Source organism: Gardnerella sp. KA01000 (genome assembly GCF_049244035.1).
Taxonomy (GTDB): Bacteria; Actinomycetota; Actinomycetes; order Actinomycetales; family Bifidobacteriaceae; genus Bifidobacterium; species Bifidobacterium leopoldii.
In genome coordinates this window covers 230,686-288,356 of record NZ_CP058367.1, presented here as the reverse complement: position 1 = coordinate 288,356, position 57,671 = coordinate 230,686, and the positions used below count along the sequence as shown (strand labels likewise).

The 57,671-nt window shown below is 43.1% G+C and carries 29 protein-coding genes and 2 tRNA genes (2 of these 31 only partly in view); 13 read left to right on the top strand and 18 right to left on the bottom strand.

Going from position 1 to position 57,671, the window contains the following annotated elements; translation table 11 throughout:
- Together HXT58_RS01055 and HXT58_RS01050 are read left to right on the top strand one after the other, a co-directional pair.
- Positions 1-851 carry the 3' portion of an A/G-specific adenine glycosylase gene (locus HXT58_RS01055; protein WP_101886129.1) on the top strand. It extends 145 nt beyond the left edge of the window, so 851 of the gene's 996 nt are visible here — the last part of the coding sequence; its start codon lies beyond the left edge, outside the window; its stop codon occupies positions 849-851.
- 129 nt (positions 852-980) lie between these two features.
- Positions 981-1,793, top strand: coding sequence for a peptide ABC transporter permease (locus HXT58_RS01050; protein WP_415706281.1), 813 nt, complete (start codon positions 981-983; stop codon positions 1,791-1,793).
- Between the two features lie 118 nt (positions 1,794-1,911).
- Here HXT58_RS01050 and HXT58_RS01045 read toward each other — a convergent pair whose 3' ends face one another.
- From HXT58_RS01045 to HXT58_RS01030, 4 genes are all read right to left on the bottom strand, one after another.
- Positions 1,912-3,276, bottom strand: coding sequence for a PFL family protein (locus HXT58_RS01045; RefSeq protein ID WP_004118664.1), 1,365 nt, complete (start codon positions 3,274-3,276; stop codon positions 1,912-1,914).
- Positions 3,277-3,314: 38 nt separating this feature from the next.
- A complete protein-coding gene (locus HXT58_RS01040) occupies positions 3,315-3,653 on the bottom strand; it encodes an ACT domain-containing protein (protein ID WP_004107532.1) in 339 nt (112 codons plus the stop codon).
- A 103-nt stretch (positions 3,654-3,756) separates the two neighbouring features.
- On the bottom strand, positions 3,757-4,770 hold the full coding sequence (locus HXT58_RS01035; protein WP_004107531.1) for a ribose-phosphate diphosphokinase: 1,014 nt from the start codon (positions 4,768-4,770) through the stop codon (positions 3,757-3,759).
- A 114-nt stretch (positions 4,771-4,884) separates the two neighbouring features.
- On the bottom strand, positions 4,885-5,964 hold the full coding sequence (locus HXT58_RS01030) for a DMT family transporter (RefSeq protein WP_415706275.1): 1,080 nt from the start codon (positions 5,962-5,964) through the stop codon (positions 4,885-4,887).
- Positions 5,965-6,168: 204 nt separating this feature from the next.
- Here HXT58_RS01030 and rfbB point away from each other — a divergent pair, with 204 nt between their 5' ends.
- The gene (gene rfbB / locus HXT58_RS01025) at positions 6,169-7,260 is read left to right on the top strand and encodes a dTDP-glucose 4,6-dehydratase (RefSeq protein ID WP_415706273.1); all 1,092 of its coding nucleotides are present in this window, start codon (positions 6,169-6,171) and stop codon (positions 7,258-7,260) included.
- A gap of 99 nt (positions 7,261-7,359) precedes the next feature.
- Here rfbB and HXT58_RS01020 read toward each other — a convergent pair.
- A tRNA-Ser gene (locus HXT58_RS01020) sits at positions 7,360-7,444 on the bottom strand.
- 146 nt (positions 7,445-7,590) lie between these two features.
- Positions 7,591-8,838, bottom strand: a complete 1,248-nt coding sequence (locus HXT58_RS01015; protein ID WP_004107524.1) for a UDP-galactopyranose/dTDP-fucopyranose mutase family protein — start codon at positions 8,836-8,838, stop codon at positions 7,591-7,593.
- Positions 8,839-8,953: 115 nt separating this feature from the next.
- On the opposite strand from HXT58_RS01015, the gene HXT58_RS01010 reads away from it, so the two are divergent.
- Positions 8,954-11,098 carry a glycosyltransferase gene (locus HXT58_RS01010; protein ID WP_174163629.1) on the top strand — a complete coding sequence of 715 codons (2,145 nt, stop codon included), beginning with the start codon at positions 8,954-8,956 and terminating at the stop codon, positions 11,096-11,098.
- Positions 11,099-11,148: 50 nt separating this feature from the next.
- On the opposite strand, the gene HXT58_RS01005 is transcribed toward HXT58_RS01010, so the two are convergent.
- Together HXT58_RS01005 and HXT58_RS01000 are read right to left on the bottom strand one after the other, a co-directional pair.
- Positions 11,149-12,456 carry an ATP-binding cassette domain-containing protein gene (locus HXT58_RS01005; protein ID WP_174163626.1) on the bottom strand — a complete coding sequence of 436 codons (1,308 nt, stop codon included), beginning with the start codon at positions 12,454-12,456 and terminating at the stop codon, positions 11,149-11,151.
- A 54-nt stretch (positions 12,457-12,510) separates the two neighbouring features.
- Positions 12,511-13,347: an ABC transporter permease gene (locus tag HXT58_RS01000; RefSeq protein WP_004107518.1), complete on the bottom strand. Its 837-nt coding sequence runs from the start codon at positions 13,345-13,347 to the stop codon at positions 12,511-12,513.
- A 104-nt stretch (positions 13,348-13,451) separates the two neighbouring features.
- Between HXT58_RS01000 and HXT58_RS00995 the strand changes: the two genes are divergently transcribed.
- From HXT58_RS00995 to HXT58_RS00985, 3 genes are all read left to right on the top strand, one after another.
- The gene (locus HXT58_RS00995) at positions 13,452-15,767 is read left to right on the top strand and encodes a glycosyltransferase (RefSeq protein WP_174163623.1); all 2,316 of its coding nucleotides are present in this window, start codon (positions 13,452-13,454) and stop codon (positions 15,765-15,767) included.
- A 63-nt stretch (positions 15,768-15,830) separates the two neighbouring features.
- Entirely contained in the window at positions 15,831-16,811 is a 981-nt protein-coding gene (locus HXT58_RS00990) for a glycosyltransferase family 2 protein (protein ID WP_415706271.1), read from the top strand.
- An 86-nt stretch (positions 16,812-16,897) separates the two neighbouring features.
- A complete protein-coding gene (locus tag HXT58_RS00985) occupies positions 16,898-18,532 on the top strand; it encodes a glycosyltransferase family 39 protein (RefSeq protein ID WP_415706269.1) in 1,635 nt (544 codons plus the stop codon).
- Here the strand turns inward: HXT58_RS00985 and HXT58_RS00980 are convergent.
- The gene (locus HXT58_RS00980) at positions 18,467-19,432 is read right to left on the bottom strand and encodes an EamA family transporter (RefSeq protein WP_174191613.1); all 966 of its coding nucleotides are present in this window, start codon (positions 19,430-19,432) and stop codon (positions 18,467-18,469) included. The two genes, HXT58_RS00985 and HXT58_RS00980, sit on opposite strands and share 66 nt — an antisense overlap.
- 98 nt (positions 19,433-19,530) lie before the next feature.
- A complete protein-coding gene (locus tag HXT58_RS00975) occupies positions 19,531-21,327 on the bottom strand; it encodes a phosphotransferase (RefSeq protein ID WP_415706267.1) in 1,797 nt (598 codons plus the stop codon).
- A 264-nt stretch (positions 21,328-21,591) separates the two neighbouring features.
- Between HXT58_RS00975 and HXT58_RS00970 the strand changes: the two genes are divergently transcribed.
- Both HXT58_RS00970 and HXT58_RS00965 read left to right on the top strand, forming a co-directional pair.
- Entirely contained in the window at positions 21,592-22,722 is a 1,131-nt protein-coding gene (locus tag HXT58_RS00970) for a LicD family protein (protein ID WP_410295789.1), read from the top strand.
- Positions 22,723-22,990: 268 nt separating this feature from the next.
- On the top strand, positions 22,991-25,183 hold the full coding sequence (locus tag HXT58_RS00965) for a hypothetical protein (RefSeq protein ID WP_410299600.1): 2,193 nt from the start codon (positions 22,991-22,993) through the stop codon (positions 25,181-25,183).
- A gap of 321 nt (positions 25,184-25,504) precedes the next feature.
- Here HXT58_RS00965 and HXT58_RS00960 read toward each other — a convergent pair whose 3' ends face one another.
- From HXT58_RS00960 to HXT58_RS00945, 4 genes are all read right to left on the bottom strand, one after another.
- Positions 25,505-27,517: a GH25 family lysozyme gene (locus HXT58_RS00960; RefSeq protein WP_421775640.1), complete on the bottom strand. Its 2,013-nt coding sequence runs from the start codon at positions 27,515-27,517 to the stop codon at positions 25,505-25,507.
- A 137-nt stretch (positions 27,518-27,654) separates the two neighbouring features.
- Positions 27,655-27,728 (bottom strand) — tRNA-Gly (locus HXT58_RS00955).
- Positions 27,729-27,848: 120 nt separating this feature from the next.
- Entirely contained in the window at positions 27,849-28,331 is a 483-nt protein-coding gene (locus HXT58_RS00950) for a holo-ACP synthase (protein ID WP_004106305.1), read from the bottom strand.
- A 221-nt stretch (positions 28,332-28,552) separates the two neighbouring features.
- Entirely contained in the window at positions 28,553-29,107 is a 555-nt protein-coding gene (locus HXT58_RS00945) for a DUF4190 domain-containing protein (RefSeq protein WP_421775639.1), read from the bottom strand.
- A gap of 717 nt (positions 29,108-29,824) precedes the next feature.
- Here HXT58_RS00945 and HXT58_RS00940 point away from each other — a divergent pair.
- Complete coding sequence (locus tag HXT58_RS00940) at positions 29,825-39,205, top strand: Rib/alpha-like domain-containing protein (RefSeq protein ID WP_421775638.1); 9,381 nt, start codon at positions 29,825-29,827, stop codon at positions 39,203-39,205.
- A 375-nt stretch (positions 39,206-39,580) separates the two neighbouring features.
- Here HXT58_RS00940 and HXT58_RS00935 read toward each other — a convergent pair whose 3' ends face one another.
- The 3 genes from HXT58_RS00935 to HXT58_RS00925 form a co-directional block, all read right to left on the bottom strand.
- The gene (locus HXT58_RS00935) at positions 39,581-49,153 is read right to left on the bottom strand and encodes a fatty acid synthase subunit beta domain-containing protein (protein WP_421775637.1); all 9,573 of its coding nucleotides are present in this window, start codon (positions 49,151-49,153) and stop codon (positions 39,581-39,583) included.
- A gap of 127 nt (positions 49,154-49,280) precedes the next feature.
- Positions 49,281-50,927, bottom strand: a complete 1,647-nt coding sequence (locus HXT58_RS00930) for an acyl-CoA carboxylase subunit beta (RefSeq protein WP_421775636.1) — start codon at positions 50,925-50,927, stop codon at positions 49,281-49,283.
- Complete coding sequence (locus tag HXT58_RS00925) at positions 50,924-52,828, bottom strand: biotin carboxylase N-terminal domain-containing protein (protein ID WP_004106295.1); 1,905 nt, start codon at positions 52,826-52,828, stop codon at positions 50,924-50,926. Before HXT58_RS00925 ends, HXT58_RS00930 begins: the two co-directional genes overlap by 4 nt.
- Positions 52,829-53,033: 205 nt before the next feature.
- Here HXT58_RS00925 and HXT58_RS00920 point away from each other — a divergent pair, with 205 nt between their 5' ends.
- Positions 53,034-53,684: a biotin transporter BioY gene (locus tag HXT58_RS00920; protein ID WP_004106293.1), complete on the top strand. Its 651-nt coding sequence runs from the start codon at positions 53,034-53,036 to the stop codon at positions 53,682-53,684.
- Positions 53,685-53,911: 227 nt separating this feature from the next.
- On the opposite strand, the gene HXT58_RS00915 is transcribed toward HXT58_RS00920, so the two are convergent.
- Complete coding sequence (locus HXT58_RS00915) at positions 53,912-54,814, bottom strand: biotin--[acetyl-CoA-carboxylase] ligase (protein WP_004106289.1); 903 nt, start codon at positions 54,812-54,814, stop codon at positions 53,912-53,914.
- A gap of 102 nt (positions 54,815-54,916) precedes the next feature.
- Between HXT58_RS00915 and HXT58_RS00910 the strand changes: the two genes are divergently transcribed.
- Both HXT58_RS00910 and HXT58_RS00905 read left to right on the top strand, forming a co-directional pair.
- On the top strand, positions 54,917-56,947 hold the full coding sequence (locus HXT58_RS00910; protein WP_415706287.1) for a DUF6020 family protein: 2,031 nt from the start codon (positions 54,917-54,919) through the stop codon (positions 56,945-56,947).
- A gap of 15 nt (positions 56,948-56,962) precedes the next feature.
- Positions 56,963-57,671 carry the 5' portion of a PucR family transcriptional regulator gene (locus tag HXT58_RS00905; protein ID WP_415706285.1) on the top strand. 638 nt of this gene lie beyond the right edge of the window, so the window shows 709 of its 1,347 coding nt (coding positions 1-709); the start codon lies at positions 56,963-56,965; its stop codon lies beyond the right edge, outside the window.

The window sequence follows — 57,671 nt, the reverse complement described above, 5'->3', positions numbered from 1 at the left end:
ACACTACCCCTTGGGGTGTGCTTGTGTGTGAAGTAATGAGCCAGCAAACGCAAATGAGCCGCGTTGTACCTTATTGGCTCACTTGGATGCAAACTTGGCCAGATGCACAATCACTAGCCCACGCTACGAGTGCTGAAATTATTACAGCTTGGGGTCGCCTCGGCTACCCTCGACGCGCGTTACGTTTACAATCTTGTGCTCAAGTTGTAGCAACAACATATCGCAATAAGCTGCCATGCACCTATGAAGAACTTATTGCCTTGCCAGGTGTAGGCGATTACACAGCAAGTGCAATACTCAGCTTTGCTTATGGCAAGCACATTGCGGTGATTGATACAAATATTCGCCGCGTACTTATGCGCGCTTTTACTGGAACTGAATCGCATGGTGGCAGCACAACGCAATCTGACCGCGAGCTTGCTGCAGCAGTATTGCCGGAAGATAATCATGTTACTACTGCCACTGCTAACGCTACTAACACCACCAACACTACTTGCACTTCATCCATTTGGAATCAGGCAATTATGGAAATTGGTGCTACCATTTGCACAGCACGATCTCCGCAATGCACTACATGCCCTTTGCAAACATGGTGCCGTTTCAAAGCTGCTGGATTTCCAGGTCTTGGCCACCATACCCGCCCACAGCAACATTTTGCCGGCACTAATCGGCAAGTGCGCGGCATTATTTTGCAGGCATTGCGTGAAGCACATAAAAAACAGCAGGTATTGCAACGTTGCGAGATCAACAATTTATGGTCGAATCAAACGCAACTTGACAAATGCATTGCTTCGCTCGATCATGACAGTCTTATCACTATATTGCCGGATGGCACTTTAGCACTACCTTAAGTAACTAACTAATTACGCTGCTTTTGTAACTCTTTAATTAACAACTTAATTACTTTGTATGTGAGTCTACCTTGTGTAGTGAGTACAGTTCATCTCATCGACTTATGTATTACAATGGTAAATATGTCAATGCCAACTACGTCACCACGTAAACCGCATCGCAATGCGAGTGCAACATCATTTCGCAACCCGATGCGCAAACCCGTGCGTAAGCCCGTACGCAACATGAGTGCAGCAAAACAAAAAATGTATCGTCGCCGCAGAATTGTTGTTGGTATTGCTTTGTTGCTTTTGATTATGCTGGTCATATTTTGCGTTATTAGCTTGAGTAAGGGTATTGCTGCTATTGGTAAAGCGATTGCTGGCCATGAAGTTACTATTGTTCGTCAACCAGTGCCAGACCCTCGTCCTGTTGGCTTAACACCTCATTGCACTGCTAAAGATATTCGTCTTGAGCTTTCTACTAAGTCACAAACTGTTCCCATGGGCGGTAGCGTTGAATTGACAGAACGATTTGTGTACGAAGGAAACTCTTCTTGCCTTATTGACGCATCGGATATGAATGCTGTTTTAACGATTAATAGTAGTGAAGAAGTTACGCAAGGTAAGCAAACAACTAAAGATAATAAAAAGAAAAATAATCAAGACAGCAAAAATAGCAAAGACAGCAAAGACTTTAAAGACTCCAGTAAGAGCGTTGACTACTTATCCCATGCAGTATGGCGTTCAGACGTATGCGATATGCCTTTGAAACCTCTTCTTATGGCAAAAGGCGACCATTTTGAGAAGAAAATTACTTGGAACACTAATTCCACTTCCGGCAAAGGCTGCACCGCTGATGAGGATTTGCCAAAAGTGAATCGCGGAACTTACGTTTTACGCATTGAGCACAAACGAGTACAAGGTTTGCATAGCGAACCTGTGCTAATTAACGTGCAATAATCGCTAGCATACCGTACAAAATGCGCTCGTACTAAAAGCTAGTAACAACTTGCGCATCAAAATTAAAGCCAGACGCGACGCTTGTGCCCGCAAAGCACGAAAGCAAGTCGAAACGTAGCTAATTCTTGAAGCTGTGTACTGGAGCAGGAATACGTCCGCCGCGAGTTACGAAAGCTTCGCAGCTTGTTTGGTTTACTGGCATAATCGGCGCATATCCCATTAATCCGCCGAAGTTCGCCATTTCGCCTACACCTTTTCCAATTACTGGAATAATTCGCACAGCGGTAGTTTTTTGATTAATCATGCCGATTGCAGATTCATCCGCAATCATGCCAGAAATCGTTGCAGCGGAAGTATTTCCAGGAATCGCAATCATGTCAAGACCGACTGAGCAAACGCATGTCATTGCTTCAAGCTTTTCAATAGTCAAGCAGCCAGACTTCGCAGCAGCAATCATATTTGCATCTTCCGAAACGGGTATAAACGCTCCAGAAAGACCGCCAACATAGCTACTTGCCATAATGCCGCCCTTCTTAACTTGATCGTTCAGCATAGCGAGCGCAGCAGTTGTGCCAGGAGCACCAACCTGGTCCAAACCGATTTTCTCAAGCACTTCGCCAACAGAATCGCCAACTGCAGGAGTTGGAGCAAGCGACAAGTCTATAATTCCAAACGGCACACCAAGCCTACGAGAAGCCTCTTGCGCAACCAACTGACCTACACGAGTAATCTTAAACGCAGTGCGCTTAATAGTTTCGCATAGAAAAGCAAAGTCTTTTCCTCTAGCAGCATCGAGTGCACTCGAAACAACGCCAGGACCAGACACGCCAACATTGATCACAGCATCGCCTTCAGTTACACCATGGAAGCCGCCTGCCATGAACGGATTGTCGTCCGGAGCATTGCAAAAAGCCACGAATTTAACACAACCGTAAGAATCGTTTCCAGCTGTAGCTTCAGCGATCTTTTTAATCGTGCGTCCGAGCAGCTCTACGCAATCCATGTCTATACCAGTTCGCGTCGAGCCAACATTCACAGACGAGCACACAATTTCCGTCTCACTTAAGGCTTGTGGAAGCGACTCAATAAGCATGCGGTCTGCTGCAGTCATCGACTTTGCAGGAAGCGCCGAATACCCACCAATTAAATCAACTCCAACAGTGTGTGCTGCTCTGTCTAATGCGTGCGCAATTTGCACAAAATCTTCAGGCTTTTTACAAGATGACGCTCCAACAAGCGAAATTGGAGTTACGGTAATTCGCTTGTTTACAATTGGAATTCCGTAGTCGCGCGAAATATCGTTACCTGTTTTGACGAGATCTTTTGCAAGACGTGTGATTTTTTCCTCAACTTTGTTACAAACGTCCTGCAAGTTTTCGCAAGCGCAATCTAGCAGGTTAATTCCCATGGTGATTGTGCGAACGTCGAGCTGTTCTTGCTCAATCATCGAATTAGTTTCGCTTACTTCCATCAGGTTGAGCATTGTGTACTTCCTTACATTTACTTAGATTGCTGCGGATTTTAGATTCTGTGCATTGCAGTGAAAATATTGCTACGCTGGCAGCGAATACGCACGCCAATTTCGTCTCCTAGCGTTTCTAATCCTGCAGCAAAGTCGCCAAATTCGCAATCAACAGTAGACACGTCAACAATCATCATCATGTTGAAGAATCCGTCGACAATTGTTTGAGAAATATTCAAAATATTTACATTATGCTCGGCAGCATGCGAAGTAACTTTTGCAATAATACCAACGGTATCGCAGCCGACAACGGTAATAATCGCTCTGGAAGCATCAGATTGCAACGCTTCTTGCGATTCATTATTTTCTGCAACTGCTGTTGTGTTATTGGCGACCATATTTGCCTCCTGCCGTTTTGAACCCGTACGTTAATGCATAAAGCTTATGCAGTTACACGAATTATGCGGTTATTTGTTTTATATATTGTACGTTTTATGCGCTTTATGCGTAAATATTATGCTGTTTCATATCTTCCGGAAGTGCGTTGCGAAGCGACACAAGCGATCCAGAGCGGAACACGGAACGAATACCAGCAGCAAGAAGCGGCGCAATCGAAAGAACCGTCATATTATCAAGACGCTTCTCTTCAGGCACAGGAACTGTATCCGTCACAATGATCTCGCGAACTCCAGCAGCTTTTAAGCGCTCAACAGCAGGTCCAGAAAGCAAAGCATGCGTTGCAACCAAAGTAACAGATTTTGCTCCAGCCTCACGCAAAGTGCGTACAGCTTCGCAAATAGTGCCAGCAGTATCAATCATGTCGTCAACAACAATGCAATCGCGTCCTTTAATCTCACCGATAATGCCATGAGCTTCAGCATGATTTGGACGAGTAATATCGCGCGTTTTATGAATAAAAGCAAGAGGTAAATCTCCGAGTTTTGCAGCCCATTGCTCAGAGACTTTGATGCGACCAGCATCAGGAGAAACAATAGTTGCGTTGTCGAGCTTCATAGAGTTTCGCACATAATCAATAAGCACAGGCATCGCAGTCAAATGGTCAACAGGACCATCAAAGAAACCTTGCTCCTGAGTTGCGTGCATGTCGACAGTCAAAATGCGCGTGGCGCCAGCAGCGCGGAATAAGTCAAACATGAGGCGAGCAGTAATAGGCTCACGTCCCTGATGCTTTTTATCCTGACGCGAATATCCAAAGAACGGTGCAACCACGTTAATACTGCGAGCAGATGCGCGTCGCAAAGAATCGACCATAAGCAGCTGTTCCATAATCCAATTGTTAATAGGATTCGTATGTGCCTGAAGCACAAACACATCTGAGCCACGGACAGGCTGAGTAAAGCGCACATACATTTCGCCATTCGCAAAATCGTAGGCAGTAGTCTCAAGCACATCAATACCAAGATACTGTGCAGTCTCATTAGCAAGCTCTGGGTATGCACGACCCGTAACTAACATCATCTGCTTTTTTGGATTGCCTTCAAGAATTATTGACATAATTGCCTTCCCGTTTGCAAACTGGTGTACGCGACATAGTCACCTCCCATTTTAGCAGCCTGTACGCCTCGTACGACACAACAAGCGTTTTATTTTAATGCGTTACTTTAAAAATTACTGAGCGCTACGTTTGCAAAGCAAAATCATCATTACGAAAATAAGCCCGAATCCCACAAAATCTGCCCATGAAAAAACGGCTCCAGTAAACATAACAGCAGTAATTGCAGCAGTAACAGGCTCGCTAGCTCCAAGCAAAGTACCACGAACAGAACCTACTCGCATAATGCCCTCTAAGAACAGCCAATATGCTCCAAAAGTTCCAGCAATAACAGTAAAAGTAAAAAGCAGCATAGCACGCAAATCTAATGCAGGCATCGTTTCCCACGGTCGCACAAACGGGAGCATAATAAAACCAGCAATAATAAACGTAATGCCATTAACAGTCAGATTTCCCCATTTTGCAATCAATTTCACAGGCATAATAGCAAGCGCCGCTGTAGACGCAGCATCTGCAAGACCCCAAAGCAAACCCATAATAGGCAAAGATAGTGAAGAAAGATTACCACCTGTAGCCATTAAAGCAGTTCCTGCAAAAGCTAGCACAACTCCAATAGTTTCGCGCATAGTTGGCACGCGGCGAGCGCGAAAACACACATAAACCAAAACAAACAGTAAGTTAAGGCTTTGAAGCACAGTAGCAGTGCCAGAATTAGTCCAATCAATAGTCCATAAATACGAAACTTGCGTAAGAAGCACGCAAACTACGCCAGTAAACGCCATCGAAATCCATGTGCGACCAGTTTTCACAGCACCACTTAACTGCTTAGGAGTGCACACTGCAGCAGTAATGACAAATAACATGCCGGCAGCAATTTGACGAACGCAAGCGATTTGCAAAGGAGATACGTGATACGTCGACATAAGGATTTTCGAAACTGTTGCGTTTGCACCCCAAAATGCGCCACCCAAAAGAGTTAAAAATATTCCTACAAGAATAGCGTTTGTAGAATGATTTAACGCTGGATTAGGTTTATTTGGAGTACCTTCGATTGCTTTTGCTGCAGCTTTTGATGTGTCAAAAGTCTTTGAACCTGTTGATTGCAATTTCGAAGATTGTTGCTTTTTTGTTGAAGAGGAATCAATATTTGATGAATCCAAATCATGCGCACTGCTACGCCAAGAAAACTTAACCATTATTAGATTCACCTCGCATCCCCAAACAAGCAAACATGCAGTAATTATTGCACATCTACTCAACTAATTTGCTGGTAAACAACACTTTAGAGAAACATACTCTACTTGCACACACGAAAGAAATGTATAGTATTAAAAAATTACAATTCAAAATGCGCATATTAAACAATAAAATCAACGCACTAGCCATATGAAGGCGGTAACATGCACAACTACGCATCAAGCAGTAATGCTTTTCAACCACACCACATTTTAGTTACTGGCGGCGCAGGCTTTATTGGATCTAATTTTGTGCATTACATAGCTAAACATCATACAACGGTTGCTGTTACGGTACTTGATTTGCTTACCTACGCTGGGAATATGGCAAATCTTTACGATTTACCTCAAGATTTTGCAAACAACCGATACGCTTTTATTCGCGGAGATATTCGAGACGAAAATATAGTTGATCAGCTATTAGATCCGCATAATCCAATTAAAACGGCAGAGGGAACAACACTTCCTGCTATCGACGCAATTGTAAATTTTGCTGCAGAATCACACAACGATAATGCAATCGAGTTTTCTGACCCATTTATAAGCACAAATATTTTAGGAACGCATACGCTCATTAAATTTGCACACAAATATAATATTCGTTTCCATCAAGTAAGTACCGATGAAGTTTACGGGGATTTTCCTATTGACAGCGTGCTTAAATTTGACGAGTCAAGTCCATATTGTCCGTCTAGTCCATATTCTGCAAGCAAAGCTGCAGGCGATCTGTTGGTAAAAGCATGGTGTAGGACTTACGGTTTGCGCGCAACTATTTCGAATAGCAGCAATAATTACGGTCCACGACAGCATATTGAAAAGTTTATTCCTCGCCAAATTACAAATATTATGTGCAATATGCCAGCAAAATTGTACGGCGTAGGAGATTCGATACGCGATTGGATCCACGTTGAAGATAATTGCGACGCAATATGGCATGTTCTAACGCGTGGAACAATCGGTGAAACATATAATATCGGTGCCAACTGTGAAGTTAACAACATAAATATTTTGCGGATTTTGATGCAGTTAATGGGCATGCCGGAAACAAATATAGCGTATGTAAATCCCAGAATAGGCGAGGATAGGCGTTACGCACTAGATACTACGAAAATTCGAACGCAATTAAAATGGGAGCCTAAGTACAACAATCTGAAGCAAGGCTTGCAAGAAACAATATCGTGGTACGACTCTCACGCTGATTTATGGAAGCCTATTAAAGCGCAAGTCGAGCAGCATTATGCTGAATTAGGGCACTGAATTTGAGTGACGAATTTGGGTGACGAAATTGGGTTAAGCATCAATCGGGTTTTCGGCATGAAAAAAGGGCTTCTAGCAATTGGCTAGAAACCCTAGGCGCGGAGAATACGAGATTCGAACTCGTGAGGCTGTTACACCAACACGCTTTCCAAGCGTGCGCCATAGACCACTAGGCGAATTCTCCAAATGTTAACTTAACAACCAAATCGCTTGATAAGCAAACAACTTAAATAGAATACCACGAATTTGAGATATTGCAAACTCGCGCGCGCCGAGGCGACTAACCACGACTAAATCCCCGGCAAATGTTTGCGGCGACGAAAGTTGAGACTACTTAAGCAGCGGCGCTACTTGCGATTCATAAGCGCGCAAAGCCATGTCGATTACGTTGTGCATGTCGTAATAGCTGTAAGTGCCCAAGCGACCGCCGAAAACTGTGCGAGGCTCAGCCGCAGCAAGCTCCGCATAGCGCGCATACAATGCTTTATCTGCATCAGTATTCACAGGATAGTAAGGCTCATCGTCGCGAGTTGCAGCGCGAGAATACTCCTGCCACACTACAGTTTCCCCAGCTTTCACACTTTTACCCGGCACAAAATCAGCTTCACCGCTAGTATCGCCACTAGCCTCTCCGCCAACTTCTTCACGCTCTGGATTAAAGTTCTTAAACTCAATCGCGCGCGTAAATGGCACATCAGCATCCGAATAGTTCATAACTGGGCAGCCAAAATGGTCGCTCTCCTCGTAACGCACTTCCTTAAAGTCCACAGTGCGCCACTTCAACTCGCCGAGCGCATAGTCAAAATACCTATCAACCGGACCGGTATAAACAACCGGCACTCCAGCCTCCGCCAACGCGCGCTTGTTAAATGGCTGCGACTCGTCGAAAAAGTCTACGCCAAGCGAAACGTGAATACGCGGATCGTCAATCATGCGCTGCATCCAAGCTGTGTAGCCGTCCGTTGGCAAGCCTTCCCAAGTGTCTTTAAAATAACGATTATTGTAGTTAAATCGCACAGGCAAGCGTTTAATAATTCCAGCAGGAAGCTCAGAAGGATCCGTTTGCCACTGCTTTGCTGTGTAGTTTTTAATAAACGCTTCATAAAGCGGACGCCCAATTAAGCTAATGCCCTTATCGTTCAAATTTTGCGGATCTTTGCCAGCAAACTCCCCCGCTTGGCTTGCAATCAAAGCCTTCGCTTCTTCTGGCGTGTAGTGCGCATGGAAGAATTGGTTAATCGTACCCAAGTTGATTGGCAACGGGTAAACTTCGCCGTCGTGAGTTGCGTACACGCGATGCACGTAGTTAGTAAACGACGTAAAACGGTTCACATAATCCCACACGCGTTTGTTGCTTGTGTGGAAAAGATGCGCACCATACTTGTGAATTTCGATTCCCGTTCGCTCGTCAAAATACGAGTAAGCATTGCCGCCAATATGATTACGAACGTCAATAATTTCAACGCGAGCGCCAGTATGCTCCACTGCTTGTTGAGCTACAGTTAAGCCGAACAATCCTGCTCCAACAACTACTAAATCTGGGTAAGTTGCATTTTGGGAGATTGCTGCTTGCGTCATATCATTTACCTTTCGTACTTTTAGTTGGGCTTATTATTCAAACTATGCTCCAACTCAATTCATTCATGCACAATACATTCTAAGAATAGGCTTAAGCGTATATATAATATCTAATATGACTAAGGCAAAGAGTGCAAAAACCCAAGAAATACAAGAAGCGCAAAATACTAGCAGCGCAAATAGCAACAATAGAAGTTGGGAAGTTGTAAATCGTGTTGTTTACCCTGTAAAAGACGCTGAAATTACTATGCCACTTTACGTAATTCCTTGGCATCGCTCGTATTTGCAGCGCACTGTGCTCGATCCTCGTATGAATATGCGCGCAATCGATATAAATAATCTCAATCTTACTGATTTTAAAAAGCTTCTTGCAGACACTAGCAGTCATTTGCCAAATGTTGAAACTCAAGGGGTTTGCACTGTTCTTTCGCGCAACTCACTTTGCATTGCATCTGGAAAACATGTGTCTCTTTGCACTTTCTTTAACGCTTTTCCTGCAAGCTATTGGCAGCATTGGACGAGCGTAAAAACTGTTAAGTTCACTGCCAGTGTTGAAGGCACTGGCTACTTGCAACTTATGCGATCGACTGGCCGCGGGCTTACGTATCCTGTGCAAAAGTTTGAGTTTGATTCTAATAAACAGCAACCAAACCAGCCAGCACAAGTTACGCAAGATACACAAATTATTAGCTACGAAATACCTATGACCGGTCTTGCAGACGGTGGATATTTTTGGTTTGAAGCTAAAGCAAGCGATTCTAGCAGTCTAACTGTTAGCAATGCCGAATGGAGTGTTCCTTTTGTAAATAAAGTGCAATTTAGCAACACAAAGCATCAGGAAGATTCAGCTAAGCAATCAAATAGCACTTTTTCTATTGCTATTACTACGTTTAATCGCCCTTCATACTGCCACAATCAGCTGAAGGCAATAGCAGAAAACAAAGCACTTCGCGCGCGACTTGACACAATTTATTGCACAGATCAAGGCACCGATTTAGTTAAGAATCAGCCTGGATTTAATGAAACAAGCGCAAATCTTGGCAACCAGCTCACCTATATTCAGCAGGCTAATTTAGGCGGTTCCGGCGGATTCTCGCGCGGCATGTTTGAAACGCTTAAAGCAGGAAAAAGCAGTTACACAATGCTTCTCGACGACGACGCAATTAGTGAAACAGAGTGTATTCTTCGCGCGCTTCAGTTTGCTGATTACACAATTAAACCAGCCATTATTGGCGGCGGAATGCTTCACTTGGATAATCGTACCGTCCTTTACACTCAAGGTGAGCGTTTCACGCGCAACAATGTGTGGATGAAGCCTTCACAGAATCTTGATTACAATCATGATTTTGCAGCGATTACTTTGCAAGATTGCCCAGAACGTCACCAGCGAATAGACACTGATTACAACGGTTGGTGGATGAGCCTTATTCCAACTGCGATTATGAAAGAAATCGGTCTTTCGCTACCTGTGTTTATTAAGTTTGACGATACTGAATATTCGATTAGAGCACTTGAGCACGGATACCACACGATTTGCCTGCCAGGAGTGGCAGTTTGGCATCAAGCTTGGCACGATAAGGATCCTTCACGCACTTGGGAAGAGTACTTCTTCCAGCGCAATCGTTGGATTTGTGGATTACTTCATTGCACTCATCCAAGCTTACGTTTCGCGATTGAAATGCTTCGAAGCGACTTGGCTTCCGGCTTAAAACTTGCGTATTCTGCAATGCATTTGCATCATATGGGATTACAGGATATCTTGCGCGGACCGCAATATATTGTTGATTCAATGCCACAAAAGCTTGGCGAGGTTCGTAAAGCGCGCCAAGCGTTTAGCGACACGCAGCCGGTAAACGATAAGGCACTCATTAGTGAGGTTTTGCGCGAACACGTAAGCCCGTTTACTGCACATGACGCTAAGGCTTTGCGTAAAACACAAAAGCACGCAACGATTAAGGCTTTGTTTGCGCACGAAAAGCACGCAAAGAATCCTCGCCCAGAAGTTGCAATCCCAGCTCAAGACGTTTCTTGGCCTTCGTTTGTTGGAGTTAATACCGCAATTGTTACGGCTCCAGATGGCACTACGCTGAATCTTTTCCAACGAGATAGCAAGTTATTCCGTAGAATGTTGCGTGCGGACGCACTTTTGGCGTTAAAAATGTTGCGTAAGTGGAAGAAACTGTCTAGAGAGTACCGCAGCTACGATATGGCGAGCGTTGAAAGTTGGGATAAGATTTTCAACTCAACCAACAACAAGTAAGTAACGGAAGAAACAGCTACAAAACGCCGGAGAAATTACCGGCAAATGTTTCACGAAACCTGCTTAATCGTCATCGCGCGATCGCTTAGTAAAGCATAATCACGATTGCGACTATCTCTAATCACAAACGTGCAAGCGTTCTCGTCAACAGCCACAGCTAGCAAATCTGTATAATCATCCTCAGTTGGGCTAGGTGTGCGTAAAGAAGTAAACAGCGTAAACTCGCCATTGTTAAACAAATTTAGCGGCATTTCAAAATACACTGTTTGATGCCCACGCTTTTGCATTTTCAGCACTTTAGAACCAGTATCGTAAGTGATTCCACCACGTCGAACGTCATGCAAAGCGATCGCCAAATAGAAGTCACCCGGCTCGTCATACTGATACTCAACAGCAAAACGGAAAGTATCGCTACTTTTGTAAATCTTGTCTTCCAAAGCATACGTCCTAAGCAACGGGCACTTTGCATTCAAACCTTGAGCATACTGACCCTTGCCCAGCTTTTCGCCAAGCTTATTTTGCTTTTCGCGTTCAGCTTCGATATTTGCCAAAGTATATTGATCTGCCACGGACTCAGTATTGCCAATCGCAGCAACTTCACCATCACTGATCATCATCGCACGTGTGCAATAGCGTTTAACAGCATTCATATCATGCGTAACAAGAATAACTGTTTTAGTAGGATCTTTTCGAATTTCAGTAAAGAAAGAATCGCACTTGCGCTGGAAAGCTTCGTCACCAACAGCCAAAACTTCATCAAGAACTAAAATATCTCCTTGCGCTTTAATTGCCACAGAAAAAGCCAAGCGAACTTGCATACCAGAAGAATAATTCTTTAACTTTTGATCCATAAAATCTTCAAGCTCAGCAAATTCCACAATATCGTCGTACATTGCGTCGATTTCTGCGCGAGTGAAGCCAAGTAAAGCTCCGTTAAGATACACGTTTTCGCGGCCGGTAAGTTCCGGATTAAATCCAACACCAAGCTCAATAAACGGCACAAGCTTGCCTTTTACTTTTACACTTCCAGTATTCGGGTAATAGATTTGCGAAATGATTTTTAGTAGCGTTGATTTTCCACCACCGTTTCGACCGACGATTCCGAAGAATTCACCGCGATGCACTTGAAAGCTTATGTCTTTAAGAACGTTCTGAATTTTATAGCCTTTAATACCTTTTGTAAGATTTATAAACGCTTGCTTTAGACCAGTTGCTTGCTCTGTTGGTAGTTTAAAATACTTGCCTACATGATTGACTGATAGAACAATATCGTCGTCGCTTGCTTCCGCTTCTCGCGCTACATCCACTTCAGCTTCTCGCGTTGCCGTCACTTCCGCTTCTTCCTGTAATGTATTCATAAATTCCACTTCCCCGTCATAACTGTCGTAAAATTTTCGCAATTTTCAACATCGTCACATAACTTCTACGAAAAGACGACTGTTTCTTCTAAATAGATAAACTCCCAGCCACACTATGAGCACAGTAAGTAAAAGTGGCACACAAGACATCCAAGAGAATCCAAATTCACTCCACACAGTTGGTTGCGTGTCTGGAGCCAACATATTGTGACGCATATCTTGAATGCATTGTGCTATAGGATTAAGCAGCTCAAGCTTTGCCAGTGCCGCAAAAATACCGCCTTTATTAATCACATAGCTAAGCGGATAAATAATTGGCATGCCGTAAAACAGTAGCTGTTGAACCACTTCCCAAATATGCAAAATATCGCGGAAAAACACGTACATAGTAGACATTATTAACGCCATACCAATTGCAATCGCGTAAATCTGCACCAAACTTATTGGCAACAGAACCACTCTCCAAGTAAAATGCACTCCTCCAATAATTGCAAAAATAAGCACAACTACTAAGTTGATTAAGAAGCTTATTAAAGAACCAACTGTTGCTGAAACCACCACAATGTAGTTTGGAAAATGAATTTTGCGCAACAAATCGCCACGATCTACAAGCGAGCGCAAACCGATCGAGGTTGATTCTTGCACAAACTGCCATGCACTAATACCTAGTAATAACACCACAGGATAAGTCGGTGTGCCATCTGTCATTCGCAAAAACTTGCCAAAAATAAGATACATCACACAAAACATCATCAACGGCTTCAACGCCGACCATGCTACGCCTAAGAAGGAGCCTTGATAGCGCAGCTTAAAATCGGTTTTTACTAAACCACGAAGTACGATATTTGCATAAGCGTACTTGTTTCGACAACGAGTTATGAGATTTTTCACGTTCCCTATAATATCAGTTATATTGTAATTGAATGTGCTTAATCAAATATGATACGAATACACGCAAGTGCTACACATAAGACATTTATGCTAACATCGTACGTATGCCGAAAGTATCGATTATCGTTCCAATTTATAATGTTGAAGCCTTTTTACCAGAATGTTTAGAGTCTATCCAAAATCAAACTTTTACTGATTGGGAATGTTTAATGTTTTCAGATGGGAGCAAAGACGGTTCCATCGATATTATGAAATCTTTTGCTGAAAAAGATAGTCGATTCGTTGTTATTGAAAAAGAAAACGAGGGCTATGGAGCCACTTGCAATCGTGGTTTAGAACGCGCTCAAGGCGAGTGGATTAGCATTGTTGAGCCGGATGATTTTATCGATCCGCACATGTATGAGCGTCTTTTAAGCAATACAGATCTTACGAATGAAAAGATCGATATTATTAAAGGCGGATACTGGCTTTTTTACGATGGAAAAGATGGATATAAGGATGCAGTAGACACGCCAAACTTGTGTTATTTTATGCCTAAACACAGGTCTATTTTTAGCTTGAATGAATTTGCTGAGCCTTTCTACCATCATCCTTCTATTTGGTCCGCTATTTACCGCAAAGATTTTCTTAACGGAGATAACAAAAATAATGAAACCATACGTTTTAAGCCGATTCCTGGAGCAGGTTGGACTGATAATCCTTTCTTTGCGCAAACTATGGTTTTAGCAAATAAAATCTGCTGGAATCCTGGAAAGTACTACTATTATCGTCAAACTAATCCTGGCGCTTCTAGTTTATTGAAAGATTTTCATCTTCCGTTTGACCGTTTGCGTGATATGCGCGAGTTTCTCAGTAAGCAGAATATTTCACGCGAAGTTTTACAAGCTTTTTATTCACGCGAATTTGATTACGTTAATTCGTTAATTACTGAGTTTGGTTTTGACGATAAGAATCCGGAAATACGCAAGCTTATTCGCGAAGTTTTTAGTTCTATGGATTCAAAAGAAGTTTTCCTTATGGCTTCACGTTTAAGGCCAGAGTTTATGGATTACTACATGGATTTCTTAGGATCCTCGTACGAAGTTAAAGCACACAAAGCAGAATCTAATCCTGAGCTTTCTCTTGTTATTTTTACGCATAATGCTCATTCTTGGATTGTTGATTCTCTTAAAGCTTGCACTTCTATAAGCAATATTTCTTGCGAATTTATTATTGTTGACTCTCATTCTTTGGACAGCACTCTTAATATTGCTAACAGATTTACAGATAAAGATAAACGCTTTACAATTCTGCAAAATGACAATTTATATACTGTAAAAGATATGCTCTCTAAAGCGGTTGATTACGCTCATGGAGAATACACTATTTTTATGCCTTCAAGCTATATAATCAACGAAAACGTGCTTAGAGCCGCTTTAGATAATATGCTTAAATGCTCTAACAATAAAAATAAGATCATTGATCTTGAGTTCTTTAACAATAAGAGTTTGCATAGTGATTATCTAATTGATTGTTCCATTAAAAATGATATTAAACATAATATTGATCTTTCTGAAGAAAGCTTTATTAGACCTGTAAATAATGATGACACACTGCAAGATACTTATTACGGGTCTTACGCTCCTAAAGATATTGCAGAGCTTCTAATAAACAGTTGCTACAACTATGGCTGGCAGAAAGTATGGAGAACTGAATTTCTGAAATCTGCTCACATTGAAGCTGGAGTTAACGATACTCCTGCAACTCTTATGACTTTTAGCACTCGCGCAGCATTAGCAGCTCAAAATATTATGTATTGCGATTTGGCTAAATCATACGAAAATGCTTATGGCAGGTTCAGCATTGGAGCTGACGAAGGGTTCGAAAACCTTAACAGTAAAACAATTCCAGAAAACTTCTGGCTTTCAATAGAGCATCATACCTCATTCAACGAAGCACCGCTTGAAGTTGATTCGGTGTTAGAGGTTGGAAAATGGCTTGAAAGCGAAGGGCTTCTTGAAACATACAATCAAGGATACGCGAATGCTCTTGTGGAAAGCTTCGTTCACGATTGCCATACGCGAGTAACTGCTGAATCGTTGGCAAACATCGTCCAAGATAAGTTAAAAGAAGTATTAGAGGTTCTGAATTACGAAAGAAATTCACACAACTTACCAACGTATTTTTACGACGAAAAAGCTTATAACGAATTCCAAAAGTTGCAGCTTAACGCCACTTCTCGCACTTTGTGGCTAAAAGAGCGCATGCTTGATTTTGAGCGCAAAAGCGAATTATGCGAGCAGGAAATTAGTAATATTCGCACTTCTGCACGCTATGTTATTGGCGAAAAAATCGTAAAAACAGCGAAGAAAATAGCCTTCCCGTCTATTATTGCAAAATTGCAGAAAAAGATACGCCTCATGAGAAGAGATAATAAATAATTTAGATTCTCGTAATATACTATACTGTTTGTTGTAGGTAAATCTGTTGGAGATCGTTAGATTATGAATACTTCGTTAAACAATGAGCGTAAAAGTGTTCCAATTTTATACATTGTTGTACCTTGTTTTAACGAGGAAGAAGGCATTTCTAAAACCGCCGAAGTCCTCCAAGCGAAGATGAATTATCTTATGAATCAAGAACTCATTCACTCTTACAGCAAGGTGATTTTTGTAGATGACGGTTCTAAAGATTCAACATGGAATTTAATTGCTTCTTTTAATCGCAAAAACCCTTCACTTTTTGGCGGAGTAAAGCTTGCGCATAACCGCGGTCACCAGAATGCGCTCTACGCAGGGCTTATGTACGCTCGCAAGCAAGGTTGCGACGCTGCTATTTCTATGGATTCTGATTTACAAGATGACGTAAATGCAGTAGACGAAATGCTTAAGAAATTTGTTGAAGAACATTGCGAGGTTGTTTACGGAGTTCGTTCTTCGCGCAAAAAAGACACTTGGTTTAAGCGCAATACGGCTTTGGCTTTTTACAAGGTTTTTGCTTCAATGGGTGCGGAAGTTGTGCCAAATCATGCTGATTATCGCCTAATGAGCGCAATTGCTTTGGATGCTCTTTCCGAATACAGTGAAGTCAACTTATTCCTGCGCGGAATTGTGCCAATGCTTGGATTTAAAACTGGCAAAGTTTATTACGAGCGTGGAGTAAGAACTGCTGGAGTTTCAAAATACCCTTTGCGGAAAATGATTTCTTTCGCTTTAGAGGGTATTACTTCATTCTCCGTTAAGCCGCTTAAATTAGTTACGTATATGGGATTGCTTTCTATTGTTATTGGTTTTGCAATGTTCGTATACGTAATTGTGTCTTTATTTACCAATCACACTGCTGTTGGTTGGTCATCGCTTATGTGCTCAATATGGTTTATTGGCGGATTCCTTATGATTTCTATGGGCATACTGGGAAGCTATATTGGCAAAATTTATTTGGAATCTAAGCATCGTCCACGCTACTATATTGAGAAATCTTTGTAAATACAGCCTTTGTAAATATAATTTTATAAATACAATTTCGTGAAGGCACTTTATAAAAGCAATTTTTAAAGAGAGGTTCAAAAAGTATGATTGAGCGTTTTCAGCATGTAAGCGTAATGCTCGGGCGCTTTTTTAGCAATGCTATTGTATGGTGTTCAGCTGTATTTTTCAGCGCGTTAGCATTACTGAGTTTAATTCTTTCTGCTCATCTTTTCCCCGGAGAATACAGACTTGAGTTTTTATGGTTTCAGTCGCCATTTGTACTCATTTTAAGTGCTTTATTATTCTTTATTTTCGTGTTTTTAAAGAAACGGCATGTTTTTGATAAAATCCGTATTCGATACTTTGCTGCAGCAGTTTTTGCTTATGTACTTGTATTGGGATTTTTGTGGATAAAAGTTACTCGTGCTTGGCCTGAATGGGATCCTGCTTATATGTTTAGCGCGGCGCAATATTATGCGGATCCTAATCGAAAACCTATAAATTGCGCTACTGATACGTCGGAATTATCGTGGATTATTTGCCCGGGCGGTTACTTCACTAGATTCCCATTCCAATTCCCTCTTCTTTCTCTTATGCGATTTTTGGTAATCGTTTTTGGCTCTAACGCGTACCTTGCTTTTGAAGTATTGAACGTGTTATGCGCTGCTATTACTGGAATTCTTATTGCATACTACGTAAATTTGTTGTTCCGTAATAAGAATGTAACTATTCTTTCTTTGCTTTTGTATGCAGCTTTTTTGCCTATGATTTTTTACGCGACTTTTGCGTATGGCAATACTGTTTGCTTACCGTTTGTTTTTGGCGCGCTCATTTTTCATGCTAAAAATATTAAAAGTGGAAGTTGGCTTAATGCGGTTCAGTCGTTGATTTGCATGTTCTTTGCTATATTGCTTAAGTCAACTATGGCTTATTGCTTAATTGGCATGATTGTCGTGTGGATTGTGTCGGCTTTGCGCTCTAAAAAGTGGGAACACGCTGTTTGCGTATTGCTTGCCATTGTGTTCTTTGCTTTAAGTAATGTTGCTGTGGCAAGTTCAGCTAATTCTTTCGGACATAATGCAAAAGATGGTTTGCCTTCTACTGTTTGGCTTGCAATGGCAACAGATCCCTCTCGCAAAATAGGTCCAAATAATCCTGGATGGTATAACGGGTATCCTACGAGCTTTGACGTTAAAACGTATAACAAAGATGATATTAAGAAAGAATCTACGGAATTATTGCGCAATAATCTTAGGCATTTCGCAAATAATCCGGGTGATGCCTTTAGTTTTGTCACTAAAAAATTTGCTGGAGAATGGCTTGAACCTACTTACGAATCTTTACTTGCAAGTAGTTGGAAGTGGAATGGTCCAAATAGACCAGTTTTGCTTGATCGCAAAATGAATCCTGTTTTAAGATCGCTTTATTCTGGAAAGCTTAATATTATTACATTTACTTTCTTAGACGCTCTTCAATTTATGCTTGTTGCTTTTACCGCACTATTCTTATGCGTAGCTCTACGAAAGAAAAAGTCAATTTCTTGCGAATATTTTACTCCGCTTGTTATTGTCTTAGGAATGGCTGTTTTGTATCTTGTTTGGGAAGCACAGTCGCAATATATTTTGCCAGCATACTTGCTTATGATTCCGTTTGCCGCGCGAGGTTTCGATATGCTACTTTCGCGCTACGAAAATCGTGCTGCAAATAATAGTAATGCAGCAAACCCAAGCAATAATTGATGGCATTGTTTGGTAAATTATGGAAGATGCAATCATTCCCCATGCAGCGTATGTGACGTTTGCTGCCATTGCGCGAGAGGCTCCTACTTGTGCAATTCCGCGATAATAGCTTAAATATGACCCTGTTCCAAGTAAGCCTATTGCAATTAGCATTGGTATAGTTCCTAAAAGCTTAGAGGACGCAAATATGCTACTCGCTGAAATATTGGCTGTGAAGCATAGCATTAACGCGATTATCGTGTAAGAAATAGCAGATACTGTTTCTCGAATGTGTAAGATTATTTCGTCGTCTACGCTTTGCTTTCTAGCGGCCCAAGCGCATACTACAGCTTCGCTTCCCCAGCCGATTACGCTTAAAAATGCTCCAGCTAACCCTAATAGTGTGTTTGTAATGTTTGCAGAGCTTAGTGTATTTTGCGCATCAGAGCATGAATAATATCCAAGTACTCCTACTGCTATAAGAGCTAAAGTAAAAGCTGCGTATTTTTTTACACTTAAACGTTCTTTTAGCACGATTGCGGAAAGAACTGCTCCAAAAGCAGGATATAGTGCGGAAATCGCTGCAGCATACCCAGCTCCTATATTGCTTGCTGCTAAAACATATCCGCTCATGCCAATAGGCCCGCCAAGTAAGGATCCGATGATAATAGGCGTGAGAATTTTTGGCTTTTTTAGTATTTCAAAAGTTTTATTCCACTTTTTTCTAACACTTATATAAGTCCATATGAGTATTGCGCATACAATATCGTGAAGTAATGCGCCAATAATTCCTGTGAAGATTACTAGAGCAGTGTTGTTTTCGTATGATGTGTTATTTGTAAATACGAATGATGCAGTTAAAAGAGCTAGAAGAGCTGTATCTACTCCCCATAAAAGTCCACTTAGAAACGAATATTTCATAAATACCTACTTGCTTGTTAGAAGATGTTTGTGATTTGTTTCTGCTTGTTTATATGCTGCTTATTTAGCTTTCACTTGCTTGTTATTAGTTTGTCGATTTATTTATTATTTTCATAAGCTTTTAAAGCTTCGTTAATATATCGTTTCGCATAGCTGTAATACGTGTACATGCAAGTTCCTATATTTTCGCCTTCTGCTTGTTTAACAAGTGACCACAAATGCCAGCACCATCCTGCAAATCCTATATAAGCCAATAAATGACGCTTTTCTTGCGTAGATGGAGTATGCGCTAAATAAATAGGCATTGCTTCGCTTATTTCGGTGTTATTGAATTCGTCTGAAACACATAAAGTACCAAAATCTTGAGCGTAATCAGACATTCCAGCATATTCCCAATCGATAAGATGATAGCGATTGTTTTGATCTATTAGAATATTTGCGCCTAGTATGTCATTATGGCAAAGGCAAGTATGCGAGCCGTCTTGAGTAATTACAAAGTTATGAAGCTCGTCAGCTAAAACACTTAGGTCGATGATTTTTGGCGGTATTTCTACATTTCTATCATTAAGTTCTTTCATATAGCGCTGAGATTCTGCGTAAAAATCAAAGTTGCGATGCACGCTTTCGTTACTTTCATGCAAAGAACGAACTAATTTCAAGCTTTCCTGTAATTGGTTAGGATCGTGCATATTTGCAATATGGCAATCTGGCAAAAATCGTGAAATCTTCCAACCTTCTTTAGCGTCTGCTGTAATAAAAGTGCCATCTAAACCAAGTTTTTGAGCCAATTGCAAAGCTTCAGCTTCAGCTTGTCTGTTAATAAGCACGTCTGTTCCAATGCCAGGATGCCTATAAACGTATTCGCTATTGTCAACCGAAAAATGGCAAGATAAATTAGTAAGACCTTTTTTAAGCGGATAAACGTTATGAATATCGGATTTTTTGCAGTTAAGTGTTTGAGTGATATGGTCAAAAATTGCGCTATCAATATTTTCTAGGAAAAGTGGATCAAATTCGCGTAGCTCATCAATAGAATCAAATTCGTGAATAATTGGCGTATCGTACTTGCGTATTTGCATGTCGAGTTCGTCAATGTGTTCAATAAAAATATCTTCCCAAAGTTTTCCTGCAGTTTGTGGCAAATCGTATTCTTCACGAAGAATTTGCATAAATCGTTTAGAAAATGCTTCGTCAAAATATACGTGACCAATCATGTACCAAGCGTTACTTCCGCCAATCGTGACTTTTGTAATGCGATCATGCGCTCCGCAAGTCATGCACCATTCTTTAGTGTATCCTTGCTGGAATTGCGCGGAATAATAAGCTTTCCAAACGTATTTTTCAAATGGATTTTCGTCGAAATAATTGTCGGATGAGCAAATATAAGTGTTCGATAACTGGTTTGCTACTGCCATAATTGAACTGTTGTTATTGCGCGTGCTGTACTCGCTATTGGGCACGATTTTTACGTTAAAAGCGTCTTCTAAGTAGAAAAATTGCTCTTGCTTGTAGCCAACAACAATTGTTATATCGTTAATCCCAGCTTCGTTAAGTTGCTTGATTTGGCGTTCAATAAGAACTTCTCCTCGAACTTTGATTAATCCTTTAGGTATCTCGTATGAAATAGGAGAAAATCTTGAAGAAAAGCCTGCTGCCATAATAATAGCGTTGCGTACTTTATATGGTTCAAGAGATTTCATGCCTTCTTCAGTGATGCGCAATTCGTTTGTTATTTCAATAAGATTTTTATTTTCTGCGCTTTTTATTGCTGAATTAACAGTTCCGAGTGAAATTCCTGATTGCGAGGCTATGTCTCGCTGGCTTAATTGCGCACTTCTGTTTTTGTTATTTAATAGCGTTGTAAGAAGCTTAAATTCGTTGTGATTGATAGCCATGCGAGCCTCGCTTGTGTTGGTATTTTGTTCATTATACAACAAGTGTTCAAAAATAGCTATTAAATTTTTATTTTGAACAACGCGCAGCTAAAGTGACCGAAACTGCGCAAGCATGTAAAGTTTATGTCGCTTTTTAGCAAGAATCCGACCGAAACTGCGCAGCCGCGTAAAGAATAGGTCGCTTGCAAGCAACAAAACGTATATAATGAGTAACCATATGACTTTTGCTAGTAAAAGTGAGAGAAAGCAACAGAAGGTGTAAGTATGGCGTCTGTATTTCGTAAGCTAATGCGCAAATTTATTGAGCATTGTCCTTCATCAAAACGTTCAATAAAAGATCTTAGAGCGCAAGTTAGCGATTTACAGAACAGCATAGATCGCATGCAATGCGTGTTAGACGAGCAATTGCCACGCATTCTTGAAAACCAACGCAATATGCACGTTGACATACTTACGAATCGAGAGCACGCTTCTCTCTTAGCTTGGGCAAACTATCGCAATGACAACGAAAGCGATTTTGATGCTCGCAAGCGTTTTTACTATAGTCTTCCTCAGGCAACTGGTTCAGTGCGACTTATTCAACGCGGTTGCGCTTCGCTTTTAAATGAATTTGCAACGTTTGCTAAAGAATATAATTTGCAATATTGGGCTGATTTTGGTACTTTGCTTGGCACTATTCGCCATCGCGGATTTATTCCTTGGGATGACGATACAGATTTAGGAATGATGCGAAGCGATGTAGATAGGCTTCTTGAATTGCTTAAAAAAGATGAAAAGTTGTCTAAACGCTATCGCGCAGTGCTTATATTTGACCCTTACGTTTTCTGCAGGCAGCTTAGATTGCGATACAAAAATTCTGAAGACCCCAGCTTCATTGATATTTTCTTCTACGATTACATGCCTAAATACGATGAGCATACTAAGAAAAGGTTTATTGAAATTCGTGAAGAATTAAAAAAAGATTTGAAATCTAAACCTTTTTATAATAAATGGCACGCAAACGGATACTTGGAAGATGGCGAAGAGTTTAGTGGCGAAATAGAAAATACTTTCACCAAATATCAAAATATTGCAAAAAGTGAAAATATTATTGCAGATGACGTTACTAGCAACGAGTGCAATATTATTTACGGGCTTGATAACGTCGATTCTGAATTAATATACACATCGCAATATGAGGATATGTTCCCGCTTAGGCAAGAAGAATTTGAAAAATTCGCAATTTTAGTACCTAATAAAGCAGAAAAAATTCTCTTCAATTATTATGGGAATATTTATCAGCTTCCTTCAGATATGGTTTCGCACTTGCAGCATGTAAGCCGTGAGTTACTTAATAACAAACATACTATTGAAGCAATTGAGCAAGATATTGAAACTAACCCTTATATGCACTGATCATGCTTAAACTCTGGAATGTAACAAGTATACGCATTACATTCATTGTCATTGATCGTAAAATACATAAAGCGGTAAGTATTCGCGCTACTTGCCATGCGTTTGCAATATACTTGCTTTAAAAGTAACAGATTTTAGAACCGATACGCACAATAATGTGGGGTAAATAGTGGCAGCAATAGCGACAAAAAGCGAAATGCATGAAAACAGCACAAACGAAAAAAGTACGCGCATAATGCAGAGTTTTCTACTAAAAATAATGCCATCTATGCAAAATACGCAAAACTTTTTAAAAACCCACGCATTATTGCGCAAAATATTACCCTTTATAACAATATTTGTAATTACTGGACTTGTTACTATTTTCTTCTTCAGTAATCTATATCTTTCCTATAGTTCTAAAAATTATGCAGAAAAACAACTTGCTCTAGTTAACGCATCAATACCAGACTCCAGCAGCTATAATGCGCAAACAGGCAAAAAAGAAACTAAAGATCAAGCTCATATAGTTGGAAATACAATAAATATTCCAACTTCTGGATCAGATGTAATATTAAGCGACATCAACTCCGCTACTAAAGCTATAAAAATTGAGTTAGAGCAAACAAAACCAGTAACACTAGTTACAGGAACTGTTGAGATCGAAGACTTCGGCATAGCTCCAAACGCGTACACTCTAGCAGACTCTTTCCAAATGTCTACAGGAAAACACAACACTAGAACACTTCGATTTGAAAGCCACGGAGACGCTTATAAAATTCGCTTACACTTCAACCAAACAGGAGCTCCTTTTACACTCAAAGCTGTAACAGTAAATCCGCCTTTTGCGCTGCACATAAACTTTGGAATGTGGGCAATACTTTTCGTTGCAAGCTCACTTATATTCTTGGTATACAAGAAAAAGTGGTATTTGCTTAACTACGACCGCCACAATCTTGCACAAAATATAGTTTTTTGGGCAGTATGCGCAATGCTTATGGGATTCTCGCTCTACCTGTGCTTTGTTGTATATCACGGCCACGGCATACGAGTGCCATTCCCGTCTGACTTATACGATCGCGTCAACGGAAATCCGTACACTGAGCAGCTTAAAGCTTGGAAATCAAACTCTTTGGCTCTGCTGCAGCAGCCACCTAAAGAATTAGTAGAATCCGCAAACCCGTTTAGTTGGGGTCAACGCATGGACTTGGGTTCTAAAGGAGTATCCATACCTTGGGATGTGGTATTCCACAACAATCATTACTACTGCTACTTTGGCATAGTACCATTCCTGCTCACTTACTTGCCTTTTAATCTGCTCTTCCCACATGCAGTTCCTTCCGCAATATTAGTTGTTACAATATTTGCAGTTGCGATTATTCCGTCTATGTTCGCGCTTCTTAGAGAAGTTGTTGAATTCTTTGCAATACGTACCAATTACTGCCTGTTTTTGCTTTCTGCAGCAGCCTTCCCATTTGGATGCTTAATCTTCTACTTGCAATCTTCAGCATCCCTTTACTATATGCCTCTGCTTAGCGCAATACTGTTCGGGATCTTATTCGTATACGCTTCTCTTAAAGCTGTGCGACTTCACGCAACTCATCCGCGCGCTGGATACACGCTTTTTGCGCTCGCTGGCATAAGTCTTGCTTTACAGTGTGGATCAAGGCCAAACGCGTGCATTCCAGTTGTTGCTTTTATAGCACCGCTGTTTATTGCGCTATTATTTGACGCGAAACGAAGTATTGCAAATCGCGTTGCTGCGGCTTCAAGCTTCCTTGTTCCTGCAATCGTAGGTGTAGCTGGAATATTAGCTTATAACTACTTGCGTTTTAAGTCTTTCTTTAATTTTGGCAATGAAGAGCAACTTACTAATTTCGATTTGCGATTTAATAGTAAATCTTTTGACCCTACTAAGATTCGCGATATTTTCCTTAATTATTTCTTAAAACCTTTTAATATTTCGGAAAATTTCCCATATATCTCTATACCTTGGGCAAATAATCAAGGTTATGGAAATTCTTTCTACACGCATATGATTTTCGGTCTTATGATGATTCCACTCTTCTGGTGGATGTTTACATTAAGACGTAAGTTTATGCAAAAAATTGAGTATATTATGACAGTTGTTGGATTAGTAGCATCCTTCTTGCTGCTGTATCTTAACTACTGTTTAGGCGGCAATTTGTACCGCTACTATTGCGATTCGATTATTATATTCATTTTGATTGCAATAATGAGTATGCTTCACAGAGTTAAGCCTTATAGCAAAGATATTGATATTACTTGTGAAAAAGATTGTGCAATTACTGAGCAATCGTCTTTGCGTTTGTATATTCCAGCTGTGCTTTGTGCAGCGGTAACTATTGTAATAGTTGGTTTATTAGTATTCAGTAATCATACTGAGCCGTCTGCAGATATACAAAACGTAAACCCTGATTTATTCCTTAAGTGGAGTGATTTATTTACGATTGGTCGCTGATTTGCGCGACGACCTGCCGTAGCGCTTAAAGCGTAGTGCGCGAAGGCAACTCGGAGCGTGAGCTTGCGTTGAAAGCACGGTGTGCTTTCAACGCAAGCTCAGCAGCGAGTACACGCAAAGTGTACGAGCGCTATAAGAGCAAACACAAATTTTCCAGCCTCGTCAAAACAAAAGAACAAGAACGTCAGTCAAAACTCATAGACGATACTAAAGAATATCGAAAATAAAACTCGCGCAACATGAAACAAAATGTAAAATAAACTATATAAAAATGGCCAGCATGCTGTTGAGCACACCGGCCACTTTAGCTAGTAGACTTAATTACTTAGCTTGCAATGTAGCCTTTTGGCAAGTTTGACGCCAAATACCATTACCGTCATAATGCTCATCTTCAACAGGAGCACCGAGCTTTTCGAAGCCGCCGCGAGCGTAGTAATCTTTACGAAGATTGAACATAAGAACAAACTTCTTATCCTTACCATGCGTCCAAACGTCACCATTCTGGCAACGCTGACGCCACCAGCCAGCACCCATGTTTTCCTCTTCGGCAACAGGAGCGCCAAGCCAAGCAGCACCACGATGCCCTTGGTAAGAGTCGCGTAACTCGAACTGAATCACGTACTTAATGTCTTTGCCGTGCGTCCAAACGTCACCGTTCTTGCATTGCTGACGCCACCAGCCAGCACCCATATTCTCCTCATCGGCAACAGGAGCACCAAGACGACCATAGCCACCATGCTTGTAGTAAGAGTCACGCAATTCATACTGAATTACATACTTCTTATCTCGACCCTGCGTAAACACGTCGCCATGCTGGCAACGCTGACGCCACCAGCCGCCTCCCAAGTTTTCTTCGTCTGCAACAGGAGCACCAAGACGAGTGAACCCGCCGTGCTTGTAGTAAGAGTCGCGCAATTCGTACTGAATCACGTACTTCTTATCTCGACCCTGCGTAAACACGTCGCCATGCTGGCAACGCTGACGCCACCAGCCAGCACCCATATTCTCCTCATCGGCAACAGGAGCGCCAAGACGACCATAGCCACCATGCTTGTAGTAAGAGTCGCGCAATTCATACTGAATCACGTACTTCTTATCTCGACCCTGCGTAAACACGTCGCCATGCTGGCAACGCTGACGCCACCAGCCGCCTCCCAAGTTTTCTTCGTCTGCAACAGGAGCACCAAGACGAGCGTAACCGCCGTGACCATAGTAGGAGTCGCGCAATTCGTACTGAAGAATAAAGCTTTTATCTCCGTTGGTCCAAAGATCGCGGCGATTTGCTTTCTTACTTACTTTCCAGCCGTCTCCAACTTCTTGCGAAGAATTTGTGCTGGTGTTAGTAATCGTGTTACCAAACTCAGAAACACCATTGATTTCGCTGCCATCAGCCATGCCAAATGCGTTCAAATCAACGCGACCATCAATTCCGTCAACGCTGCCGTCGGAAGTGTACTGCCATCCGCGCAATGCTGTAGAAATAGGGAAGCCTACACGAGAACCGTAGCTAGCAACCCAGCTTGTACGCTCGTGAATATACTGAGAATTTAATGGTCCTCTCAAATAATTTGTATAAGAGTAAACGCCGAGCTTATGGTAGCCTGCAGAAACTAACTGATTCCACCAGGAAGCAACAATATCCTGGTAAACATATGGGGATGTTGGTGGTTTATGACCACTCCAGCTCCACTTTTCCAAATCGTAATAAACAGGATACGTTAAATCTTGAGGACTTACTCCAGCACCCTGTAAAAGATTTACAATGTCGGCGCCTTCAGCAGCACCATCTTCAGCTTTTTCAGCATAGGAATACATGTAAATGCCGAATGGAATACCAAGACGCTTGCATTCGCTAATATTGCGCAAAGCTTGCTTGTCATATCCATTATCCCAGCCATAGCTAATACGAATAATCGCACCATCTACTCCAGAAGCTTTTACAGCATCCCAATCAATTTCTTTTTGATGCTCAGAAACGTCAATAACCGCCTTAGCGTTATTGACGAACACATCATCATTTCCATCGATAAAAGCCGTAGTACCATCAGCATCGCTCCAATGCGCACCATACTCATTATCAATAAACGAGCTTTGATACACAGTGCCAGAATGTGATTGAATAATAGGCTTAACAACACTTTTGGTATGCACATTAGCACGCACATTTGCATGCACATTAGTATTCACATGTTCAATCGATGAAGATTTTTGCGGCGCAATGACATTCATAGTGAAAGCAGTAGCAGCCGACACTAATCCAGCTAATACACGTACGATAATCTGTCCCACGAGTCCTCCAGACATGTTTTTTACGTGTTTCTCCGCTACTACCATAGCAATAGCACCCTAATAACAAGCATAAATTCAATAGAAATGTGAAAATAATATGCAAAAATATGTGATTTTTACAAAAAACTGAAATAAATAAACCATTAAAAAGAGAATTGCAAAACGTAAAGTAAAAATAAAAATGGAGCGGACGACGGGAATCGGACCCGCGTAATCAGTTTGGAAGACTGAGACTCTACCATTGAGCTACGTCCGCAATTACGCACCATACTTGCACGAAATATTCACGCACAAATATCGACTCGTTCAAGTATACAGATGCTTGTGACATCGACACAAGTGCACAAAACATATTTTTCTTATATTGTATCTTTTCTTATAAGACTTCAAGCATTACAACAGCTGATGCGAAAGCTGAATTATCGTCTAATAATCCGTCATGGCTGAGCGAAATATGCCAACGAATATTAGCTACGTGCTCACTACTATCTACACACTCGCTGGACGCACTGAAAAGCGATTTTACAAGTTGCGAATGCACATCTGAGCTGAGAATAACGCGCGGGCAACCATGGGAATCGTTAAGAATCTCGATACTAGCCCACGGCATGTTATCCAGAGTATATGGATAAGGGTTATTTATTGTGCATAACGCCTCGGACCACGCTTTAATCACAGCTTCTTTGCCAGCCCAACGTGCTGCAATATGTAAAGCTTTCTCATCATTCTTCACTTGCGCACGAAGATCACATTGTCGAAGCTCTCGCACAGAAAACAGCGCACGCCAACCGTTGCCATCCTGCATCTGCTGAGCAAACTGCGCAACGTTTACCAAGTCGTGCCCTATTCCTGCAATCATACACACCTACTTTTAGCATGCATACCTACTTTTAGAATGCGCACATGTTTTACACGCACCTACTTTTATGCGCACCTACTTTTAAATTGCATACTATATATTACTATATAAGCATATTTCGTTAGGTAAAAAGTAAAGGCGGATGCACAACACCCGCCTTTACAAGTAAATTTTTAATTATTACTAAAGAACTTATTATTACAAAATTACTTTATGCGAATTTAATAATTATAAGAACGAGAATAGCTGCTCTGCAAATCATTCACACCGTTAACAAAGGCATCAATCTTGCTGACCACAGTAATTTGAATATAAGCAGCAATAATAATAGTTATAATTCCAAGAACCAATCCTGCAACAGCCATACCGTGACCACGCTTGGCACCTGGAACACCAGCCTTGGTGTTACGCATTGCAAGAACAGCAAAAATAACAGACAGAATACCCAAAACCCACCAAATAATAGTGAATACAGGTACCCAAGCAAATATGGTACCAATAATTCCAAGAACTAATGATGCAACAGCCAAGCCTGAAACAGGAGCCTGCTGAATATACATTGGTTGCTGACCATATGGCTGCTGAGGCTGCTGAGCATAAGGCTGCTGAGCATAAGGCTGCTGAGCATAAGGCTGCTGTTGAGCAGGCTGAGCATACGGTTGCTGAGGCTGCTGAGCGTAAGGCTGCTGTTGGACTGGCTGAGTGTAAGTCTGTTGGACTGGCTGAGCTTGAGGAACCGGCTGAGCTTGCGGAACCTGCTGGTTATTTTCGTCCATTTTCCCTCCATCTGCAAAAGCAATACAAGTGATACAATTCCATGTAGCTCATAAAGCTTTCCAAATAATTTCGATTGTCAAACGATAAGACAAACAATGCGATTATACAACATATGTAAGCCATGCAACACATACAACATTAATTAATTAATTAAGCGTCAACACATAACATATTTTGACATTTTTATGCTCTACGCAAAAATACTATATAAAATCTTGTATAAAATATATTTAAATCAACAATCACTTACGTGATTCTTTACTGCAGTAGCAAACGCCGAAAAAATCACCGGCAAATGTTTTCCAAAACTACAAAAACGACAGCAAACGCCAGAAAATTACGCACGCTACGACCTGCTTAAGCATGTGCACAAGAAACGCTACAAGCGTGATTAATTCATATGCGAATAAATTACTATAAAACGATAAAATTTTAGATAATTTTAAATAATCCGTCGTTATGACAATATTTTATACATAGAGCACCCCCCCCCCCCGGCAGAAAATTTTAAAGTTGTTATATATCTAATAATAAAAAAATTATATAAACTTTAATAAAATACTGTATAATATTATGAATTATGTGTATGCGCATAAATATTTATGCCAGTATTCGTTATGAAAAAAATAACGAATAAGTATAGAAAAAATGGACATAAGTTTAGAATAAAACGCACTCATAGAAGTAAAAGTTAAAACCAAAACAAGGGGAATACTATGGCAAATAACACTCGCAAAAAGCTCTCTAGCAAAAAAGCTACGAGCGCATTTGCAAACACATGCGCATATTACGCAGCAAAAACGAACGCAACTTCCGCGTCTGCTACCATGCGCAAGGTGTCATTGAGCACACTTGCCACAGTTCTTACTGCCGCCACTTGCTTAGGCGGTCAGCCAATCCTCGTATCCTCTAATATTCTTCTTCCTCCAACTACGGCAGCTTTTGCGCAAGAAGTGCGTAGCGCAGACACTACTACTCCTTGGTTGCACACGCCAAATATTCTTGAGTTCCAGAGGTATCGCTTTGCTAACAGCAATGGAAACACTGGTTCAACAGCCGATTTAGGCGAATACGATAACACCACTAAGAAATCGGATATGTACGCACATCTTGAAAAGAACGGAAGCGACCAATACCTAGTCTTCGATGTGTTCTTTAACAACGATGGTAAATCTATGGTCACCCATTCTACACAACACCAATATATGTGGCAGATTCCTTATGCAATTGCAGATTTAAAAGGTGACGGTTCTTACAAAGGTGACACATTAAGCGATGTTTCCTTTGATTTCTATAAACGCAATCAAACTAATCCACAGATGACAAACGCTGTTCTTTCACGCGACATCAGATTGTTCGAAAAAGATAATAATAAATCATTTGTCACTGGTTTCTTAGGAAAGGATAATGATCACAATGGTTCTATCTATTTGTATACCTTAGGTATACGTATGGGAGCTAGCAACAGACAAGATTTGAATGCTACTTTCCACAACAATGCAGGCGACGGCGTCATTAGCAATGCTACAACACTGAAAGGTGTTTACAGTAAGTACAGTTATGGCATTGGTTTAAGAACTATAAACGTCAACTACGCAGTACACATGCATTGCAAAGTAAAATTACGTCAAGGAGTCACTCTTGACGACATTCAAGATGCTTATACATTAGCAAATACGAGTAGTTATGGAACTACTACTAACTCCGCATATACATTTATTTCTGGTCGCGAGCGCTGGAGTGAACCAAATCTTAAGCGCACAAAAAGCGATAAAATCCCTCCAAAGCTGTATTTGAACGGCAAGGAGATTGGCGATTCAAACAACAGCATAACCGTATATCAGGGAGATATTCCTACAATCACTTTCGGCACATCAGATGACAGCGGAAAGGTTAATAGCTTCTCAGTTAACGGTCTTCCTAACGGTAAGGGCGATGTCACTGAAAACAGTAATGGCATGGAAGCAACTGAAGCTAAGCATCACAACCATGTTGTTAGTAGAATTAAGTTTGAATATAAGAACGGCAATACGCCAGCAAATACTGACTACACGGTTACTGTCTCTGCAACCGACGCTTCTGGAAACAAAGTAGAAAAGAAAGTTACAGTACATCTTAAGAACCTGAACCAGAAGTACAAGGCTCCAACTGCCGATGCACTTACTGTTGATTGGGGTCATAAGCTGACTGAAAAAGAACTGGAAAATCAGATAAAAGGCAATGATGGAAAAGGTAACAACGGCAATGGTACAGTAACCTTTATTGGTAAGTTACCAAAGACAAATCTGTCCGAAAGCCATTTCAAACATTCTCGTAACACTCTGCAAGTCGCATCAAAAATCATATATGCAGATGGATCCTACCATCTAGTGAACATTCCTGTAATAGTTAGAAAGCCACTCGCTTTTGAGCACGCACCAAAAGGCAGCGAGAACGCTGTAACCGTTGGGGATAAACTTAAACAACCAAGCGATTACATAACACTCGAAAATAATTCTGGCAATAAAGTTAAGCCGCAAAAAGTCGAATGGTACGGCGGAGAGCCTAATTCCAGCACAATTGGCAAATTTAATAACACTGTCAGAGTAAATTACACAGACGGTAGCCGCAAAGACACTACTGTAACATTTAACGTTAAGCCGAAAACACCTGTTATTGAAACGGATTTGAACGGTCGCGCAAAAATTAAAAACCAGAAAGTAGTAGTAAACGTCGGCACTGGGTTTATACCAGACGCCACAAACACGGTTACCTTATACGATGCCAAAGGTAGCGTAATTGGCTCTACTACTGAAATCAAAGACGGTAAAGCAACTATTACTGTAGCTGGTGGCATACCTGCAGGAAACGTGTATGCAGTTACAAGCAGTTCATACAACAATTCTCAGGATAAACATACAAATACCTTCAATTTATCTTCCGATAGAAGTGAAAACCATCAAGCTACAGAAGATAAACAAAAGCCAACACTTACAGCAAACGATGCAACTGCAAAAGTTGGAGAAGACTTAAGCTTTAATCTTGAAGCAAAAGATGATATTAAAATTGACGACTTCAATATTGCAGCTCCGTTAGCGAAACTTGTAAATGGTGATTTTTCACGTTTGAAGATTGATTATCAAGGAACACAAGATAATCCAAAAGATCGCAAAGTAAAAATTACGATACTCGGCATGAAAGCAAGCGAAGTTGGAGAACACAAGCTTAAGTTCTCAGTTACCGATGCTGCTGGAAACAAAACTGAGAAGGAAGTGAAACTAACAGTTAAGCAACCTTACGAGCTAAAAGCAAATCCTATTACCGTTGACTTAGGTCATAAACTTACTAATGATGATGCTAAGAAGATATTTGAAAACAGCAAGAATGTTCCTTCTGGAACAACATACACTTGGGTTACTAAACCTGAAACCAATTCAACTGGGAAAGAAAAGCCTGGCAAAGTAAAAGTCAGCATTCCTGGAGGAGAAACTAAGGAGATTCCTGTAGCTGTAACAGTTCAAGATACAGTGAAACCAGTAATAAAGGTGTACAAGAAAGGCCCTGGTGACACTTGGACTGAAGTAACCGAAAAGGTTACTGAAGGCAAAACAAGTTACACAAAGATTGACACGTACCACGGTGACAAGTGCGAACTGAAAATAACTGCAACCGACAACAGTGGCAAAGTTACAGATTTGAATATTAATAGTTTATTAACAGGCTTGACTACATCTGATTTTGCAACAAAGCAAGGCGCTGGTTCCGAAAATGATCCTCGAGCTATAAAGATTGCAGGCAATGTGCCGAATGGCATGGCTGCCGGAGCGTACTCTAGGACTCTTGTAGCAGTTGATGGTTCTGGAAATAAAACTAATCTTCCAATTCGTTTTATTGTGCACACTCAAGCAGATAAGTTTAGCAAGATTACTCCAAAGGATATAACTCATAACATTCCTGCTGACGGCAATAATAACAATCATCCAAAGGCTGAGGATGGTATCTCGGAAACTAGCAAGAAAGATTTGCCAAAAGGTACCACGTATTCTTGGGTTAAAGAACCAGATTGGAATAAGCCTGGCAAGCAGAGCGACGTTAAAATTCGCATAACGTTCCCAGATGGTTCAACTAAGGAAATTACATCAAAGCTTACTGTTACGGATACTATTAAGCCTGTTATTGAAAAGCCTGATCTAGGAACAGCAAAACATGGAAGCAAAGATCATTACTTACTGAAAGTTCATCGCGGTGAGAAGTTTGATCTTACACTGAAAGTTCACGACAACACCGGCAAAATAGTCGGCGCAAGTTTGAATGACAATGTAACTGACTGCGGAATTACTAAAACTAATTTAACAGTTGACAATGCAAGCAACCACAGTGTTAAGAACCCTGCTATTGTGCATATAACTGGCACAGCACCAACCGACGAAGTAGTAGATCAACATTGGAGCCGTACTGTTACTGTAACAGACGAGGCTGGTAATAAATCTGAACTCCCTATTCAGATTGCTGTATATACAAGCGCGGAGGAACACAAAGCCACATCAAAGCAAGTCAAAAAACCATTTAATAGCGCAGTAACTGTTAAAGACATTCAAGATGCAATAATAACTGACTATACAAGCAAAGACCCAACTAAGAAACAGGTAATTTCTGTAAAAGATGGTCAGACTTTACCAGATGGCAAAACTTCTGGAAACTCTAAGGTTACAGCAATTGTTACTTATCCAGACGGTTCCACGACGGAAGTTGTAGTTCCTGTAACTATTGCTACTGCTCTTAGTAGAACACATATTCCAAAATCTAACACTGTAGAAAAGTCTTACGGCTCTACTAAGAAGCAAATAGAAGATTCCATAACAAGCACTTCTACTGGCGGCGGAATATCTTGGCCTACTGGCAAAGTTCCTACAGGAAATACAACAATTGAAATTTCCGACAAAACCAAGATTCCTAGCGGAACTGAACCTGGCACATACGAAGTTCCTGTAAAGATAACGTATAGCGATAACTCTATTGGATACGCAACAGTAAAAGTTAAAATTGGCGAACCACAGAGCAAGAGCTACAACCCACAAGGCAATACGCTTACGTTTGCTTACAACTCGAAGCCAAAGACTAACAACATATCCGGTAAAATTACTGGTGTTGGCAAGGATAAAGGCATTAGTCTTAAAGATAAGCAGGGTAAAGATACAGCGCTTCCTACTGGCGCAAATATTGCTATTGACAACCCAAGTAACATTCCAGACGGAACTAAAGCTGGCGATTTTACTGTTCCTGTAACAATCACCTATGGCGATGGTTCAACGGATCACGCAACAGTAACCGTTAAGGTTGGCGAGCCTCAGAATAAGAAGTATGAGCCAAAGCAGCCTGATGGAATCAAAGTTGACTATAATGGCAAGGTTCCTTCTCATGAAGAAATCAAAGCTAAAGTCAAGTTTGGCGATAACAAGCAACCACCAGCTGATACAACAATCACAGTTGACGATGGTCAAACACCTATCAACACTAAGACTCCTGGAACCGTAAACGTTAAGGTTACCGTGAAGTATCCTGACGGTTCTGAGGATCACGTGGAAGTTCCTGTAACAGTTGGCAATCCAGATAAAGAGACCTACAAGCCAAGCGCAGAAGCTATCAGCAAGAAGCGTAATGATCCAGCACCTACTGCTGATGAAATCACGAAAGCTGTAAAGACTTCTACAGTTAAGGACAAGCCTGCTCCAGAGGGAACAAAAGTAAATCTTGTAAACAAAAACAACTTGCCTGATACGACTAAGACTGGCACAACTAACGTACCTGTTAAGGTCACCTACCCAGATGGGTCAGAAGTTGTTCTTGAAGTTCCAGTGGTAGTTAAGGATACTGACAAGGATATTTACACACCAACGTCTTCTACGCTAGAAAAGCCTTACGGCTCAACTATTAGCGAGGATGACATTATTGGTAAGGTTACGGTTCCACACTTCGCTGGAGATGCAGGTACAATCTCTTACAAAGTCAAGGATGCGAAGAAGATTCCAGCGAAAGGCTCGGAGCCTGGAGTTTACACGGTAACTGTAACAGTAACTTATCCGGACAAAACAAGCGAAGATGTGGACGTAAACGTTACAATCTTGAATAAGGATTCTGACTCTTACGAACCAACCGCTAAAACTCTTACGAAGAAGCACGGCGAAAAGATTAGCGATGAAGATATTACTAATCAAGTAAGAGTGCCTAATTATCCAAGTGGAAAAAAGCAACCGACCAAAACCATTCAAACTGGAACAACGCCTCCAAATACGAATACTCCAAGCGAAAGCGATGTGCCGGTTACTGTTACTTACCCAGATGGAACTAGTGACACTGTAAATGTTCATGTGGTTGTTAAGGATACGGATGCTAATACGCATAATCCACAAGCTAAACCACTTGAAAAGAATATCGACAGCGGAAAGCCTGAAGAAAGCGAAATTACAAGTAAGGTTACGATTCCTACTTGGCCAGCAAACGAAAAAGATAAGCCAACTTACTCTATTGACAAGGAAGATGCTAAGAAGATTCCTACTGGAGATAAGGCTGGCAAGTTTGAGGTGCCTGTAACGGTTACATATCCGGATAAATCAACAACCGTGATCAACGTGCCTGTAATTATTAATGCTCCAACGCCAGAAGCGAAAACTGGTGTGACTGTGCCAAAGGGTGCGGAACCTAAGCCAGAAGACATGATTTCCAATAAGGATAAGTTCCCTGAGGGCACGCAGTTTGAGTGGGATAAAAAGCCAGACACGAACACGGAAGGTACCAACATAACAGGCAAAGTAAAGATTACTATTCCTGGATCTGATACTCCTAAAGAAGTTGACGTGACTGTTAACGTTGTTAACCCAACTGCATCTGAAGTCAACGTGCTACAGGGCAAGGATTTGCCAGAAGCTAAGGATGTTATTAAGGATTCTAGCGATAAGAGTAAATTCCCTGATGGCACTCAGTTCAAGTGGAGTAAGGAAGATACACCGGACACTAACAATACTGGCAAAAAGAACAGCAAGATTATTGTTACCCTCCCAGGTCAATCCCCTGTAGAGGTGCCTGTAACGGTTAATGTTTTGCCAACGCCAGAAGCGAATATTGTGAACATTCCACAAAATGGAACAGATTTCCCAATCGCAAGTGATGTTATTAAGGATTCTACCGATAAGAATAAGTTCCCTAAGGGCACTAAGTTCGAGTGGAAAACTAAGCCAGATACTAAACAGTCTGGCAACAACAAGAAAGGCACAATAACCGTCACTGTTCCAGGTGTAAATGGAAAGCCTGGAACTTCTGCTGATGTAGAAGTTACTGTGAACGTAACTCCTGAGCCTAAGGCAAAGGACACCTCCGTTATTCAGAACAGCGATCCTGATCCTAAGAACAGCATTGAGAACAAGGATAAGTTCCCAGACGGAACTACCTTTACTTGGGGTACAGGCAAAGACGGAAAGTCTGGCAAGCCAGACACATCTACAACTGGCGAAAAAACAGTAAACGTTGTGGTAACTGTTCCAGGACAAAAGCCTAAAGAAGTGACTGTAAAAATTACTGTTACAGCATCTCCTGAAGGAAAAGACGTAACCGTGCTGCAAAAGACTGACGGCAAGGATACCACTCCTCAGCCAAAGGATGTTATTAATAATCTACCTAAGGATGCTAGTATTTCTTGGAAGAAGAAGCCTGATACGTCAAAGACTGGCAACCAGCCAGGAATTGTGACTGTTAAGGTGGATGGCGAGCCAGATGTTGACATTCCAGTCAACGTGCTCGTTGTGCCAAATCCAAAAGGCAAGACGGTAAACGTGCAAAAAGACTCCGCTTTGCCGGATCCAAAAGACATGATTGCCAATAATGGTGACTTCCCTGAGAAAACCACATTTACTTGGGCAACTAACGGTAAGCCATCAACGTCTAGTACTGGTGAGCAAACTGGAACTGTTGTTGTAAATATTCCGGATATTACAACTCCTGTGAATGTAACAGTAAAAGTAAACGTTGTGGATAAAGACAAGCTATTTATCAACGATGACAAAGCCGAGAACACACCGGATAAGCCTGATAAGACCACTATTACTGGTAAAACTCAGCCAGGAAACACAGTAACTGTCAAAGACAATGACGGTAATACTGTTGGTACTGGAGATGCCAACAAAGACGGAAACTTCACTATCGAAATCGATAAGAAGGATCCTGGTACAAAACTCGAGCTTGTTCCAAGCAAGGGTAATAACGAAGGCACTCCAGTAGAAGTAAAAGTTACTGCTAAGCCACAAAAGCCAAAGATTACGGTACCAACCGACGATCACAAGAACGGCGGAAACGTAACTGTAACACCGCCACACGGCGATGAAAACGTTGTCAAGATTGTGATTAACGACAAGCCAAATCCGCTTAACGGTCCAGAAAAGCCAGAACAGACAATTATTGTCAAGAAGGGTGATGACGGCACGTGGAAGATTGACGGAGACACTCCAGAAGGTGTAACTGTTGATCCGCAAACTGGCGTTGTTACGATTCCGGCAAAAGACTTGGAAGACGGTAGCACTATTACTGCAGTAGCTAAGAACAAGACGGATAAACCATCTGATCCTGCTACTGCTGTAACCGGCTTTAAGACTCCGCAGATTACCAAGCAAACGCTAAAAGACAATCCATATGATTCTACTAAACAAATCATCACTGGAAAGACGCTTCCAGGCGCGAAGGTAATTGTTACCGACGAAAAGGGCAAGGAAATAGGAAGTGGCGTTGCAGATAAAGATGGCAACTTCACTATTACTATCCCGAAGCAAAAGCCTGGTGCTATCGTCACCCTCACGCCAACCAATGGTAAGGGTGATGATGCAAAGACGGGCGATAGTGTAAATATTACTATCGGCGGAAATATTACTAAGCCAAAGATTGACACTCCAACCAATGGTGGCGCTAGCGTAACGCCGGATCTCACGGATACTCGTGTCAACAAGGTTGTAATTACCTACACGCCAGAAGGCAGTGAAACAACCGCAACGATTACCGTTGTTGCTGAAGGCGATAAGCATGAGTGGAAGATTGACGGCTCTGCACCTAACGGCGTGACTGTTGATCCGCAAACTGGCGTTGTTACGATTCCAGCAAACAAGATTAAGCACGGTAGCACTATTACTGCGCAATCAGAAGACAGTAGCGATAAGACTGGCAAGAGCAAGTCAGAAGTGGTAACTGCTAAAGTTGGCGAAAAGGAGAAGCCTGCACCAACTCCAACGCCTATCCCAACAGACAGGCCACTTGTGGTAACACCACAAGATGGTGCCGAGCAGGGCTCTGCAACTGTTACACCACCATCTGACGCTGATTCTATGGAGATTACATACACTCCTGAAGGAACTGGAGCGGCTGGTGAAATACCTGGAATCTCTATTCCTGGTTCCCCGTTGGTTCCAACACCAACACCAACACCTACCCCAACACCTACCCCAACTCCAGCGCCTGATACCACTCCTTCTACACTCGTAACAATCAGAGTGAAGAAAGGAACGGACGGCAAGTGGACGTTTGACGGAAAAGCTCCAGAAGGCGTAACAGTTGATCCAACTACTGGTAAAGTAACGATTCCAGCGAATAAGATAAAAGACAATACCCAAATCACTGCGAAATCGAAGAAGGGTGAAACTACTTCTCCAGAAGTAACAGGCATAGCTGGAGCGAACCCAACAGGAAACCCAACGCCGTCTCCTTTGCCGTCTCCTTCACCGCTTCCTGATAAGCTTCCTGACGTTCTTCCTGAGCAACTTCCAGAAGAACCTACTGAGCAAAATCAAAGCGACAAGAAGGAACAAGAGCAAGATTCTAAGGACAATAAGCAGCAAACCCAAACTGCTAAAACTCAAGAATCTAATGAGAATAAGTCTGATTCAGACTCTGTAAAGCAAAATGCAAGCAACGCGAAGAACGTAGCAAATAACGCTCCGGCACGGCACTCATCCGGTAAGGTTACTACTTCAAATCTGAGTAACACTGGAGCCGCTATTGCTGCTGCAGGAGCTGTTGCAGCATTTGCAGTAGCAATAGGTGGAGCGATTGCTGTTATTGCTCGCAAAAGGAAGCGCAAGTAAGGCGTACATGCTGGGAAATAGTCAGCATAAACCACAAAACTAAATAAACCAAATAACTAAATAACTAAATGCTCTGTGGAAGAGAAAATTCGCAAATTGCGATAACTACTCAACCACAGAGCATTTTAATATACAGGTTTTTGCCCACTATTTCGCGTTGACATACTGTAGTGCTCAAAGCGCAGCGCGCGAAGTGCACAACGGACGTAAAGTTTCTGCCGGATTTCGCCTAAAAAACGACCTTATATTTTACACGGACGTAAAGTTTCTGCCGGATTTCGCCTAAAAAACGACCTTTATTTTACACGCCTGTAAAATTTAGGTCGTATTTAAGCTAAAATCCGACCTTTTCTTTACATTTGCAACTACTTAGGCTCAGCAGTAGTATCCATTAGCGTTAAGGCGAGCTTCAGGATTAAGCAACATCGCCTTTTCTGCTTCGTGACCGTCGTAGCGAGTGCCATCCGGAAGGCGCGTGCCATCCTTCAGCAAGTGACGATTCTCAACAGGCTCGAATAAAGCAGATCGGCCCATCATGCCTTCCTCAAATCGCCTCTGACCTGCAGCCAAACGCGCATTTGCCTTGGTACGCCAATTCTTAAGCGCATCAACACCTGCGCTAGCAGCCACAGCAGCCTCAAAAGCACCAGGGTGAACTAATGCCACAAATCCGCTAACATGACCGAAGCCGAGCGAAGTTGCGAGAGCAGCCTTCACTGCACAAGAACCTGCACCATCGCCAATCCGCATCGGCTCACGCAACCAAACCATGTGGTCGTCGCGCGCAAGCTTAGGATCCACGCAGTCAAGTGATGCGTTTCCAGGAATTACGCCACTTCTAAACAGTTGCGTCAAACCGTTGATTTGGAAGATGCACGCGCCACCCTTTGCGTGCCCGGTCAGCGTCTTTTGGCTGATTACGAACAGCGGATTTCCGTCCGTACGTCCGATTGCGTGCGCAAGAGTATTGTGCAGCTCGGATTCGTTCGGATCGTTTGCATTCGTAGACGTATCGTGCTTAGAAACCACAGCAATATCGTCCGGAGTAACGCCGAGAGCTGCCAAATCACGCACGAGCTTAGACTTAGCTCCACCCATGCCCGCAGCCAAAGCACCCAAGCCCGGAGCAGGAATAGAAGTGTGAATGCCGTCAGCGTAGGAGTGAATGAAACCAACCACACCAGCAACAGGCAAGCCAAGCTTCAAAGCAATATCGCCACGCGTAACCAAAATCGTACCGCCACCTTGAGCTTCAAGGAAGCCGCCGCGTCTGCGATCGTTTGCGCGAGAGAAGAATCGTGGATCGATGCCCTTCGCATACATTTCTTCGCTATTGGCAGTTGCGTTCATATTGCCGAAGCCAACTACGGATTCCACGCCGATATCGTCAATTGCGCCAGTTACTACGAAGTCAGCTTTGCCGAGAGCAATCTTGTCGACGCCTTCTTCGAGCGAAACCGCTGCAGTTGCGCATGCAGACACCGGCTGAACCATGTTTCCGTAGCCGCCGATATAGGTTTGCATTACGTGAGCTGCAACAACGTTTGGAAGCGCCTCTTGCAGTACATCCGTAGGAATTTCGTGGTTAAGGAAGCGATCCAAGTACAGTTTTCGCATTGAGCTCATGCCGCCGAAACCGGTTCCTTGCGTGGAAGCAACCATTGACGGATGCACAGATTGCAAAATCTCCGAAGGTGTGAAACCAGCAGAAATATAAGCGTCTACAGTTGTGACAATATTCCACAGCGCAATCGTGTCAACACTTCCAACCATTGAAGCAGGAATTCCCCACTTCAGCGGATCGAAGCCCTTAGGGAATTGTCCACCGACGGTTCTGGTCATTGCAGCCCTACGCGGTACGCGAATCATAGAACCTGCCTTGCGCGTAACAGTCCATTCGCCAGATTCTGCATCGCGAGCAATTTCAGTGTGCGATTCGTCAAGTGCCACATATTCGCGCGCAATTGTTTCTGTTGGAACGCTGAAGCTCACGTCGTGATCGAGGAAGATTTCTGCTTCTTCTTCGTTCGCTCCATCCTTGTAGTCGCCACCCATGCCGGTTTCGAATGGTCGAATACCGGAGCGCGCAACTACTTCATCGCGATATTTCTCTGCAATATCTTCTTCTGGAACAAGCGTGCCGTCCGCATCGTACCAGCCTGGCTTTGGTGAATCCTGCCAAGTAAGCAAGCCCATATTCCAAGCCAATTCCAGTACTGCTCCTGCAGAAAGCTCCACGGATCCATCTTCGTGAATTCCAAGTTCTGCTTCGAAACGAGTACGTCCGGAACCCCACGGTCCAAGCTCGCCGACTGAGACGATCACAATTTCGTCTTCTGGACGCGCTGTTACGTTCTTCCAATCAGCCAAGTTGACTCGCGGCTGAGTTGGCACGTAAGGAGTTGGAAGTGCTTTGTTGGTTGATTTAGCAGTTGATTTAGCAGAAGATTCTGCAGCTTCTTCTACAGCTTCCGCCGCTTCTTCCGCAGCTTCAGCACGCTTCTGATCTTCCAGCGCTTCTGCACGAAGAGCATTCAAATCAAGAGGCTCCTTGCCTAATCCACCCGTAAAATCAACATCCAAAGGCGCAATTGCAGCCTGTTCGCGCGCTTCCTTCGTGCACAAATCAAGCAAACGATCTGCCATTTCTTGCGTTGAGTAGGTAGTTAAGCCATGACGTTCAACTACAGCCACAAGCGGATCATTTCCACCCATCAAGCCGGTTCCACGCACCCATCCAATCTTAGGATGCGCAAAAGTCACGCGATCCGACCACACACTTTCTGCATGCGCACGGTTCACAATCGCATCGAAAGCACTCTTGACTTCGCCATAAGCACCATCGCCGCCAAACATACCGCGGTTTGGAGAGCCAGGTAACACAACGTGCATACGATGTTGCACATCCGTATCTGCTCCAATTTGCGCAAATCCGGCGATTGCACGCTCCACTCCCCACAGCATTAAGCGCGATTGCGATTCAAAAAGCGAACCAGAATCAGCCAAAGTGCCGTGAACTGGAGGCGCTGCAAACGGGAAGAACATGCTCGGCTCGTAAGCAGGCTTCAAAATAGTAGTAGTTGCGCCGCTAACTTTCTTCGAAACTGTGCCAACCCACTTTACAAGCGCGTCAACATCGCGGTAGCTAGACAAGTTTGCTGGAACAAGCCACAACTTTGCGCCCATTTGAGCGTTTTCGCGATACGCTTTCTTCGCCCAAGACTTAACGCTCGGCTTGAAACTGTGCGAAGTTGCGATAACCGTAGCTCCACCCTTAAGCAAGCCCGTTACTACGCGAGCAGCAATCGAATTAGGAGCAACACCTGTAACTACTGCAACTTCTCCTGCAAAACGAGTCGCTTGAGCAGTATCAGCGTTGTTTTGCGCAAGTTTAGTGCGAGAATCGTGAGCAATATCATTAAATATTGTTGCAAGATTGTTTAATTCGCGAGATTTAGAAAGACTTGCAAACCACTCAGCTTCCGAAGCTACTGCTTCCCCTGCACCAAGGAAACTACCAAAATCATTTAAGATTTCAGAAACTTCATTTACCTGAATATCAACATTCTTTCCAGCATACTTGTAGTACAAGCGAGCAACGTCTTCACGAGCAGAGGCCCAGCGGTCGTCGAAAAGAATTGCTTTACGCTCATCAAATCGAGGAGCAACTTGCTTTGGCCAATCCGCACCAAGCTCAGCTTCAACAGCAGCTACAACAGCAGCATTTTCGTCACTTTCAGTTTCTGCTTTAGGAGTCTCAACACCAAGCTTTGCTAGCACAAACTTAGCAGTTGCAGCAAGTACGCCATCTGCGCCAACAACCTGCTGAGCGAAAGCGTCAAGAGCTGCAGAATCAACAACAGCACCGCCTGCGCCGCCAGCAGCACCAGGCTGAGAAACGCTAACGCCGTGAGCTTGAGCAACTTGCGCAATTGCTGCGTCGATTAAAGCGTCAGCTGCAGCAGTATTCTTTGCAGGATCAGTTGAAAGTTGCGCAAGATTTTCACCGCGCACGCTAGCACCTTCACGCGTTTGCAAAACCAAAGCCGCAAGAACGTGCGCACGCCAGCCTTCGCCAAGCTGCCAAACTTCAGAGATTCGCTTGTCAATTTGCGCGGGTTTCACACCGGCTGCACCGAAAAGCGCACGCAAACGTTCGCGCACAATATCGGAAAGCACAGCACCAAAAGCCTTATAGCGCGGAGCAACCGAATCAACTAACTTTTTAAGCGCACTCATTGGAGCTTCTGCAGCACCATCCACGCTTGCCACGCCAAGCTCGGAACTAATATCCATAAGAAGCTGGTTTCTGCGCGAAGATACGCCGTTTGTAAGAGTATCCGTTGTATCAGTGTCGCCGATTTGGTCAAGACGGATTTTTGCACTATACGCAATAAGCATTGAGATTGCGTCGGATGCTTTGAATGGCAAGTCTGCTACAGGTCCGCTTGCTGCTGCATTAGCTGCAGGAGCAGAAGCCGCAGGAGCAGCAGAGACAACATTTGCTGCAGGAGCAGCAGGAGCAGCAGTCGCATCAGCAATGCTACTTGCTTCTTGACTATCTTCCTCAGTAAACACTTCAGGCACAAGCGAATCAGTGTCAGTCATATAAACGCGGCCTTCATCACGACCAACGTTGTAAACAGTCACTTTTTCGCCACTAAACTCCGGCAAAGCAAGAGTTTTAGCACCAAGATTTGCCAAAGTTGGCGCGTTTCCTAAACCAACTTCAACGTACTCTTCAACGCCAAGACCACCACGAGCGCGATCGGCAAACATAAGAGCCTGCGTTTCAATCCAACGAACTGGAGAAGCGAACTGCCATGAAAGAAGCTCCGTAAGAAGCAATCTACCGAGCTTCTGCTCATCCTCTGCATAAGATTTCCACGTAGTTTCATCTTCCAAAGCTGCTTCAATGCGCTCAGATGGCACAACATCCAAGATCTTTTGCGCAAATTCTCGCGTAAGCTCAAACGGGCAAGCCACGAGGTTTGGAATGTAACGATCTACAAGCACAGAGTAATCAATATGCTTCGGCAGCAGCGAATCGAGCTTGTCACGGAATTCCGGCACACCCTTTCGAAGAATTCGAGAGTGGAACGGCACGTCAATTCCTGGAACAAACATAAATGGAGGCTTGCCGCCATACTCCTTAGCGCGCTTAGAAGCGTCTGCCGCCAATGCCTTCAAGCCTTTAATAGTTCCAGCAATTGCGTACTGCTGACCTGCCAAGTTGTAGTTTACAATTTGCAAGAATTCGCCAGTAGCCTTGGAAATGCCATCAACGTAAGCGTTTACGCCTTCGTCTGATACTCCAAACTGGTTTGGTCGAAGCGCACCCATGCGGTAGTTCGAGCGACCTTGTGCATCGCGCTCAATCAAGTGATGCATTGTAGATCCGCGGTGGAACACCAATTCAAGCACAGTTTCGAGTGGAATAATTTGCGCAAAGGAGCTCAAAGCATTGTATTCTCCAAGCGAGTGACCAGCAAAGTAAGCAGGCCAAATATCGCATCCTGCTTCACGCAAACGCGCGGTTTGCGCAAAGGCAACTGTTGCGAGCGCAACTTGCGTAAATTGCGTTAAATTAAGCAATCCTTCAGGATGGTGATAAGTTACGCCGTGAGCAGTAAGCTCCTTTGGATTATCGCGCACGACTGCGAGGATTGAGAATCCAAGCTTTTCGCGAGTAAGCTTGTCTGCTCGCTCCCAAGTATCGCGCACTGCAGGTGACTTTGCGCGCTCATCCAGCGACATTCCTTGCTTTTGGATACCCTGACCTGGGTATACGAATGCTGCACGTGGAGCGCGAGTAAGTGCGCTTGCTTTAGACACGATTTGCCCATCAACTCTGCATGTAACTTCCAAAGCAAGTCCGCCGCGACGAACTTTTCCAACGCGTTCAACTGTGATTTCTACTTCGTCATCAAGCTGAACCATGCCGTACATGTTGTAGGACCAGCCAATGAGCTCGTAGCGAGCACCTTTTTCATCAACCGCTTGAGCCACATGCTGAGCTGTTGCAGAAAGCCACATACCGTGTACCAAAGGAGCAGAAAGACCGGAAATTGCAGCACCTCGCTTAGAAGTGTGAATTGGGTTGAAATCTCCAGAAGTACGCGCGAAAGCGGTCATATCGTGAGGAGCGCGAACGACTACTCTGCGCAAAGCTCTGCGAGGAGTGTCTTCAATTTCATATCCGTGCAATCCTGCAGCTTCGCCATATTGCGCAGCTGGAGCAGGAAGCGCGTTGCTGAAGCTTCGTCCACGAATAGCAAAACGCTCAGTTTCATGAGCCAAACGAGTTCCATCTGCAGCAGTATGCACTACGTGAATAGTTACCACGCGTCCGGAAGCAGATTCTGCATACGGCTCAGCCCAGCCGAGCAAATTAATTCGCTTGTCGACATACTTTTTAAAATCTTCAGCATCGACGTCAAGCTCTACTAAATGATCTAAGTGAACAGCGTTAAGCAGACCCTCAATAATCGGGTATCCATCAACCATTACGGAACCCAAAGCCGAGTAAATAGTCGGCCAAGCAGGACCTACTAACGCGTCTGGCACAATGCGAGAAGCAAGCAATCCATCTGGAAGTCTTCCAGCAGTAGCAGACTCGTGATCAATTCCAAGATTTCTTGAGAAAGTATAGGAAGAATGAACCAATCCAAACGGGAAATCTCTATAACCTTCTGCCATCAAATCTTCCGGCAATTTTGCCAAACTGCCATCTTCTTTTACTGTTTCAACCTTAGGCATAGCGTCAAGCACATCGCCAGTAATCGCTGTATTTCCAATACCTGCGGTTGCTGCAAGCATTTCGTACACGTGCTTTGGCAAGCGCTCGCGGTCAACTACTGGTATGCTTCCAGCTTGACTTGCGTCAACAGTTAGCGGAATTACAATATCTCGTACTGCATGCTTGCGTTTTGGTGAGTTTGCAGCGTTTTTTGTGGAGTGTTTTGCTTCCTGATTTTCTTGATTATCCCAGAATGTATCTAGCTTAATATCTAAATCAAGCGAAATTACGTCATTATTACTAGAAGTTACTGTAATTACGTAATTTTCGTCTCCTAAAGACGTTCCGTAAGCAGGGTTTGCAGTTACATGACCAACCCAAGAAATATTCGGGCATGCACGCACGTAAGCTTCAACGTTTTTAGCATCAGCAATCTGACTAAAAGCAGATTTTGAAGACTTGCTCGCCGCATTTTCCTTATTTTCTGCTTCTACTCCAGTTTCAGATCCAGATTCTGCACGATTGAGCACAGCTGCTTCAAAACGTCCCAGAATATCGGCAATCGGCTCATCCATAGTCGTAATTCCAGCCACGGAAATCGGTCCCGGAATTACACGCACAGCATCTGCCGAGTAACGCGAATCTTCCGACTGCCAAAGCTGATCTTGACCCCACCAACGCAACAAATCGTTGTCAATAACTGGCACGAATGGCATTGGCTTAGGGTATTCGCGCACCAAAGTTGGGAACCAAGCGGCATCCATCGGCACAACGTTCATCTCGCGAGCTTGAGGCAACGCATCAATCAGCGTATATAAAGCAGCTTGAGGGTGCTTAGAAACTTCTTCAATAGAAGGCAGAATAGAAGTAAATTCGCCTGAATCTTGATTAATTAAACGCGCTTCAATACGCTGTAACAAATGCATGTAGCGATCTGCGTAAGTCGGATCCACCCAAGGGTATGCCAAATCTAGGAAACGTTGAGCAAATTGCAAGTAAGTCATGCTTTCTACGTCACCAAAATATGGCTTTGCAGTAGAGTTAAGCACTTCGATTACTTCATCGCGACGTGATTCAAGCTCTTCAGGATGTTTCATCATATGAACGAGCAATCTACCGCAGCGAGCAGAAGCGTTTTCTAACTCGTAAATATCTGCGTGCAAATGGCTTAAACCACTCGTCACACCGCCAATCACTTTGCCAGAAGGCACCCAACGCTCACCCATTGGCGCGAACGGATCCTCATCAAAACCTTCAATGCTAGAAGATTTTGGCATCGCAATACCCGGAGTTTCCACAAGCATACGCTTTACTTCAGGGCTTGTATGCGCTTCTTTTGCTGTCATTGCAGCTGTGCCAATCATTACAGCATCAACTGGCATATTTGGCAAACCGTATTCACTCGCCCATTCACCAGAAATGTAGTCTGCAGCACGCTCAGGAGTACCAATACCACCACCTGCAACAAGCACCAAATTTTCGCACTCACGCACTTGCGCGTAAGTTGTCATAAGCAAATCATCAAGAGATTCCCACGAATGGTGACCGCCTGCAGCACCGCCCTCAACCTGCACAATAATCGTTGCTGGAGCAACAGCCTTAGCAATTCGCACAACTTGACGAATTTGATCAACTGTTCCAGGCTTAAATGTTACGTAAGGGAATCCATCAGCTTGCAAGGATGCTACTAATTCCTTGGCTTCGTCAAGTTCTGGAATGCCTGCAGAAATAACTACACCATCAATAGGAGCTCCCGACTGCCTCTTTTTTGGCACGATTCGCTTCGAACCAAATTGCAAATTCCACAGGTAGCGATCCATAAACATGGCGTTAAATTCAATAGTTGCGCCTTCACGAAGCTGATTTTCAAGCGACTTCATATGACGATCGAAAACTTCTGCAGTTACTTGACCGCCGCCAGCAAGCTCAGCCCAGTAGCCTGCATTTGCTGCTGCAGCAACGATTTCCGGCTCTACTGTCGTTGGTGTCATTCCTGCAAGAAGCACAGGAGCTTTGCCTGTAAGCTTGCTAAATTTGGTAAGTACTTTGCGTCCTGCAGGCGTGTTGATTACTCGAGGCGCAAAATCAGCCCAGCAGCCCGTACGCTCTGGCTCAGAAGCAGAGTCAGCTGTCGAAAGCTCTGCACGCGAGCGCAAGGTAGCAGCCTCTACTATTCCAGCGCCGGTTCCTTGCACAAGTACTCCAGTAAGCTTTCCGAGAACTTCGCTAGGACCCATGTCTAAAATCCAAAGCGAGCGCGCGTCGTTTTGCTCCAAAACTTCGCCAATTTGCGTAGCCCAATCAACAGGAGTTACAAGCACTGCATCAGCCAATTCGCGAGCAACTGTAGTGTTCAAACCAGCCTCATTTGCCCACTCTACTACCTGCTCAACTGCAGATTGAAGCATTGGCGAATGGAATGGAACTGTAACATCCAAATATTCAGCAACTGGCGCAAATACAGCTCCACCGCGAACTTTCATTTCGCGCAATTTTTTCGAACGCTTTGTTTCTTTTTGCGCTTCGTTTGCAACAGCTTCCATATCTTCCGGGTATCCTGCAATAACCACGTGATTGTAAGCGTTTTTAACAGCAATTGACACTTCACCGCGCGTGCGCTCTACGCGGGAAATTAACGCTTCTGCCTGCTTTTTAGTAACTCCTTTAAGTGACAGCATTGGCGTATGCTCGCCGTCACCAGTAATTTCAAGCATTCGAGATTCACGATCTCCTGCAGCTCCAATTAAGTAGGCAATTGCGAGTAACTCTTCGATTTGAGCACGAGCCTTCTGCCAAGACTTTGCTTTTATGCGAGCTTTTACCATTTCTGCTGCGATTACGCCTTGAGAATGACCCAAAACTGCGCACGGCTTGTTTACTTCAAAGTTGTATCCAAGATTTGTTAAGTCGCGCACTGCACCGAACTGTGCAAGCGTAATTCCAGGCACACTAAGAAGCGCGTTTGCAGCGTTCATATGCTTATTTTCTAGCGCGTCAAACACGTTTATGTCGCCGCCTGCATTTGCTAAAAGCTCAGAATAAATTGGCGATAGCAAAGCTTTTGCGCCTGCTTCGTACTCGTGAAGTTCTGCGTTTAATTCTTCGTCTGAACTAAGCTCGCGCAAAGCTTCAACCCACGGAGTTGACTGACCTGCAAACACGAGTGCGTGCGGATTATTAGCGAGTTGGTCAAAAAAGTATGTTGTCATGATGTTTCCTTCTCGTTGATTTGGATAAGTTTTATAAATTCTGTAAGTTTTGTAAGGTTTATAAATTCTGTAGTTCTATAGTTTTTAGTTATAAGTTTGATAATTCCTATAATTTTTATAAATCTGCTTACATTGGCTGATTTCCGTGATGCTTTCCAGTTCTGGAAACCCGCTTTTTACTGCGCAAAAGTTTCAATGAGCCAGCAATCATATCGCGAGTCTGCTCCGGGTCAATCATTGCGTCAATCTGCCCAGTTTCCAACGAAAGATTTGCGTTAACAGTAGTCGCCTCATACTCGTCAACCAGCTGCTTTCTAAGAGCTGCAACATCTTGTCCACGCTCTTTAGCTTTTTGCAAATCTTTACGATGAATAATATTCACAGCACCTTGCGCACCCAAAACCGCAATCTGGCTGGTTGGCCACGCGTAATTTACGTCCGCACCCATCGACTTGGAACCCATAACGATATAAGCTCCACCGAAAGCTTTGCGCAAAATCACCGTAACCAGTGGAACTTGCGCGTTCGCGTACGCATAAATCACTTTCGCACCTCGGCGAATAATTCCTGCGTGCTCTTGATCTGAACCAGGCTTATAACCAGGAGTATCTACTAGAGTCACCACAGGCAAATTAAACGCATCACACAATCGCACAAATCGCGCGACTTTTTCGGAAGAATTTACATCCAAAATACCAGCGTTCACCTTCGGCTGATTTGCTACGATTCCAACAGGATGACCCTCAATACAAGCAAAACCAACCACTGCAGAAGCAGCATACAATTCCTGCACTTGCACGAACTCACCGTAGTCAACTATTCTGCGAATCACGTCGAGCACATCGTAAGGCTGACGGTCGTTATCTGGCACAATATTCGCCAACTCGCGCGCAGTTTCGCGATCCGCGCGCGTTGCAGCGTAGGCAAAAGTTGGAGGCTCTACCTCACAGCTAGATGGCAAATAAGCCAAAACTGTGCGCGCGTAGTCAATTGCGTCAGCTTCATCCTCTCCCAAATAGTGAGCGACACCGGAAGTTGCGTTATGCACAAGACCGCCGCCCAAATCGTCCATGCTAATAGCCTCGCCGGTTGCAGCTTTAACAACATCCGGACCGGTTACAAACATGTTTGAGTGCTCGCGAGTCATAATAATCAAATCTGTTAACGCAGGACAATAAACTGCACCGCCAGCGCAAGGACCCAGAATAATTGAGATTTGCGGAATTAAGCCGCTCGCTTCGCAAGTTTTTTTGAAGATACGCCCGTATTGCATAAGCGCGCTCACGCCTTCTTGAATGCGAGCGCCGCCGGAATCAATTACGGCAACAACTGGCACGCGAAGTTCAACAGCCATATCTAAAAGATGGCAGATTTTCTCGCCTTCAGCTTTGCCTAAAGTTCCGCCGCGCACGGAAAAGTCTTGCGCATAAACTGCAACTTTTCTGCCATAAACTTCGCCAAATCCGGTGATTACAGCGCATCCTGCAACGTCGTTATTAATGTCACCACCGTTAAAACGTCCGATTTCCACGAACGATCCAGTGTCAAAAAGCAAGTCAAGACGCTCTCTTGCAGTTGACTTTCCTTTTGCGTGCTGACGTTCTAAAGCTTTTTGTTCTGCGTCACGAGCAAGTTGTGCTGCGTGCTGAACTGCAGCTTTTCCGCGACGAGGCTGCAAGTTTGTATCGTCAGCAGAACTATTAACAGGAAAGCTATTAACTGTTTTCGCTGAAGTTTCAGAGATTTCAGACTTTTCTTTTACTAAAGCGCTCATTTCTGCTCTCCTTCCGGCTTTTCATCGCTTTTTTCGGAAGATTTTTCTGCGCCTTTATCTGCGCTTTTGTCTCCAGCAAGATCAATCGTCACAAGCTTTGCGCCCGATTCCACGCCGTCACCAGGCCCCACAAAAATTCCAGTAACAGTACCAGCAGCCGGCGCGTAAACGTAATTTTCCATCTTCATAGACTCAAGCACCACAAGCAAATCACCCTTAGCAACCTGCTGTCCTTCAGCCACATTCACGCGCGTAATAACAGCTTGCATAGGCGCTGCGATTACGCCAGGAATCTGCTTTTGTTCTTCAGATTTGTGAGTACTTCCGCGAAGCGAACGTCCGCGCAAAGGCTGCGAAGCTCTAGAAACGCTACGAACTCGCGCCGAGCCAGTCAAATTATCAACAATATCTTGCGGAATCGTAAGCTTTACGCGCTTATTATCAACCTCAATAATGAAGGATTCCATTGCAGGCTGCTTATTTTCGGATTCATCCGCAGACTTTCCAGAAACAAGCGAAGCCGGCTGACCGCCCAAGGAAGCTGCAGGAACTCGGTTCAAATACTTGCGTTCCATCCACTTAGTAGACACGTCAAAACTGTGATTTTCCGCAGTAAACTCAGGGTCGTTAAAAATCTGCTCAAAAAGTTTTGCTGGAGTTGGCACGCCCTCAATACAAAGTTCCTTCAAAGCGCGACGCACGCGAGCGACAGCAGTTTCGCGACTTTGCGCAGTAATAATAAGCTTGCCCATCATCGAATCGAATTTTGGCGAAATATTATCGCCAACTTCAACACCAAAATCGACGCGAATACCAGGACCGGAAGGCCACTTTATTTTCGTCAAAGTGCCGGAACTTGGAGTCAAATTCGTAGCAGGATCTTCCGAAGTAATGCGAAGCTCGAAGCTGTGTCCGCGAGGTTCTGGATCCTTAATCAACTCGCCGCCGTCAGCAATATTGAGCTGTTCTCGCACTAAATCAAGTCCACTAACTTCCTCACTAACCGTGTGCTCAACTTGCAATCGCGGATTAACTTCCAAGAAGTAGACTTTATGCTGAGAAGTCACCATATATTCGCACGTGCCAAGACCAACGTAGTCAACAGCTTCAAATAGGTTACGAGAATATCGGTAAAGCTGATCTTTTTCATCGTCAGTCAAGAACGGTGCAGGAGCTTCCTCAACCAGCTTTTGGTTTCGGCGCTGCACCGAGCAATCGCGCGTGGAATATACGGTGAAATTTCCGTGAGCGTCGCGGCCGCACTGCGTTTCAACGTGGCGAGCCTTGTCGATAAAACGCTCAATAAAATATTCATCTAAGTCGCCGCCCTGAAGAGCGTCGTGATTCATGTAAAAGCCTCGCAACTCGTCATCGTTACGAACGACTGTAATGCCGCGTCCGCCACCGCCATCCGTGCGCTTCATCATCACAGGATATCCGTGCGTTTGCGCAAAAGTTAAAAGTTCTCGAATATCTTTTACCGGCTCCGAAATGCCTGGAACTGGCGGCACTTTCGCGCGAACTGCCACGCGACGAGCCGTAATCTTATCACCCAAGTCAATAAGCGCTTCTGGGCGAGGACCAATCCAAATAACCCCAGCATCGTTAACTTTTTTCGCAAAAGACGCAACTTCCGAAAGGAATCCGTAACCCGGGTGCACGGCATCCGTGCCGCTTCTTTTAATAATGTCAAGAATCGCGTCTTCGTTTAAATAAGTATCGCGATACGTGTCTCCGGAAAGTGCGTATGCTTCGTCTGCCATTTCTACAAACTGCGCATTGCGATCAGTAGGTGCGTAAATAGCAACGGTAGAAATGCCCATTTCGTGAGCCGTGCGAATAACTCGCAAGGCAATTTCACCGCGGTTTGCGATGAGAATTTTTTTGATATTCGTAACCATACGTTACAAGATATTAGAAAAGTTGCGTTTACGGATGAGTCGACATACACAAAAGCTAGAGCAAAATTTTGTACACTTCTCCAATGCACATGATTTTTTAGGCACGTAATGTGATTAGCGAAACGGAAAACAACCGGAAAAACCGTTTAATTGACAACCTATTAGCCGCAAACGGCAAACCGGAAATAACCAAAAGAAGGTTTTCATGACTAACATAAATCAAAATAATGCAGCAACAGCAGCAGCAAATTCAAACGTTGCAAATAAGTTGAAAGTAGCTGCAGCATGGCTTGCAAAGCCAGCGCTTCTCACTGTGCTTTTGGCTCTTTCTACCATGGCAGGCGCAATTTATCTTCCTATTACTCCTGTGCCTATTACGTTGCAAACTCTTGTTTTGTGCATTATTGGTTTAACTTTGAGCTGGCGCGAAGGCGTAGCTTCTGTAGTTATGTACCTTGCTGTTGGCGCAGCAGGTTTGCCTGTGTTTGCTGGCTTTAAGGGCGGCTGGGCTGTTTTTGTTGGCCCTACTGCAGGATTCTTAGCCGGTTTCATATTTGGCGTTGCTGCAACTGCAGCTTTGAAGCGCGTATTCGACGTAGCTCTTGACGCAATGATGCCAGAAAACTCCTTCAAGAAGACTTTCGCACGCTTCTGCACTTACTCTGTAGCTTCTATAATCGGCACGATCGTGATTTACGCATTCGGCATTTTCGGTCAAAGCTACCTAACTGGCATGCCACTTTCAACTGCCGCCGCAACCTTGATTATCTTCATGATTGGCGATTTGATTAAGGCTTTTGTTGCGAGCGCGGCTTGCTCCGGCTTGTACAACGCACTTAACAAAAAGCGCGCGTAACGGAAACGTTATATTGCAGAAAAACGGCATTTCCTTTACACGACTGTAAAAGGAATGCCGTTTTGTATAAGATTGCCGCGCACTTGCTCTTTAACTGAGATAACTAGCAAACAGCTGACGCTTGCGCTTTAAGCGCTCGCTGTTGAACTTGCACGGAAAGTCCACTGGACTTTCCGTCTGAGCAAGCTCGGCGCTCCGAATTGCTTTCGCGCGCTAAATCGCAGCACTCAAGCAGGTCGTCGCGCTTCATACGCAACTGCGTGCACATCGCCGCTTTTTACCACAATTTCCTCGCCAGATGCCTCACGAATTGTAAGCGACGCATCTTCTCCAAGCCGCACAGCAGTTCCTGTCACTACGCTTCCGTCAACTGGATGCACGTTAACTTCGCGTCCAAGAGTCCAACACACACCATTTACTTCTTGAAGCAAATCTGCAACGTTACTTGGATAATCACGCATAAAATCGCCAAGTCTAGAACGCAATCCAGTAACTATTTTTGCAGCAATCGTATCACGCAATTCTTTAGATTCCGGCAAATCAGTCATATGCATTTGCAACGAAGTTGCCATCTTAATTGGCAGCACTTCTTGCGGCACGCACAAATTCAATCCGATTCCAAAAATTACTCCAACAACATTGTCTTTGCTTGGATCGGCTACAATTTCTGTTAAGATTCCGCCTTCTTTACAATCGTGCAAAAACACGTCGTTAGGCCATTTAAGTTTTATCGCGCAAGCATCACCGTGTATCGGCGAACTTCCGCACTCTTTAAACGTTTCTAGAAGTGCGTCACGAGCTGCAAGCCCTGCAATAATAGGCAGCCACCCGTTGTGACTCGCGTCCATAACAATTGACTTAGGCAGCAAAGTTACGAATGAAACTAAAAAGCTTTCTCCCGGTCGGCTTACCCACGCGCGCCCTAATCGTCCTCTTCCTGCTGTTTGCTCGTCTGCCACAATCGCAACTATTGCTGGCTTTCCGTCATCTCGCGCGATTATTTCGCCTTTTTGTATCATTTCTCGCGCAATATTTTGCGTAGAATCTGTAATTGCGAAATATTTTACCAAATCTGCTACTTCTGATGTCTGCGGCATCAATGCCACACTTTGCGAAGAAAAAATAGTCATATGTATAATTTACATCAGATTATATTTTTGCGCGCGTAATTGCATGTTTTGCGCGCAATAGCAACCAAAATAGCTAGGCATCAATTAAGCAGGTGTTAACACATGGAGCGCATACGTCGCAAAAAGCAGTACAAGAAACCGCGCAAATTGCGTGCTGTTGTAGCACGTTTTTTAGATTACACTCTTGCTGCTTTGTTATGCTTTATACTTGCTTTTTGCACTAGCCTGGGGCCAATTTTCCGCAGTCAAGATATTAAAGTTCATTTAGGATCAATCGCTGATTTTTCGTTGGTTAATGCTTTTATTTTCGTTGCTGCCTTCATAATATACGCATTAATACTGACTGCACTTATTTACTACGGTAAAAATAAAAAGTTTTTGCCTAAATATCAACGTTTTATGAAATTAATAAAGTCAATTGCGTTAAGAAAAAATAGTGAAAATAAAAAACAGTCAAAATTACAAAAATTTACTATTAAACACGCTATTTTCCGCAATATTTCGCATTTTCTTTTAAAATCTGCAAAACTATTTTTTAATTGCACTAAATGGTTCATTAACCACTCCACTCGCAACAGAAGAAACCTACTTCTTACTTTTTTCGTGGGCTGGATTTGGGTTCCAGCTACGTTACTTGCCGCATACGGTGCAGATATATGCTCGCAAATTCGTGAGTACAGTTGGACTTGGAATAAAATTACAGGCTTAGACCAGCCTTATATCGGCTTCTTTAGCTTTGTCCCAATGGATATTTACCCAACTGCGCACTACTTGTGGCCAACTCATCCAACTTATTTAACAGATCAGCACAACATTGTTCTAACTGTTATTTATGGCGCAACAACAGCAGTCTCCAGATACTTTACCGACTCAAACGACGCTGGAATTGCACTTCTTGCCTTTGCACAATTTGCATTTGCAGCATGGTGCGTTTCTGCAACAGCACACCGCTTCTTAAACAAACCTTGGCTTGATGCAGAATCTAGCTCAACAAATTGCAGCACAACAACTTTTGCAAGATTCGTTATTCTGCTTATGTTTTTACTTAATCCGCTTGTGTTGTGCTCAACTATTGCGCTTACAAAATCTCCGCTTTTTGCGTTCGCTTTTGTTTGGTGGTTTGGTATAAATTACGAGTTAACTAATTGCTATCATGCGAACGACACTAAAAATACACCTAGCACAAAGCTAAATGCGCAAAAGCCTAGACTTCACACTGTTTTGGAATTAATTGTTTCAGTGTGTGTAATGCTTATTGCTGCAAAATACGCTTGGTATATTCTGGTTGTTCAATTCATGCTTTTAATTATTTTTGAGCGCAAACGCTGGCGTTTGTGGGTTTGCGGAATTTTGCTTCCAATCGTTGTGATTCACGGCTCGTTAATTATGCTTATTTCGAGCGGTGCTATTATTAGCGGCGATCCTATTGAGAGTCGCGGCATTCAGTTACAACAAATTGCACGTATAGCTAAGCTCGATCCGCATAGCATACCGCGTAGTGCAAAGCGCATTATTGCACCAATTTTTAATCTGGATCAAACTGCAGAAGCATACAAACCTTATGACGCAGACCCTGTGAAATCTTCCGGATTGCAATCTAAAAAAGTGAGTTATCGTTGGCGATACGTTACTAAAGATAATATCCGTAAATTAGATTTCGCTTGGTGGCAAATGATTACGCATAGTCCATTTGTGGCAACTGACGCTTTTCTTGCAAAGACTTACGGATACTTTGATATTTTTGACCGCCCGTATGTTGGGCCAGAATACTACATAGACACTGACAGCATACACAAATCTGATTGGATTAAATATTGGAATCCTAAGTGGCGAACTAAATTTGCAGAAGACATTAGCACGTTTAGTGATATTCCTGTTTTAAGTTGGCCAATTCACGGAAATACTTTCGTTATTTTTACACTACTTATTGGAGTTGCAGAAATTATTCTTCGCCGTTGGCGCACATTGTTATGGCATATTCCACTTGCCTTGCTGGTTGGAGTTATGATTCTTGCTCCAGCTAATAATTTTGAGCGACACATGCTACCGTTAGCTTTTGTTTTCTGCTTTGTAGCACTTACTTTTTGGCGAGATACTTTTACTCAATCGCGCTATAATAGTAGAGAATGTTAGGATCAAAGGCATAAGATGGACGAGAAGAATACACCTCAGTTTGCGCAAGATAGCAGCGCTGCTTCTTCTATCATGTCCGAAGAAAATTATGAAGATAAACTTGCAGGAAACAGCCTACTTAGTAGCGATTTTCTTTCGATACTAGCAAACGTACAGGCAGCAGAAAAGCACGCGGAGGATTCTAATATTGCCAATTCTCTTGAAAATCAACAGTTAAACAAAACGCAAGTAAACGCTGTATCAAATGATCAAGAGAGCTCTTCTAAAGCAGAGCAAGAAAACGAAGAAAAGCACAAGCACCACTTGTGGCATCGTCTTTCATCAAATCAAAGTCGTTCGAGTCATTCAAGTCAATCTTCTGAAAATACTAAAGGTAATAATTCACCGAGTTTTACTCCATTGCCCAGCGCGCAAAAATCAACTAGCTCGGAACCGCTTAGAATTTTCGACGGTCGTGATGGCCAAGTTTTTGACGCGGCGATGCGCTTGCAATTACACTCGATTATTGCCACGTGCTTAATGAATGGTATTGCAGATGCTCGTATTGACGCTTTCATGCATTTACTTCAATGGTCAGATTCGCCAAAAGTTATTGTTATTGCAGGAACTTTCGGCACTGCAATTAAGCCAGATGACGGACCAAATCGCAAGCCAGCACCAGATATTCCACCTGATAACACTGACACTTTGCGCCGAAATATTTGGCCACAGCTTAGCAGTTGCA

Bases quoted from the DNA above. Each gene is read 5' to 3' on its own strand.
- HXT58_RS01010 (WP_174163629.1), top strand. From the start codon at position 8,954: ATGACTAAGGCAAAGAGTGCAAAAACCCAAGAAATACAAGAAGCGCAA.
- HXT58_RS00985 (WP_415706269.1), top strand. From the start codon at position 16,898: ATGATTGAGCGTTTTCAGCATGTAAGCGTAATGCTCGGGCGCTTTTTT.
- HXT58_RS00910 (WP_415706287.1), top strand. From the start codon at position 54,917: ATGGAGCGCATACGTCGCAAAAAGCAGTACAAGAAACCGCGCAAATTG.
- HXT58_RS01045 (WP_004118664.1), bottom strand. From the start codon at position 3,276: ATGCTCAACCTGATGGAAGTAAGCGAAACTAATTCGATGATTGAGCAA.
- HXT58_RS00915 (WP_004106289.1), bottom strand. From the start codon at position 54,814: ATGACTATTTTTTCTTCGCAAAGTGTGGCATTGATGCCGCAGACATCA.
- HXT58_RS01050 (WP_415706281.1), top strand. From the start codon at position 981: ATGCCAACTACGTCACCACGTAAACCGCATCGCAATGCGAGTGCAACA.
- HXT58_RS01015 (WP_004107524.1), bottom strand. From the start codon at position 8,838: ATGACGCAAGCAGCAATCTCCCAAAATGCAACTTACCCAGATTTAGTA.
- HXT58_RS01030 (WP_415706275.1), bottom strand. From the start codon at position 5,964: ATGGTTAAGTTTTCTTGGCGTAGCAGTGCGCATGATTTGGATTCATCA.
- HXT58_RS00970 (WP_410295789.1), top strand. From the start codon at position 21,592: ATGGCGTCTGTATTTCGTAAGCTAATGCGCAAATTTATTGAGCATTGT.
- HXT58_RS00920 (WP_004106293.1), top strand. From the start codon at position 53,034: ATGACTAACATAAATCAAAATAATGCAGCAACAGCAGCAGCAAATTCA.
- HXT58_RS00975 (WP_415706267.1), bottom strand. From the start codon at position 21,327: ATGGCTATCAATCACAACGAATTTAAGCTTCTTACAACGCTATTAAAT.
- HXT58_RS00930 (WP_421775636.1), bottom strand. From the start codon at position 50,927: ATGAGCGCTTTAGTAAAAGAAAAGTCTGAAATCTCTGAAACTTCAGCG.
- HXT58_RS00990 (WP_415706271.1), top strand. From the start codon at position 15,831: ATGAATACTTCGTTAAACAATGAGCGTAAAAGTGTTCCAATTTTATAC.
- HXT58_RS01005 (WP_174163626.1), bottom strand. From the start codon at position 12,456: ATGAATACATTACAGGAAGAAGCGGAAGTGACGGCAACGCGAGAAGCT.
- HXT58_RS00940 (WP_421775638.1), top strand. From the start codon at position 29,825: ATGGCAAATAACACTCGCAAAAAGCTCTCTAGCAAAAAAGCTACGAGC.
- HXT58_RS00950 (WP_004106305.1), bottom strand. From the start codon at position 28,331: ATGATTGCAGGAATAGGGCACGACTTGGTAAACGTTGCGCAGTTTGCT.
- HXT58_RS01040 (WP_004107532.1), bottom strand. From the start codon at position 3,653: ATGGTCGCCAATAACACAACAGCAGTTGCAGAAAATAATGAATCGCAA.
- HXT58_RS00980 (WP_174191613.1), bottom strand. From the start codon at position 19,432: ATGAAATATTCGTTTCTAAGTGGACTTTTATGGGGAGTAGATACAGCT.
- HXT58_RS01035 (WP_004107531.1), bottom strand. From the start codon at position 4,770: ATGTCAATAATTCTTGAAGGCAATCCAAAAAAGCAGATGATGTTAGTT.
- rfbB (WP_415706273.1), top strand. From the start codon at position 6,169: ATGCACAACTACGCATCAAGCAGTAATGCTTTTCAACCACACCACATT.
- HXT58_RS00965 (WP_410299600.1), top strand. From the start codon at position 22,991: ATGCAAAATACGCAAAACTTTTTAAAAACCCACGCATTATTGCGCAAA.
- HXT58_RS00925 (WP_004106295.1), bottom strand. From the start codon at position 52,828: ATGGTTACGAATATCAAAAAAATTCTCATCGCAAACCGCGGTGAAATT.
- HXT58_RS00960 (WP_421775640.1), bottom strand. From the start codon at position 27,517: ATGGTAGTAGCGGAGAAACACGTAAAAAACATGTCTGGAGGACTCGTG.
- HXT58_RS00935 (WP_421775637.1), bottom strand. From the start codon at position 49,153: ATGACAACATACTTTTTTGACCAACTCGCTAATAATCCGCACGCACTC.
- HXT58_RS00995 (WP_174163623.1), top strand. From the start codon at position 13,452: ATGCCGAAAGTATCGATTATCGTTCCAATTTATAATGTTGAAGCCTTT.
- HXT58_RS00945 (WP_421775639.1), bottom strand. From the start codon at position 29,107: ATGGACGAAAATAACCAGCAGGTTCCGCAAGCTCAGCCGGTTCCTCAA.